Origin of the sequence: Clostridium arbusti SL206 (genome assembly GCF_000246895.1) — a bacterium.
GTDB classification, from domain to species: domain Bacteria; phylum Bacillota; class Clostridia; order Clostridiales; family Clostridiaceae; genus Clostridium_I; species Clostridium_I arbusti.
This window is the reverse complement of the sequence record NZ_BAEV01000022.1, coordinates 1-44,754: the sequence shown is the minus strand read 5'-3', so window position 1 is coordinate 44,754 and position 44,754 is coordinate 1. Positions and strand designations below refer to the sequence as shown.

The 44,754-nt window shown below is 30.4% G+C and carries 37 protein-coding genes; 31 read left to right on the top strand and 6 right to left on the bottom strand.

Annotated elements, in window-relative coordinates; genetic code table 11:
• Nucleotides 1–117 precede the first annotated feature (117 nt).
• Nucleotides 118–1,341: a peptidase T gene (gene pepT, locus RH99_RS06180; protein WP_010235394.1), complete on the top strand. Its 1,224-nt coding sequence runs from the start codon at nucleotides 118–120 to the stop codon at nucleotides 1,339–1,341.
• Nucleotides 1,342–1,445: 104 nt separating this feature from the next.
• On the opposite strand, the gene RH99_RS06175 is transcribed toward pepT, so the two are convergent.
• Nucleotides 1,446–1,808 (bottom strand): sulfite exporter TauE/SafE family protein, encoded by a 363-nt coding sequence (locus tag RH99_RS06175; RefSeq protein WP_010235393.1) that lies wholly within the window; start codon nucleotides 1,806–1,808, stop codon nucleotides 1,446–1,448.
• Nucleotides 1,809–2,263: 455 nt separating this feature from the next.
• On the opposite strand from RH99_RS06175, the gene RH99_RS06170 reads away from it, so the two are divergent.
• The 7 genes from RH99_RS06170 (at nucleotide 2,264) to folK (ending at nucleotide 10,479) form a co-directional block, all read left to right on the top strand.
• Nucleotides 2,264–4,453, top strand: a complete 2,190-nt coding sequence (locus RH99_RS06170) for a DNA topoisomerase III (RefSeq protein WP_010235392.1) — start codon at nucleotides 2,264–2,266, stop codon at nucleotides 4,451–4,453.
• Nucleotides 4,454–4,832: 379 nt separating this feature from the next.
• Nucleotides 4,833–5,510 carry a response regulator transcription factor gene (locus RH99_RS06165; protein ID WP_010235391.1) on the top strand — a complete coding sequence of 226 codons (678 nt, stop codon included), beginning with the start codon at nucleotides 4,833–4,835 and terminating at the stop codon, nucleotides 5,508–5,510.
• Entirely contained in the window at nucleotides 5,507–6,901 is a 1,395-nt protein-coding gene (locus tag RH99_RS06160; RefSeq protein ID WP_010235388.1) for a sensor histidine kinase, read from the top strand. Before RH99_RS06165 ends, RH99_RS06160 begins: the two co-directional genes overlap by 4 nt.
• Before the next feature lie 459 nt (nucleotides 6,902–7,360).
• Nucleotides 7,361–7,930 carry a GTP cyclohydrolase I FolE gene (folE, locus tag RH99_RS06155; RefSeq protein ID WP_010235385.1) on the top strand — a complete coding sequence of 190 codons (570 nt, stop codon included), beginning with the start codon at nucleotides 7,361–7,363 and terminating at the stop codon, nucleotides 7,928–7,930.
• Nucleotides 7,931–7,960: 30 nt separating this feature from the next.
• Complete coding sequence (locus RH99_RS06150; protein WP_010235382.1) at nucleotides 7,961–8,446, top strand: HD domain-containing protein; 486 nt, start codon at nucleotides 7,961–7,963, stop codon at nucleotides 8,444–8,446.
• 406 nt (nucleotides 8,447–8,852) lie between these two features.
• Nucleotides 8,853–9,659: a dihydropteroate synthase gene (folP, locus tag RH99_RS06145; protein ID WP_010235380.1), complete on the top strand. Its 807-nt coding sequence runs from the start codon at nucleotides 8,853–8,855 to the stop codon at nucleotides 9,657–9,659.
• Between the two features lie 4 nt (nucleotides 9,660–9,663).
• Nucleotides 9,664–10,479, top strand: coding sequence for a 2-amino-4-hydroxy-6-hydroxymethyldihydropteridine diphosphokinase (gene folK, locus RH99_RS06140; RefSeq protein WP_010235378.1), 816 nt, complete (start codon nucleotides 9,664–9,666; stop codon nucleotides 10,477–10,479).
• A gap of 351 nt (nucleotides 10,480–10,830) precedes the next feature.
• On the opposite strand, the gene RH99_RS06135 is transcribed toward folK, so the two are convergent.
• Nucleotides 10,831–12,054, bottom strand: coding sequence for a YibE/F family protein (locus RH99_RS06135; protein WP_010235375.1), 1,224 nt, complete (start codon nucleotides 12,052–12,054; stop codon nucleotides 10,831–10,833).
• Nucleotides 12,055–12,425: 371 nt separating this feature from the next.
• On the opposite strand from RH99_RS06135, the gene RH99_RS06130 reads away from it, so the two are divergent.
• From RH99_RS06130 to RH99_RS06070, 13 genes are all read left to right on the top strand, one after another.
• Nucleotides 12,426–14,531 (top strand): purple acid phosphatase family protein, encoded by a 2,106-nt coding sequence (locus tag RH99_RS06130; RefSeq protein ID WP_010235372.1) that lies wholly within the window; start codon nucleotides 12,426–12,428, stop codon nucleotides 14,529–14,531.
• A 401-nt stretch (nucleotides 14,532–14,932) separates the two neighbouring features.
• Complete coding sequence (locus RH99_RS06125) at nucleotides 14,933–16,201, top strand: efflux RND transporter periplasmic adaptor subunit (protein WP_010235369.1); 1,269 nt, start codon at nucleotides 14,933–14,935, stop codon at nucleotides 16,199–16,201.
• Nucleotides 16,202–16,298: 97 nt separating this feature from the next.
• Entirely contained in the window at nucleotides 16,299–17,015 is a 717-nt protein-coding gene (locus RH99_RS06120) for an ABC transporter ATP-binding protein (protein ID WP_010235367.1), read from the top strand.
• Entirely contained in the window at nucleotides 17,012–18,208 is a 1,197-nt protein-coding gene (locus RH99_RS06115) for an ABC transporter permease (protein ID WP_010235364.1), read from the top strand. Before RH99_RS06120 ends, RH99_RS06115 begins: the two co-directional genes overlap by 4 nt.
• Before the next feature lie 22 nt (nucleotides 18,209–18,230).
• The gene (locus tag RH99_RS06110) at nucleotides 18,231–19,199 is read left to right on the top strand and encodes a glycosyltransferase family 2 protein (protein ID WP_010235362.1); all 969 of its coding nucleotides are present in this window, start codon (nucleotides 18,231–18,233) and stop codon (nucleotides 19,197–19,199) included.
• 165 nt (nucleotides 19,200–19,364) lie between these two features.
• Nucleotides 19,365–20,081 carry a hypothetical protein gene (locus tag RH99_RS06105; RefSeq protein WP_010235360.1) on the top strand — a complete coding sequence of 239 codons (717 nt, stop codon included), beginning with the start codon at nucleotides 19,365–19,367 and terminating at the stop codon, nucleotides 20,079–20,081.
• A gap of 181 nt (nucleotides 20,082–20,262) precedes the next feature.
• Entirely contained in the window at nucleotides 20,263–21,174 is a 912-nt protein-coding gene (gene nadA / locus RH99_RS06100) for a quinolinate synthase NadA (protein WP_010235358.1), read from the top strand.
• 1 nt (nucleotide 21,175) lies between these two features.
• On the top strand, nucleotides 21,176–22,477 hold the full coding sequence (locus tag RH99_RS06095; protein WP_010235356.1) for an L-aspartate oxidase: 1,302 nt from the start codon (nucleotides 21,176–21,178) through the stop codon (nucleotides 22,475–22,477).
• Nucleotides 22,458–23,294: a carboxylating nicotinate-nucleotide diphosphorylase gene (nadC, locus tag RH99_RS06090; protein ID WP_010235354.1), complete on the top strand. Its 837-nt coding sequence runs from the start codon at nucleotides 22,458–22,460 to the stop codon at nucleotides 23,292–23,294. Before RH99_RS06095 ends, nadC begins: the two co-directional genes overlap by 20 nt.
• Nucleotides 23,295–23,684: 390 nt before the next feature.
• A complete protein-coding gene (larC, locus tag RH99_RS06085) occupies nucleotides 23,685–24,998 on the top strand; it encodes a nickel pincer cofactor biosynthesis protein LarC (RefSeq protein WP_010235352.1) in 1,314 nt (437 codons plus the stop codon).
• 76 nt (nucleotides 24,999–25,074) lie between these two features.
• Nucleotides 25,075–25,827, top strand: coding sequence for a nickel pincer cofactor biosynthesis protein LarB (gene larB, locus RH99_RS06080; protein WP_010235348.1), 753 nt, complete (start codon nucleotides 25,075–25,077; stop codon nucleotides 25,825–25,827).
• A 717-nt stretch (nucleotides 25,828–26,544) separates the two neighbouring features.
• Nucleotides 26,545–27,924 carry a radical SAM/SPASM domain-containing protein gene (locus RH99_RS06075; protein ID WP_010235345.1) on the top strand — a complete coding sequence of 460 codons (1,380 nt, stop codon included), beginning with the start codon at nucleotides 26,545–26,547 and terminating at the stop codon, nucleotides 27,922–27,924.
• Between the two features lie 292 nt (nucleotides 27,925–28,216).
• On the top strand, nucleotides 28,217–29,494 hold the full coding sequence (locus RH99_RS06070) for an ABC transporter substrate-binding protein (protein WP_010235342.1): 1,278 nt from the start codon (nucleotides 28,217–28,219) through the stop codon (nucleotides 29,492–29,494).
• Nucleotides 29,495–29,942: 448 nt separating this feature from the next.
• On the opposite strand, the gene RH99_RS06065 is transcribed toward RH99_RS06070, so the two are convergent.
• Nucleotides 29,943–31,085 (bottom strand): glycosyltransferase family 4 protein, encoded by a 1,143-nt coding sequence (locus tag RH99_RS06065; RefSeq protein WP_010235338.1) that lies wholly within the window; start codon nucleotides 31,083–31,085, stop codon nucleotides 29,943–29,945.
• A gap of 162 nt (nucleotides 31,086–31,247) precedes the next feature.
• Between RH99_RS06065 and RH99_RS06060 the strand changes: the two genes are divergently transcribed.
• Genes RH99_RS06060 through RH99_RS06045 form a run of 4 tightly spaced genes read left to right on the top strand, consistent with a single transcriptional unit; the run spans nucleotide 31,248 to nucleotide 34,276 of the window.
• Nucleotides 31,248–32,264 carry a CotS family spore coat protein gene (locus RH99_RS06060; RefSeq protein ID WP_010235336.1) on the top strand — a complete coding sequence of 339 codons (1,017 nt, stop codon included), beginning with the start codon at nucleotides 31,248–31,250 and terminating at the stop codon, nucleotides 32,262–32,264.
• Nucleotides 32,261–32,473, top strand: a complete 213-nt coding sequence (locus RH99_RS06055) for a hypothetical protein (RefSeq protein ID WP_010235334.1) — start codon at nucleotides 32,261–32,263, stop codon at nucleotides 32,471–32,473. Before RH99_RS06060 ends, RH99_RS06055 begins: the two co-directional genes overlap by 4 nt.
• 6 nt (nucleotides 32,474–32,479) lie before the next feature.
• Entirely contained in the window at nucleotides 32,480–33,238 is a 759-nt protein-coding gene (locus RH99_RS06050; RefSeq protein WP_010235332.1) for a hypothetical protein, read from the top strand.
• Nucleotides 33,239–33,250: 12 nt separating this feature from the next.
• Nucleotides 33,251–34,276: a CotS family spore coat protein gene (locus tag RH99_RS06045; RefSeq protein ID WP_010235330.1), complete on the top strand. Its 1,026-nt coding sequence runs from the start codon at nucleotides 33,251–33,253 to the stop codon at nucleotides 34,274–34,276.
• Between the two features lie 561 nt (nucleotides 34,277–34,837).
• Here RH99_RS06045 and RH99_RS06040 read toward each other — a convergent pair.
• Nucleotides 34,838–35,965 (bottom strand): glycosyltransferase family 4 protein, encoded by a 1,128-nt coding sequence (locus RH99_RS06040; RefSeq protein WP_010235328.1) that lies wholly within the window; start codon nucleotides 35,963–35,965, stop codon nucleotides 34,838–34,840.
• Between the two features lie 241 nt (nucleotides 35,966–36,206).
• Here RH99_RS06040 and RH99_RS06035 point away from each other — a divergent pair, with 241 nt between their 5' ends.
• The 5 genes from RH99_RS06035 (at nucleotide 36,207) to ispE (ending at nucleotide 42,060) form a co-directional block, all read left to right on the top strand.
• Nucleotides 36,207–37,211 carry a CotS family spore coat protein gene (locus RH99_RS06035; RefSeq protein ID WP_010235325.1) on the top strand — a complete coding sequence of 335 codons (1,005 nt, stop codon included), beginning with the start codon at nucleotides 36,207–36,209 and terminating at the stop codon, nucleotides 37,209–37,211.
• Between the two features lie 114 nt (nucleotides 37,212–37,325).
• Nucleotides 37,326–38,312, top strand: a complete 987-nt coding sequence (yabG, locus tag RH99_RS06030; RefSeq protein ID WP_010235324.1) for a sporulation peptidase YabG — start codon at nucleotides 37,326–37,328, stop codon at nucleotides 38,310–38,312.
• Nucleotides 38,313–38,468: 156 nt separating this feature from the next.
• On the top strand, nucleotides 38,469–38,705 hold the full coding sequence (locus RH99_RS06025) for a Veg family protein (RefSeq protein ID WP_010235322.1): 237 nt from the start codon (nucleotides 38,469–38,471) through the stop codon (nucleotides 38,703–38,705).
• A 644-nt stretch (nucleotides 38,706–39,349) separates the two neighbouring features.
• A complete protein-coding gene (locus RH99_RS06020) occupies nucleotides 39,350–40,912 on the top strand; it encodes a DUF3794 and LysM peptidoglycan-binding domain-containing protein (RefSeq protein ID WP_010235320.1) in 1,563 nt (520 codons plus the stop codon).
• Between the two features lie 305 nt (nucleotides 40,913–41,217).
• Nucleotides 41,218–42,060 carry a 4-(cytidine 5'-diphospho)-2-C-methyl-D-erythritol kinase gene (ispE, locus tag RH99_RS06015; RefSeq protein WP_010235318.1) on the top strand — a complete coding sequence of 281 codons (843 nt, stop codon included), beginning with the start codon at nucleotides 41,218–41,220 and terminating at the stop codon, nucleotides 42,058–42,060.
• A gap of 184 nt (nucleotides 42,061–42,244) precedes the next feature.
• Here the strand turns inward: ispE and RH99_RS06010 are convergent, their stop codons facing one another.
• Nucleotides 42,245–43,129: an HDOD domain-containing protein gene (locus tag RH99_RS06010; protein WP_010235315.1), complete on the bottom strand. Its 885-nt coding sequence runs from the start codon at nucleotides 43,127–43,129 to the stop codon at nucleotides 42,245–42,247.
• 101 nt (nucleotides 43,130–43,230) lie between these two features.
• Nucleotides 43,231–43,644 carry a LysM peptidoglycan-binding domain-containing protein gene (locus RH99_RS06005; RefSeq protein ID WP_010235313.1) on the bottom strand — a complete coding sequence of 138 codons (414 nt, stop codon included), beginning with the start codon at nucleotides 43,642–43,644 and terminating at the stop codon, nucleotides 43,231–43,233.
• A gap of 337 nt (nucleotides 43,645–43,981) precedes the next feature.
• Here RH99_RS06005 and spoIIR point away from each other — a divergent pair, with 337 nt between their 5' ends.
• Nucleotides 43,982–44,725, top strand: a complete 744-nt coding sequence (gene spoIIR / locus RH99_RS06000) for a stage II sporulation protein R (protein ID WP_010235311.1) — start codon at nucleotides 43,982–43,984, stop codon at nucleotides 44,723–44,725.
• The last annotated feature ends 29 nt before the right edge of the window (nucleotides 44,726–44,754 follow it).

Sequence of the window (44,754 nt, the reverse complement as noted above, 5' to 3'; positions counted from 1 at the left end):
ACACGTAGTATGCAGAGAACCAAAATCTTCTTTTCGATTTTGTGTGAATCGCTTTCACAGAGTGTGTGGGAGACTTACACCAAGTTAGTCAGGTTAAATATATGGAGGTAATATATTATGTATAGTGCAGTAGAAAGATTATTAAAATATGTGAAATATGATACTAAATCTGATGAAACTACAAGGGTAACACCTAGTACCAAAGGGCAGTTAGTTTTAGGTAAAGAATTAAAAAAAGAGTTAGATGAATTGGGACTTGAAAATGTATCTATGGATGAAAATGGTTATATAATGGCAACTCTACCTAAGAATATAGATAAAGAAGTAAAAGTTGTTGGTTTTGTATCACATATGGATACTAGTCCAGATATGACAGCCACAAATGTTAATCCACAGATAGTTAAAAATTATGATGGTAAAGATATAGTACTTAATGAAAAAGAGAATATAGTATTATCACCAAAGGATTTTCCTGAAATTACAAGTTATATAGGAAAAGACCTTATAACTACAGATGGAACAACCCTTTTAGGAGCAGATGATAAAGCGGGAGTTTCAGAGATAATGGCTGCTGTAGAATATCTTGTTAAGCATCCAGAAATACCTCATGGTACAATAAAAATTGGTTTTACTCCAGATGAGGAAATTGGAGAAGGTGCAGATCATTTTGATGTTAAGAAATTTGGTGCTGACTTTGCCTATACTGTAGATGGTGGGCCAATTGGAGAATTAGAATATGAGAATTTTAATGCAGCCTCTGCCAAAATATTTGTTAAGGGAAGAAATGTTCATCCAGGAACAGCAAAGGATAAAATGATAAATTCAATGCATATAGCTACAGAACTTATTGATATGCTTCCTTGCAGTGAAAGACCGGAATATACGGAGGGCTATGAGGGATTCAATCATCTTATTTCCATTAATGGTGAAGTTGAAGGTACCAAGCTTTACTTCATAATAAGAGATTTTCATAGAGAAAAATTTGAAGGTAGGAAAAGACTTATGCTTTCTACCGCAGAATTTTTAAATGGAAAATATGGAGAAGGCGTAGTTAATGTAGAGTTAAAAGATCAATACTATAATATGAAAGAAAAAATTGAACCTGTAAAGCATATTGTAGATGTGGCTTATAAAGCTATGGAAGAAGTAGGAATTACACCTATAGTAAGTCCTATAAGAGGAGGAACTGATGGAGCAAGACTTTCTTTCATGGGACTTCCAACACCTAATTTATTTACAGGTGGACACAATTATCATGGAAAGTATGAATTTATACCAACCTTTGCTATGGATAAGGCTGTAGACGTAATATTAAAAATAATAGAGCTTCATTCCAAATAGAATTTTAAGAATTGTTTTTAATAGTAGAATAGGTTAAAAGTACCCTGTAAGGTAGAACCAGTTTCTTTCTGTGTTCATACTACAGGGTACAGTTCGTTATTATACTACTTTCCAAAGAACATTTTTGCGGCTATCAAAACCAAAAATACAGCAAAGGCCTTCTTCATAATATCTTGAGGAAGAGTATTTGCAAATCTTCCACCATATTTTGCACCTATGAACATAGTAATGCACATTAAAATCCCGGCAACTATATTTACATTTCCCTTTTTATAATATTCTAAAAATCCCAAAAGACCAACAGGAGGCAATAATATAGCGAGAGAAGTGCCTTGTGCCATAAGTTGACTAAAACCCATGATGTACATTAATCCAGGTATGATTAGTGTGCCTCCGCCAATACCAAATAGTCCACTTAGTATGCCAGAGGCAAAGCCTAATATAATATAAAATAAATATGAAAGCATATATTCTAAGAACTCCTTTCTCAATTATTATAGATAATTCATATAAACTTAGTGGGAATATAAGATTCCATGAAGGCTATTTTAAAAATAAAGTGGCGATTAACTAATATAATTAGCATATTTGGGTTAAATTATTATTGTAAATATGAATTAAGATATTTGTTATGAAAAATTTATCAAGTATGTTAGGAGGGCTCATAATCATGTCTCATAAGGGAAATAAAAATGATAAGAATAACAAGAAGGTAGGGCAAAAAACACATAAAGAATTAGAAGAAATGGAAGAAAAACAAAAGAATAGATAATATGTAAAGGATGAAGTCTTAATTATTAAGGCTTCATTTTTTATAGTGATTTTAGCACAAGAGAAGACCAAGGCTTCATGATGTGACTTAGTTCACAATGGGTTTTACTTGTGTTACTATTATTATAGTTGATTTGAAAGGAATGTTAAAATGAGTAAAATATTAGTGTTAGCAGAAAAACCCTCAGTGGGAAGAGATATAGCAAGAGTTTTAAATTGTAGTAAAAAAGGTAATGGGTTTATAGAAGGCAGTAAATATATTGTTACCTGGGCCCTTGGACATTTAGTTACACTAGCTGATCCAGAGGCTTATGATGAAAGATATAAAGCTTGGAGAATTGAAGATCTGCCAATGATGCCAGACCATTTAAAGCTTGTAGTTATAAAGCAAAGTGGTAGACAGTTTAATGTCGTTAAAGCCCAGATGAATAGAAAAGATGTAGAGGAAATTGTTATAGCTACAGATGCCGGTCGTGAAGGAGAACTTGTTGCAAGATGGATAATAGAAAAGGCTCATGTAAGAAAGCCATTAAAGCGTCTTTGGATTTCTTCAGTTACAGATAAGGCTATAAGAGATGGTTTTAATAAATTAAAAAATGCAAGAGAATATGAGAATCTTTATGCTTCAGCTGTGGCTCGTTCAGAAGCAGACTGGTTTGTAGGTATTAATGCAACTCGTGCATTAACTTGTAAATTCAATGCACAGCTTTCCTGTGGAAGAGTACAGACACCTACTATTGCTATAATTGCTAGGAGAGAAGAAGAGATAAAGAATTTTAAGCCTAAAACTTTTTATGGAATAACTGCCGAGGCTAACAATTTAAAGCTTTCTTGGAATGATGCGAGAAATAAAAGCTTTAGAACCTTTGACAAGGAAAAGGTAGATAAGATACTTACAGCTATTAGAAATAAAGATGCTAAGGTAATTGAAGTGGATAAAACTCATAAAAAGAGTTATGCTCCTCAGTTATATGATCTAACTGAGCTTCAGAGAGATGCCAATAGAATATTTGGGTATTCTGCAAAGGAAACACTTTCTCTAATGCAAAGACTATATGAAAGTCACAAGGTGTTAACTTATCCAAGAACGGACTCAAGATATATATCCTCTGATGTAGTAGATACTCTAAAGGATAGAGTTAGAGCTTGCGGTGTAGGCCCATATTCAAGGTTAACTGTTAGGGTGTTAAAAAATCCAATAAAGGCAAGTAAACATTTCGTAGATAACGCCAAGGTTTCTGACCATCATGCTATTATTCCAACAGAGCAGTCTGTTACCTTGAGTTCTTTAAGTGATAAAGAGAGAAAAATATATGATTTAGTAGTTAAGAGATTCTTAGCTGTACTTTATCCACCTTTTGAATATGAACAGACTACAATAAAGGCAAAGATTGGTGAAGAACTATTCATTGCAACGGGTAAGATTGTTAAATCTCAAGGATTTAAAGAAGTATATGAAAACAATTTCCATGAGGAACATTCTGAAGATGATATTTCAGAGCAGATACTTCCTAATATAAATAAGGGTGATGTGTTAAAGGTTAGTAAGATTATTGATACTAAAGGACAAACTAAACCGCCAGCACTATTTAATGAAGGAACGCTACTTTCTGCTATGGAAAATCCAGCAAAATACATGAATAATGAGAGCAAGGATTTAATAAAGACTATAGGGGAAACAGGGGGACTTGGTACCGTAGCTACAAGAGCAGACATTATAGAAAAGTTATTTAATACTTTCCTCATAGAAAAGAAAGGTAAGGATATTCATATAACTTCAAAGGGAAAGCAACTTTTAGAATTAGTCCCAGAAGGATTAAAGTCACCTACACTTACAGCACAGTGGGAGCAGAAACTTAGTTCTATTTCAAAAGGTTCTTTGAATAAAAATAATTTCATTAATGAAATGAAAAGTTATGCTAAGGAAGTTGTAAATGAAATTAAAAATAGTGAAGAAAAGTTTAAACATGATAATATGACAAGAGTTAAATGCCCTGAATGTGGTAAATACATGTTAGAGGTTAATGGTAAAAAGGGAAAGATGCTTGTTTGTCAGGATAGAGAATGTGGTTACAGAAAGGGTATAGCAAGAGTAACAAATGCAAGATGTCCAAATTGTCACAAAAAGTTAGAACTTCGTGGAGAAGGAGATGGACAGATATTTGTATGCAGTTGTGGATATAGAGAAAAGCTTTCTGCTTTTAATGAGAGAAAGAAAAAGGAAAATACCAAGCTTTCTAAAAAGGATGTGTCAAGATATCTTAAACAGCAAAATAAAAAAAATGATGAGCCTATTAATTCAGCACTAGCAGAGGCACTGGCTAAACTTAAGTTAAAGTAGTAATTTATTTGAAGTGCCTAAGATTATTGAAGGAACGTGTTAAGCAATAGATGAAGGAAAATGGGTATTGTAATATAGATAGAAGGATTATATTAAACTGCAATGACTTTGTATATATTTTAAGTCTATTGCAGTTTTCTCAATTGGAGATTATAGATTTTCTACATGTGAATAATTGTTAAATAAACACACAATCTTCACATAATTCATATATAATTTTTCTGAAATTCTATGCTACAATTGTATTAAAATTAAAATAAGAATAGTTAGTTCATATCTATGAATGATTTTCACTATTTTTATTTTAAGCACATAAGTTGGAAATAATATTTATTTAAAAATACAGTGAAATTAAATATATGATATTGAGGTGATAGCTTTGCCAAAAAAAATATATCTTGTAGAAGATGAAAAAAGTTTGAATATTTTATTAGAAAAATACTTGCAAAGAGAAGGCTATGAAGTCACTACTTTTTCTGATGGAGAGTCTGCACTAGAAAGAATAAAGGATATGCCAGATCTTTGGATACTTGATATAATGCTTCCGGACATTGATGGATACGATATAATTAAAGCAGTTAAACATAATAACAAAAGTACCCCTGTAATATTTATGTCAGCTAGAAATGAGGAGCTTGATAGAGTAGTTGGTTTAGAACTGGGTAGTGATGATTATTTATCAAAACCATTTCTTCCAAGAGAGCTTGTTATTAGAACTAACAAGCTTTTAGAAAGGATTTATGGAAAAGATGATAAAATAACTGAAGAAGCTGTATTGGACATCAATGGATATAAGATAAGTAAAAGCCAAAGGACAGTTTTTTTAGATAATATGGAAATACAATTTACAAATAAGGAATTTGAGCTATTAAATTATCTCATAGACAATAGAAACAATCTTCTATCTAGAGAGCAAATTTTAATTAGCGTTTGGGGCGATGATTACTTTGGTTCAGATAGAGTAGTAGATGATACTATAAGAAGACTTCGTAAAAAGGTAAGTGAACTAACTATTGAAACCGTATATGGATATGGATATAAGATGGTGATTAAATGATTAAGATAAGAGGTCCTAAATTTAAGTCATTAACAATGAGAATATGGATTACATTTACCATTATAATTCTAATAATAATATGCAGTATTTCAATCATTTATTTGGTTGCTTTTAGGTCAATTGATGAGAAAGCTAAAATTCAGGATTTAAAAGTTGCTCATTATATGGTGCTAAATACAAGTAATCTTGATCAGCCTCAAAACGGATTCGGTAAGATGAGAAATCTTAGAGGAATCAGTAATCTTGTTGTCAGTGTAGATAGTAGTAATAGAATTAATATAAGTAAGATGGGAAAACCACCAGATGAACCTGTACAAGGTTTTCCACCTTCATCGGGAGTTAATCAAAGTTCTCTTGGAAATTGGATGGCTACTTTTATTAAAAGTAATAATGTCAATGAAGCACAGTTTAAGGAATCTTATCATGGCAGAAAGTTTTTTTTCATAATAAGTTCAATTAATAGCAGTGATAAATCAGAAAAATCATATTTGATATCTTATGTACCTAATATGGAAGATAATACATTGTTATATATGGTTATGGGTGTTGGGCTTATGTTTATAATTTTTGGATTTATTGCAGCTAAGATAGTTGCAGGATATATTGCAAAACCACTCAAACAGCTTGAAGACTATACTATAAGAATAGCCCATAAGGATTGGAAAGATCCTATTAAGGTTAAAAATGAAGATGAAATTGGAAGACTTGCAAATTCAATGAATACTATGAGAACAGAGTTAAAGCGGGCTGATGAAGAAGAAAAAATGTTTTTACAGAGTATTTCCCATGATTTAAAGACACCAGTTATGGTAATTATGAGCCATGCAGAAGCTATAATAGATGGCATGTATATAGATTCTGTAGAAAAGACAGCTGATATAATAAAGAATGAAGCTATTAGTCTTGAAAAAAAGATTAAACAATTATTGTATCTTAATACTTTAGACTATGTTCTTGAAAATAACAGTAAAGCTACTAAGTTCAGTTTACGTCAGTTACTTTTATACATTATAAATAGATTTGAGATGGTAAATAGCTCAATTCAGTGGGAACTAGATATAGAAGAAGCTTATATTTATGGAAATTCAGATAAAATACAAGTTTCAATTGAAAATGTATTGGAAAATTCTCTTAGATATGCAAAAGAAAAAATTTCAGTAAAATTAAGAAAAAAGGATTCTTCCATAGTATTAGAAATATATAATGATGGACCTAAGATAGATGAAAAGCATATAAATCACATTTTTGATAATCTTTATAAGGATAAAACTGGAAATTTCGGGCTTGGACTAGCAATTTCTAGAAAGATTATAGATTTTTATAGTGGTGAAATAAAAGCTATAAATAGAGATAAAGGTGTGAGTTTTATAATTAAAACGCCTACAGTGTAGATTACTCCAACTTATAGAAGGTAGAGCTTATTGTCTGCTGAGAGTTTGTAACCTAAAATCTCAGCAGGCTTAAGATTCTTTTACACCCAGGTTACTGTATGATAGTGCTCAGTAAATGAGCATCGAATATTTTACCAATGAAAAGGAGCTTTATAATTTATTTCTGGTATTATATCAGCTAAAGTAAATAAATAAAAATATCAGGTGTATTTTATCCTTGTGAATGGTAAAATAAAAATAGTTTATGTTATTGTAAAGATAAGCTATTTTTATCTATGTGATATATTATTTACAATACTTAAGGCATATGAAAATAAATAGACTAGCATACTGACTAGTTATTTATTTGAATGTGCCTAATATAATATGAAGTTTTTATATAATAATTATTTATATAGATAAAAAATTATTAGTAAATAAAATAGTATTTAATTTATTATACAGAATGGAGAAAATACAATGATGGATAAAGATAGAATTGAAAAGGCTGTAAGAGAGATTCTAATAGGAATAGGTGAAAATCCAGATAGGGAAGGTCTTCTTGAAACACCTAGAAGGGTAGCAGAGATGTATGAAGAAATATTTGAAGGACTTCATAAAAACCCTTTAGATGATGTTAAAAAGTTCCATGAAGATCATGATAATGGAATGATAATAGTTAAAGATATACCTTTGTATTCAATGTGTGAACATCATTTATTACCCTTTACAGGAGTGGCACATATTGTTTATATTCCAAATGGAGGAGAAGTTTTAGGATTAAGTAAATTAGCTAGAATTGTAGATACAGTATCAAAAAAACCTCAACTTCAGGAAAGATTGGGTAATGAAATTGCAGATGTTATTTTAGAGGCTGTAGATTCAAAAGGTGTTGCCGTAGTAATTGAAGCTGAACATTTATGTATGACTATGCGTGGGATTAGAAAGCCAGGATCTAGAACTATTACTACAGCTTTAAGAGGAGTTATGAAAACTGATTCACAAACTAGGATGGAAGCACTTTCTCTTATTAATGGAAGAGTTTTATAAATAAATTCATTTAGAGGAGCAGTAGTTTTCATGGGTGAAGTTGATAGAATTAATTTAATATTTAATAATAAAATCTATAGAAAATACTTAGAAAAAAATAAAAGTTATGAAGAAAATAGGTGCTTTTGTTTGCACGACTTAGAGCATTTTTTAGATGTTGCTAGAATTGCATATATAATGGCACTTGAAAAACATATTGATATTTCAAAGGATATTATTTATGCATCGGCTTTGCTCCATGATATTGGAAGATGGCAGGAGTACAAATATAATATTCCTCACGATGAAGCCAGTGCTGAATTAGCTATAGAAATTTTACAGTTATCTGATTTTAACGTTGATGAAATTAGGATGATAACAGAAGCCATAAAAAATCATAGAGGTGAAAATGAGAGCTCATCATTGAGTTCTTTACTGTATAAAAGTGATAAACTCTCTAGAAAATGTTATGGATGTGCTGCTTCTCATGAATGTAACTGGAGTTTAGATAAGAAAAATTTAGATATAATATATTAAAAATATGTTATTTTAACCTGACTAACTTGGTGTAAGTCTCCCACGCACTCTGTGAAAGTGATTCACACAAAATCGAAAAGAAGATTTTGGTTCTCTGCTTGCACTCTGCGAAAGCGATTCACACAAAATCAAAAAAAAGATTTTGGTTCTCTGCTTTTCTTAAAGTGGGAGTCCAACGCCAAGTAAGCCATGCATTCGCAGTTCTAAAATTCAGATGGGGTAAAAGAATCCCCACCTGAATTAAGAACTTGCTTCAATGACTTTAGTAATATAGATAAGTGAAAAAACGACTAATAAGGCATGTGAAAATAAATAACAAGTGAAATATACTAGTATACTGACTAGTTATTTATTTGAAGATGCCTAATATAATGACCAATTAAAAAGGTTACAAGGGGAGCAGAAGATGAAAATAGGTAATAAAAGTTTTAATATAGGTGAGAGAACCTATGTGATGGGAATTTTAAATGTGACACCTGATTCTTTTTCTGATGGAGGAAAGTTCAACAGTATAGAAATGGCTATAACACATGCAAAAGAAATGATAGGCAATGGAGCAGACATAATTGACATAGGGGGAGAGTCTACAAGACCTAATCATACTCCAGTAGAGATAGAAGAGGAAATTTCAAGAGTTGTTCCTATAATAGAAGCTTTATCAAAGGAAATAGATGTTCCTATATCTATAGATACATACAAGGGAAAGGTAGCAGAACTTGCCGTAAAGGCAGGGGCTGATCTTATAAATGATGTATGGGGTTTTAAAAAAGATCCTTATATATCAAAGGTTGCAGCAGAATATGAAGTGCCCTGCTGTATTATGCATAACAGAGATAATAGAGACTATAATGATTTTGTGCAGGATGTATTGAAGGATTTAGAAGAATCTATAGATATAGCAATAAAGGCAGGCGTAAAAAGTGAAAATATAATACTTGATCCTGGTATAGGATTTGCAAAGAGCTACGAGCAAAATCTTATATTAATGGATAATTTAGATAAATTGAAGGAATTAAAATATCCTGTACTTCTTGGAACTTCAAGAAAATCCTTTATAGGAAATACACTTGATTTACCCGTGGAAGAAAGGGTAGAAGGTACAGTTGCAACTTCTGTTATAGGTATTATGAAGGGCTGCGATTTTATTAGAGTTCACGATGTACTTGAAAATAAGAGAGCCTGTGTTATGACGGATGCCATAGTTAGGAGATAATAATATGGATAAAATATATATAAAAGATTTTGAAGTGTTTGCAAATCATGGAGTGTTTAATGAAGAAAAGAATTTAGGACAAAAATTTATATTATCTATGGAACTTCAATTAAATTTAAGGAAAGCTGGACTTACTGGAGATTTAAATGAAACTGTAAATTACGGAGAGCTTTGCCTTGAGGTAGAGAAACAATTTACAAAGGAAAGATACGATTTAATTGAAACTGCTGTAGAGAAAGTAGCAGGATTTATTCTGTTAAAGTATGATTTAGTAAAAAAGGTAAAAATAATTTTAAAGAAGCCTTGGGCACCTATAGGAAGACATGTTGAATATGCTGCTGTGGAAATAGAAAGAGGTTGGCATACAGTGTATGTTGCTCTAGGTTCAAATATGGGTGATAAAGAAAAAAATCTAAAAGATGCTATTAAATTGATAGATAATAATGATCAAAGTAAGGTTACAAAAACTTCAAAGTTCTATATTACAGAACCTGTAGGGTATTTAGATCAAGACGACTTTTTAAATTGTGCTATAGAAGTAAAAACTATTTTGTCTCCTGAGGAATTTATGACTACTCTTCTTGAGTTCGAAAACACTCTAAAAAGAGAGAGGTTAATACATTGGGGACCTAGAACTATTGACTTAGATATACTTCTTTATGATGATATAGTTACTTCTGATGAATATTATACAATACCCCATCCAAGAATGGCAGAAAGACTGTTCGTTATAGAGCCTTTATGTGATATAGCGCCATATCTAGTTCATCCTCTTTTAAATAGAAGGATTATTGATATAAAGTCTGAACTTTCTAAATAAAGTAAGGCACATTCAAATAAATAGTCAGTATGCGAGGTCTATTTATTTTCATATGCTTAATGGAAATTTATTTATATAGTATGAAAAAATAGAGTTTAACATTTAAGATTCATTTATCAATGTTAAGCTCTATTTCTATTTATATGAATTATCTAGGAACGTGTGGAAGGCATATTCAAATAAATAACTAGTCAGTATGCTAGACTATTTTGAATCCTACTGCGTCAGCAGAACCCTCAGATAGCCCAACTATCTTCGGAACCTGCTTCCTTGTTGGATTCAAAATATTCGTCGCATCTTTGACTTACTATTTATTTTCACATGCCTAAATGTATTTTTATTTAATATTAATTAATTTTCAAGGGATTTTACATTAGTTTGTGTTGCACCATTATTAAGCTTGTCCTGAATAACTGCATCTTTAGTTTCAAGCAATGAGGATGGAATTACTTTTGAGGAAATGAAAGCTATTATAGGTACTGTAAATATTATGGCAAGACTGCCTGTTAGACCTTGAATAATTTCTATACTCACCATATCCATATTCATTAATTGCGTAAAGGAAACATTATAAGAGTATATAACCATTATCATGTTTAAGGAGGAACCTACAAAGGCCAAAATAAGAGTGTTTGCCATGGTTCCCATCATATCTTTACCCACATTCATACCAGAACGAAATAATTCCTTTGTACTAAGTTTTGGATTTGATGAGTATATTTCTTGAACTGCAGAGGCAATAGACATACTTAAATCTAAAACCGCTCCTAGAGAGGCAATGAGAATGCTTGCTAAAAGTAAGCCCTGTACCTGCATACCAGATTTAGTGGAAATCATGTTTAGTGTTTCCACGTCATTGGAGTTTATTCCAGTTAAATGTGCCAAGGATCCAAAAACAACTGCGATTATGGCAGCAATCACAACTCCAGATATGGTGCCTAATATAGCAGAAATAGTTTTATTGCTCCAGCCAGCTAGTAAAAATAAAGTAATACAAGTGATGATAATTACTATTAAAATTGAAGCATATATAGGAGAGTATCCACTATATATCATTGGAATGAATAAAAATATAATGCATATGAAAGTAAATACAAGACCTAAAACAGATTTTATTCCTTTTCTTCCACCTATTATACTTAGTGCTAAGAAAAAAATAAGAATAAAGGCATATTGAATTGGAGCCCTATAATAGCTATATACTGTGGCACTATAAGTATTTTTGTTTACGGAGTTGATGCTTGCAATGAATTTCATACTTTTTTTTACAAATACATTATGAGTATCGCTTAAATAATTGGATACTTTAGTTATGTCACCCTTATGTTTTCCTGTAAGTATTTTTGCTTTTATATCCTGACTTCCAAAATAGAAGCCCTTCATATTTACACTTTTTTGTAGATTATTATTTTGTACATCTAGTACTTCTGCTTTTTCGTAATTTACATTTGTCGTGTCTCCAGTGGGCTTAAAGACTATTGGATGAGTAACATTAAAAAAATACAAAAATATAAAAAAAGCGCTTATAGATATTAAAGAAATTATAATTTTTGAAAGTTTGGAATTGTTATACATAAGTTTCCTCCAATATAGATAATTTACAATTAACAAAAAATGATAAATGAAGCTATTATTTGTAACATATATTAATAACTTACTAACATTATAAGACAGTGAAGATGCAAGACTGTAAGGTTTGTGTAAAGAATAGGTTAAAAATAAATAATATTAAAAAATTTTTATAATGATTTTACATGGAGTTTACATAAATCCAGAAATTTTACATAGGCATAAAGAAAATATTGGAATTAAATGTTAACATAGGATTTGTATAAAGTAGTTCGGAGAAGCTTGGAGATGATATATGAGTATAAATAAGTGATAAATGGACCTTTTAGGTAAAGACTTAAAAGAAAAAATTAATAAATAGAGGGGTAGATTAAAAGATGATAGGTCATAAGAAATTAGCTGCACTAGTTGTAATGCTTACAGTTACACTTTCAGGATCTCTTGTAACAAGTGGAATAGCAGCTACAAATCCAACAGGAAATAATAAGGTAACAGCTGCAGCCGACGACAGTCAAAGTAATTTTACCGATATATCACTTTCAGTAGCTTCAAAGGCTACAGACTTAAATTTTACATGGTATTCATTAAATAGCAAAGGTACACCAACAGTTCAGGTTGCATTAAAATCAGATTTTGATGGAAAAACTTTTCCTGCTGACAAAGCTCGTACATTTAAAGGGAATACTTCATTGGGCAATAATGGAATGACTTCCTATAAAGTAAACACTAATGGTTTTGCTGAATCCACTCAATATGTATATCGTTTAGGCGATGGAACAAATTGGAGTCCAGTCTATAATTATAACACTCATCAAACTAGTCAATATAGTTTCTTCTATATGGGAGATCCACAGATTGGTGCAGGTGGTGATATAGCTAAGGATTCCGCAGGGTGGGTAGATACTATGAATAAGGCTACTCAGCAATTTCCTAATACTAATTTTATGGTTTCCATTGGCGATCAGATAAACAATGGAAAAGAACTTAATGGACAAAGCAATGAAGTAGAATACAGTGGATATTTTGCACCAAGCCAACTTAAGAACTTACCAATTGCAGCCATTGCTGGAAATCATGAAACCTATGGGCCAGGGCATACAACTCATTTTGATGCTCCAAATATGTCCACACAATATGGTGAATTTGCATCACAGCCTACTTCAGGAGCAGATTATTATTTCACTTATGGCAACACACTATATATGGCTTTAAATAGTAATGATATGAATGAGGAAGAGCATAAGCAATTTATGCAGGATGCTATTTCTAAAAATCCAAATGCAACTTGGAAAATAGTACTTATGCATCATTCAATTTATAGTTCTGCAGATCATGAAACAGATAGCGATATTATACAGAGAAGAAATGATTTACCACCAATTTTTGATTCACTTGGCATAGATGTAGTTTTAGATGGACATGATCATGTTTATACAAGAACTTATCAGATGAAGGGTGGACAAGCTCAGAAAAATCAGAAGGTAGATGCTGAAGGAAGAGTTATAGATCCAACAGGTACTCTTTATATGACAGTTAACTCTGCCAGTGGAAGTAAGTATTATAAAATACAAGAGCCAAATAACAATTACTATGAAGCTAAGAAAGAGCAGCTTAATACTCCAACCTTCTCCCGTGTTTCTGTAACAAGTAACAGTTTTACAATTGCAACTTATAGAACTGATACAATGACACAAACAGATAGTTATACAATTGTTAAGTCTACTGAACCAAATCAAGCAGCTGTAGGTGTTAAAGATCAAATAAATAATTTGCCAAATTCAGATTCTATATCATTAAATGATGCAGATAAAGTTCAGGCAGCTCGTAATGCCTATAATGCATTAGATGCTGGTCAACAGAAGTTCATAACAAATTTAGATAAATTAACAGCTGATGAAAGTAAAATTGCTCAGCTTAAGGAAGCAGCAAAGAAGCAAGCAGATGAAAAAGCAGCAGCAGCCGTTAGTGGAAAGATAAATACAATTCCTAATGACATAGTTTTAAATGCTAATAAAGATGTTTCAGATGCAAGAGAGGCATATGATGCACTTAGTAATACACAGAAAGCTTTAGTTACAAATTATGATAAATTAAAGTCAGCTGAGGCTACTGTTAAAAAACTTCAAACATCAAATTCAAATACGAATAATGGTAACAAAACATCTGATTCAAATACTTCATCTACAAACGAAAAGGTCGCAACTAGCACACAGGGTTCAAATACAAGTTCATCAGCTACAACACCAGACTCAAGTTCAACATCTACCAGTGGAAACTCAACAAGTACAACACCTGTTTCTAGTGTTACGGCTACTACTCTTCCAAAGACTGGACAGTTTGTAGATCAAAATGTACTTATTGGATTGGGAGTATTATTAATTGCTATAGGGTCAGCTGTTATGGTAATTTATAAAAAGAAGATAAATTTAAAAGATGTGGTTTCAAGATTCTTTAACTCTTTCGCTAAACATTTAAGAGCATAGAATAAAATTATCAAAGTGTACAATCCCATCTTGTAAAAGAGGGATATGATACATAGCAGTATTTTAGAAATCATGGGATATATATATATAAATATAAAGCAAGGCTCCTCAACTTATAGAGAAGTCTTGTTTTGTTTACTTTATCCCATGAATACCAGACCTAATACTTCCATCGCACTCTGTGAAAGTGTTTTTTTTATTTCCAATAATCACACAAATTTCACACAATTATTTGATATTGGTGCAACAATTTATAATTATAATTTAGATATCATCAGAGGAATAAGAAATCATTATACTCGATTGATGATTTCTTTGATAATGTCTAATCTCATATAGAGAAAATGGATGAAAAAAGTAATTATAAATATTGATATTATGAAATTTGCGGAGGGATATAAATGAAGAGTAAGTTAATTAAGGCTATTATTGCATGTGTAGTAGTTGCTATGCTTGGTACTGGAGGGTATTTCGGATATAAAAACTATTTTGGAAAGAAAACAACAACTACTTCTACCAGATACTATAGTACGGCGGTTTCAAAGGCTAATTTGAGTGAAACGGTTCAAGGAACTGGTGCGGCATATTCAGGTTCAACAAAGGATGTATCACCAAATAATAATGGAACTCTATCAGGTTTAACTGTAAAAGTAGGTGATACTGTTACTGCTGGACAAACATTGTTTACAGCTAGCAGTACTGATCTTACAAAGGCAGTTACTAATGCACAAAATAATTTAACTAAAGCTAATCTTTCACTTGATACAGATGAAAGTTCAGAGAAGGTAGATGACAACAAGGTAGCTTCTGATAAGATAGCTGTAAGCGATGCCCAATCACAACTAGATACTGCAAAGGCAGCTTTAAATAATATAACAGTTACTGCTCCCATAGGTGGACTTGTTACTGCTGTGAGTAATGTCAATGGTGATAGTGTTCAATCAGGTAAAGCCGTTCTAACAATACAAAATATAGGGTTAATAAATATTAATGTATCTGTAGATGAATTAGATATAAATAAGATAAGTGTGGGTCAGAAGGCTACTATAAAGTTTGATGCCATTACAGATAAAACCTATGAAGGTACAGTTGCATCAATAGCTCAAACGGGAACTTCTTCAAATAGTGTAACTACATATAATGTAGTAGTTAGTGTTAGCAGTCCTGATTCAAAAATAAAAATTGGAATGAATGCTACTGCAACCATTGCAGTACAAAGTAAAGAAAATGCATTGGTAATTCCTTCTGAGGCATTGGTTGAGACTAATGGACAAAAGTATGTAAGAGTGGAAACTAGCAGTGATTCAAGCAGTAGTACTACTCAGAGTTCAAGTAATGCTGCAACAAGTCAAAGTACTCAAGGATCAAGTGGACAAAGCTCCTCTAGCTCTTCCAGCCAAAAGCAAGGGCAAAGTAGCGGTGTCACTTCATCTAGTGGTAAATTAGTAGCTATAAAGACAGGATTAGAAACTGAAAATTACATTGAGGTAACAGAGGGTGTTAAAGAGGGAGATAAGATTTTAGTTCAATTACCATCTACTACTACCACTACTAATAATAGAGGTAATGGAATGGGTGGCATGGGTCAAGGCATGAGTGGCGGAATGGACAGCGGCTCTCAAGGTGGTGGCAGATCACAAGGAAGTGGCAGCGGTACACCAGGAAACTAAATTACTATGTTGAAAATTGAGATTTATATGTAATTATGAAGAGATATAATAAGAGATTAAAGAATTACCTAAAAAGATTATAGAAGGAGGTAAAGAAATGTCAGAGGATTCAAACAATAAGGATATAATTAGAATGAAAGATATAGAGAAAGTATATAAAATGGGCAGCAGCACCTTTAAGGCTTTGAGTGATGTAGACTTGACTATTGCTGAAGGTGAATATGTTGCTATTGTTGGACCTTCAGGTGCTGGAAAGTCTACCCTTATGAATATCATAGGTTGTCTTGACAAGCCTACAAATGGAGAATACATTTTGGACGGCTTAAATACAAGTTGCAATGATAACAAATTAGCTGAAATAAGAAATAAAAAGATAGGTTTTATATTTCAAAGCTATAATTTACTACCCAAATTAAACATAATGGAGAATGTTGAACTTCCGTTAATTTATTTGGGATATCCAAATAATAAGTCAAAAGAAAAGGTAAAAGGAGTTCTTGAAAAAGTTGGACTTAGTAATCATCTAAAACATAAACCCTCAGAGTTATCAGGAGGCCAGATGCAAAGAGTTGCTATAGCTAGAGCATTAGTAACAGATCCTCAAATGATTCTTGCAGATGAACCCACAGGTGCACTGGACAGTAAGACAGGAAAAGAAGTACTTAAGATGCTGACAGATCTAAATGATGAAGGAAATACTATAGTAATGATCACTCATGATATGGAAATAGCATCTCATGCTAAGAGAATTATTACAGTAAAGGATGGAAAGATAACTTCTGATAACTTAAATGAGAGGGAGGTAGGAGCATGAGATTCACAAAGCTTGTTAAGATAGCTTTATCTTCTGTATGGAATAATAAAATGAGGTCCTTCCTTACTATGCTAGGAATAATTATAGGTATATCTTCAGTAATTATACTTGTGGGTATAGGTCAAGGAACTCAAAAAGACGTTAGTGATCAGATAGAAAGCCTAGGTACTAATCTTATAACTGCTAATATAATGAGCTCAAAATCTATAACAATTAGCAGCGAAGATTTAGCAAGTTTAAAGACTAAACCAGGGGTTAAAGAAATTGCACCACAAATATCAGAGTCAAATGTAAATGTAAAATCAGGAAGTAAATCCAGCACTACAACTTTGGAAGCATCAACTCCAGAATATGCTGAAATAAAAAGTCTTACTGTAAGTTCTGGAAGATTTATAAACGATAGAGATATAGAAAATAGGTTTAATTCAGTTGTAATTGGAACAGAAACAGCACAAAATGTTTTCGGCGATACAAATGTAGTGGGAAATACAATGTATGTAAATGGAATAGAGTTCACTGTGGTAGGAGTTCTTAAATCTGAGGGTACATCAAGTTCAGGTTCTAGTGATGATAGAATAATAGTTCCATTGTCAACAGGAGAGAGACTCTTAAAAACTTCCAGCGCTAAAACTTATTATATTGAGGCAGATAGTAAGGATCAGGTTGATACAGCTATGGCATATACACAACTGTTTTTAGATAAAAAATTTGGTCTTCCTGGTAATTCTACCAGTACAACTACTAATAGTTACTATAGGGTTATGAGCCAAACAAGCCTTCTTGATACTGCTACTTCAACTACTAAGAGTATGACCACAATGCTTGCAGGGGTTGCAGCTATATCTCTTGTAGTAGGTGGTATAGGTATTATGAATATAATGCTTGTATCAGTGGTAGAGAGGACAAGAGAAATAGGAGTTAGAAAGGCTATAGGCGCTAAGAGAAGAACAATACTATTACAATTTTTAATTGAAGCAGCAAGTGTAAGTGCAGTAGGCGGAATAATAGGAGTGATCATTGGATATCTTGGAGCCTTTATTGGAGAAAAATTCTTCTCAACAACTATTGTTATTTCTAATAATGTAGTACTTGGTTCATTCTTATTTTCCTTGTTAGTGGGATTAGTATTTGGAATATATCCAGCTAATAAGGCATCTAAGTTAAATCCAATAGATGCTTTAAGATTTGAGTAAAAAATAAAATGGGGTGATAAAGATGTCAGATGAAGTAATTTATTCGGTAGTAGTTCCTGTTTACAATGAGGAACTTTTAATCAGTGAAAGTTATAAAAAATTAAAATGGGTTATGGATTCTATTAGAGAAAATTATGAAATTGTATTTATAAATGATGGTAGTATGGATAAGACTAGAATTATAATAGAAAATATTTGTAAAGAAGATGAGAAAATAAAGCTTGTGAATTTTTCAAGGAACTTTGGACATCAAGCTGCTATAACAGCAGGAATGAATGTGGCTTTAGGAAAGGCCATCATTGTAATTGACGCAGATCTTCAAGATCCGCCAGAAGTCATGTTAAAGATGATTGAAAAATGGAAAGAAGGCTATGAGGTTGTATATGGGAAAAGAATTAAAAGAGAAGGGGAAACATTCTTAAAGAAGTTTACTTCAAAAATATTTTATAGACTGCTAAAAAATATGACCAGCATAGACATTCCAGTGGATACAGGTGACTTTAGACTTATAGATAGAAAGGTATGTAATTCATTATCAATGCTTCCTGAAAAGAATAGATATGTAAGAGGACTCGTTAGTTGGGTTGGATATAAGCAGACTTTTGTAGAATTCATAAGACATGAGAGATTGGCAGGAGAAAGCAAATATCCTTTAAAGAAAATGATGAAGCTAGCCTTTGATGGAATAACTGCATTTTCATATAAACCTCTTGTAATCGCTGGTTATTTAGGTGGTATATCATTCTTTATAGGATTAGTTTCACTTATTATTACATGTATAAAGGATTTAATTAAGCATTATAGCCTATTAAACATGGCGTCTATATTATCAGTAAATATTCTTATGTTTGGATTAATACTTGGAACCATTGGTGTAATGGGACAGTATATAGGAAGGATTATGGATGAAACTAAAGACAGACCTCTATATATAGTTGACAATATAGTAAGTTATAAGGAATCTGAAAAAAAATATGAAAAGATAATGTAACCTTTTTAATTATAAATTTCATGGAAAAATTAGATTAACTACCATGATAAACATTAATTAGACAACATTAACAATTATGAAAATAAAAACTTTGCTCTATATCTAATTAATAATTCATCATATTGGTTATAATAACCTCGTAATAAATTATTAGGAGGTAACAATATGATAAAATTTGTAAAAAAGGTTGCAGCTCTAGCTATTTGTCTTGCAATAGGACTAAGTGCAACAGCTTATGCTTCTCCTGAAAGCAATAGTAATGCAACTAAGAATCCCAGTAACAATGAGGCCAATAATAAAACTCATGAAAGTAATGATGGTAACGAACATCATCACCATCATAAAGGTAAGATATTAGAAAAGCTAGGAATAACAAAAGAAGAATTACAAGAAGCACAAAAATCAGGAAAAAATTTCTTTGATATTGCAAAGAAAAAAGGTCATAGTGAAGAAGAAGTAAAGAAAATGATGATAGAGGATAGAAATAATCACATAGATCAGGCTGTTAAAGATAAGAAAATAACAAAAGAAAAAGCTGATCAAATAAAGAATATAGTGAATGAGAAAATAAAAAATTGGGATGGAAGCCTAGAGGATAAAGATAATTCAAATAATAATGAAAATAAAGCTGAAGGCAACCAAGCTAAAGAAAATACAACTAAGGATAATGGAAATGTGACTGAAAATAATCAATCAAAAGATAATGAAGGTAAGGGTAGTGAAATAAAAAATAATAGCAATAAAGATAATCAGCCCAATAGCAATGGAACTCAGAATAATGAATTAAAGAATAATGGTACTGAAAACAATAAGACAAAAGCCAATAAAGAAAATAGTAAAGCACCAGAAAATAGCAAAAATAAAAGTGGAACAAAGGAATAAATTAGCTTTTATATAAGAATGTAAATATTATACTATTCTAGATTTATACTTACCAGGTAAAAGCCACCATGAATTTAATAAACTCATGGTGGCTTTTGTATATTGATAATACAAAATTATAGTGATATATTTATAGATAGGTGTATATACAGATGTAAATATAAAATGGAGGTCTGTAAAGATGACTGAATATATTAATGAAGAGATACTAAAACTTAAAAAAAGTAAAAACGCTATAATTTTAGCGCATTATTATCAAATACCAGAAATACAGGATGTTGCGGATTTTGTAGGAGATTCCTTTGAACTCAGTAAACGTGCCAAAGAAAATGATGCAGATGTAATTGTATTCTGTGGAGTAAGATTTATGGCGGAAAGTGCCAAAATATTATCTCCAAATAAAAAAGTTTTATTGCCTGTTAAAGAAGCAGGATGTCCTATGGCTGATATGGCCACAGTAGAACAAATACTTAGTATGAAAAAGGAATATCCAAAAGCTAAAGTTGTAACCTATGTAAATTCTTCTGTAGAAGTAAAAGCAGTGTCAGATGTCTGTTGTACTTCTTCTAATGCTATAAGAATTGTAAAAAATATAGATGCAGAAGATATAATATTTGCTCCTGATAAGAATTTAGGTTCCTATATACAAGAAAATGTACCTGAAAAAAACATTATTTTATGGAAAGGTCACTGTTGTGTTCATGACAGAATTAGTCAGGAAGATGTTTTGAGGGGAAAAGAACAATGTAGTACAGCTAAGATTCTAGTGCATCCTGAATGTAGAAAGGAGGTACGTGATTTAGCTGATTACATTGGAAGTACCAGTGGAATAATTAATTATGCAGCTAAAAGTGATCATGATAAGTTTTTAGTTGTTACTGAAGAAGGCGTATTGCATAAGATGAGAAATGAAAATCCGGATAAGCAATTTTTCTCATTAAGAGGAATGACTTGTAAAAATATGAAAAAGACATCTCTGGATAATGTATACTGGAGTCTTGATGAAATGTATCATGAAATAAATATAGATGAAGATGTGAGAAAGAAAGCAGCAGCTGCTTTAGAAAATATGCTTATTTTAGGAAGTGATTAAGATGGATATATATACAGACGTTTTGATAGTTGGATGTGGTGTATCTGGAATGTATGCGGCCTTAAATATCAATAATAATTGCAAAGTAGTGATACTTTCAAAATCCAAGACTGATGAGTGTAATACTTACCTTGCTCAAGGTGGAATCTCCCGTGCAAAGGATAAAGATGACATAGATCTTTTTATTCAAGATACTATGAAAGCAGGAAAAGACAAGAATAAAGAGGAAGCAGTAAGAGTTCTTGCAGAGGAGTCTATAGAAAATATCAATAGATTAATTGGGCTTGGAATGGATTTTGACTATAAAGATGGAGAGCTTGATTATACACGAGAAGGCGCACACAGTATAAATAGAATAGTTCATTCCACAGATGAAACTGGTAAGAGAGTATTTGAAACCCTTTTTAAGCAGGTTAAGAATAGAGACAATATAACTATATATGAGGATACAACTTTAGTTGATTTGTTAAAATTTAAAGGAGCTTGTTGTGGAGGTATAGTAAAGAGAAATAATGGTGTTGATTTTATACATGCTAAATATACTATTTTAGCTTCAGGGGGTATTGGTGGGCTGTTTTTGAACTCTACTAATAGAAGAACTATGACTGGAGATGGCATAGCTATAGCTCTAAAGAACAATATAGATGTTACTAATTTAGGTTATATTCAATTTCATCCTACTGCACTGTATGAAAATAGCTCAGAGGAAAGAAAATTCCTCATTTCTGAATCCTTAAGGGGTGAAGGGGCAAAATTATTTAATATTAATAAACAGCGTTTTGTAAATGAACTTTTGCCAAGAGACATAGTGGCAGAAAGTATATGGGATGAAGAGAGAAAAACGGATTCTAGCTTTGTTTACTTAGATGCAAGTTTTATGGATAGTGAGTTTATAATAAATAGATTCCCTGGTATTTACAAAGAGTGCAAGAAGAGAGGAATAGATGTTACTAATGAGCCTATACCAGTTACTCCTGTACAGCATTATTTTATGGGTGGAATAAAGGTTGATTTGAATTCTAGCACTTCCATGGATAATTTATATGCCTGCGGTGAAGTAAGTTGTACTGGTGTACATGGAGCAAATAGACTTGCAAGTAATTCTCTACTAGAAGGGCTCGTATTTTCTAGAAGGGCAGCTTTAGATATAAATAAAAATATAAATAGTAAAGATATTATACCATTAAAGCATAATATAAAATTAAAAGAAGCGGAAGAAATAATAGATAGCAATCTAAATTCTGTACTTAGTGAATTTAAAAAAGTGTTAGGGGAGAAGGAACATGAACTCATTAACAATTGATAATATAATAATTAATGCCCTTAAGGAAGATGGAGCCTATGATGATATTACTACTAACTCTATTATAGATGGCAAGGATAGATGTAAAGTAGACTTAATAGCTAAAGAAGATGGAGTATTGTGTGGCACAGGAGTATTTAAAAGAGTATTTGAAATTTTGGGAGATGCAGACGTAATATTTTCTTCTCAGGATGGTGAAGATGTAGATAAGGGACAAATAATTGGAGAGATTAGAGGATTAACTTCTAGTGTTCTTAGTGGAGAAAGAGTTGCATTAAACATTTTGCAGAGAATGAGTGGTATAGCAACTTTAACACGAAGATTTGTTGATAAAATCCAAGGGACAGGAACTAAATTATTGGATACAAGAAAGACTACTCCAAATTTTAGAATACTTGAGAGATATGCAGTTAAAATTGGTGGTGGAGAGAATCATAGGTACAATTTAAGTGATGGAGTACTTATTAAGGATAATCATATAGCTGCTGCTGGAGGAATAAAAAATGCTATTGATATGACTCGAAAAAATGTTTCTTTTGTTAAGAAAATAGAAGTTGAAACTGAAACCTTAGAACAGGTACAGGAAGCTCTTTTAGCTAATGCGGATATAATAATGCTAGACAATATGGATCTTGAAACTATAAGAAAAGCACTGAATCTGATTAATAAAAAGGCTCTTACTGAGGTGTCTGGTAATGTGGATCTTGAAACTATAAGAGCATTAGCGGAAACAGGAGTTAATTATATATCTACAGGATATATAACTCATTCTTATAAGGTACTTGATTTAAGTATGAAAAATTTAATATCAATATAGTTTTAATGTAATTATAGGGTATATCCAAAACTGTACTATGGATATACCTTTTTGTTATAATATAATATATAGGAAAATAGTAAAAATTACTTTATTCTGGTTGAGATAACAGCAACACGTCTCTGGATAATTCATCTAAACATGGCGGGAGTAAACCAAACTCCAACTAAGTAAGGCATGTGAAAATAAATAACAAGTCAAAGATGCGACGTATATTTTGAATTATACAAGGAAACAGGTCCTGATGATAGTGGTGCTATCTGAGCGTTCTGCTGACGCAGTAGAATTGAAAATAGGCTAGCATACTGACTAGTTATTTATTTGAATGTGCCTAAGACTAATTGATAATTACAAGTTCGGTATGAGCTAATATAAGAGGAGGACAAAGTGATGAAAATATTGTATTATGATTGCTTTTCTGGCATAAGTGGAGATATGAATTTAGGGGCAATGATTGACATTGGAGTACCAAAGGATTATTTAATAGATGAATTAAAAAAATTAAAGCTAGAGGGATATTCAGTAAAAATTTCAAAAGATATGAGAAAGGGTATTACAGGAACAAAAGTTGATGTTTTACTTGAAGATGAAAATGCTACTATTCGTGAAGAAGAGCATAATCATCATGAAAACAATCATATCCATGTTCATGATGATGAAAACAATGATGAGCATGGTTTAGACAGTCATTGCCATCATGACCACAAGCATGAGCATGAGGATATGCATGGGCATACTCATATTCATAGAGGATTAAAAGAAATAGAAGATATAATAAATGGCAGTTCTTTAAAATCAGAAGTTAAAAAAATAAGCATGAATATATTTATGGAAGTAGCAAAGGCTGAAGCTAAAGTTCATAATAAACCATTATATGAAGTACATTTTCATGAAGTAGGTGCTGTTGATTCTATTATAGATACAGTAGGGGCAGCCATTTGCTTAGATTATTTAAAGGTTGATAAAGTAATATGTTCAGATATAGAACTAGGAGGTGGCTTTGTAAAATGTGCTCATGGTCTTATTCCGGTACCGGCACCAGCTGTGGTTGAGATATTAAAGGATATACCTGTAAAGTCCGGTGCGGTTCAGTTTGAAACTACAACTCCTACAGGCGCGGCAATTTTAAAGGCTGTAGTTGATGACTACACAAATAATAAACAATTCAAGATAAAAAAAATAGGTTACGGTATAGGAAATAGAGATACTGAGATACCCAATGTATTAAGAGTATTTTTGGCAGAGAGAAAAGATAGTGCTAAATGTGACCTAGAGAAAGAAAGGGCATATGTTCTAGAATGTAATATAGATGATATGAATCCAGAAAACTATGATTACATAATGGAAAGACTTTTTTCAATAGGTGCATCGGATGTTTTTTTAACTCCTATTATAATGAAAAAGGGTAGACCGGCAGTAAAATTAAGTGTTCTTTGTAGTGATGACAAATTTAAGTTAATAGAGACATTTATACTATGTGAAACTACAACTTTAGGCTTTAGGAAATATGAAGTGGAAAAGACAATGCTAAAAAGGGATTTTTCTAAAATAAGTACTAAATTTGGAGATATAACTATAAAAAATGCTTATTATAATGGTGAAAAAATAAAGAGTAAACCAGAGTATAGTGAATGTAAGAAGCTTGCATGTGAAAATGGTATACCCATAAAAGAGATTTATATGGAAATAAAAGATCAGCTATAGTTTGGTTTGAAATATTATTGCTTGTAGTTATTAGAACTATAGGGATAATCAAATAAGTAATAATGAAGGTGAATATATGAATCTGGATAACATGAGAGAATTACTAAATAAGGTTAAAAGTGGAAAAATAACTGTAGAAGATGGAGTAGAAAAGTTAAAGGATTTACCTTATAAGGATTTAGGATATGCAAAGATTGATAATCATAGAGAAATAAGAGTTGGATATCCTGAAATTATATACTGTGCAGGTAAAACAGTAGAGCAAGTTAAAGGAATCATACAGTTTATGATTACAAAAAATAATAATATATTGGGAACTAGAGCTTCAAGAGAAATGTATGAAGCTGTGAGAGAAATTTGCAAAGAAGCTGTTTATAATGAATTAGCAAAAACTATAACTGTAGTTAAAAGACAAGAACAGGAAGTAACAGATTCATATATAGCTATAGTAACGGCGGGTACCTCTGATTTGACTGTAGCAGAGGAAGCAGTAGTAACAGCTGAGATTTTTGGAAATAAGGTAGTAAAGGTTATAGATGTAGGTGTAGCTGGTATACATAGATTGTTTGATAAGATAGATCTAATCAGGGGAGCAAAAGTGATTGTAGTAATTGCTGGTATGGAAGGAGCACTTGCAAGCGTAGTAGGAGGGTTAGTTGATAAACCAGTTATTGCTGTTCCTACAAGTATTGGCTATGGGGCTAATTTTGGAGGCTTATCGGCTCTTCTTTCCATGTTAAATAGCTGTGCTAGTGGTGTAAGTGTTGTAAATATAGACAATGGATTTGGTGCAGGATATATTGCAAGTATGATTAACAAATTAAAATAGAAAATTATATAAAATATTATTTTTAAAAGATAAATATTGATTTCCACTGAAATGAATTATATTCCATAAAATATGATATAATACATCTTAGGGAATTCCTATACATAAATTGTGATTAAAAGTATATATTTAATAAATAACAAGTCAAAGATATGACGTATATTTTGAATCTTAAAAGGAAACAAGTCCTAATGATAATGGCGCTATTAGAGGGTTTCGTTAACGTAGTATGATTCAAAATAGACTAGTATACTGACTAGTTATTTATTTGAGAAGATGTCTTAACAGATGAATTTAAATAAAATGTCTATTTTATAAGGAAGATAATTTATTACAACATATACAATATGAATAATCATTAATAGAAATTTTAACAAAAAATTTTTTGATAATGTGGAAAAATTAACAGTATTCAAAAAATGTTTACATCTACTTAAATAGGGGGATGAATCGATTTCACTATTTTGATATTTAGTGTAGATATTATATATAATATCTAAAAAATGGAGAAAAATGGAGCAAATTAAAGTATTCTAATGGTAATACCAGATGATATGAAATTTGTTTCACATTATGAAGTCCTATAGGATTTGTAAATGTATTTAATAGGAATATAATAGTTTTATAGAGAGATGGTAATCATCTAATATAACAACTTTTAATAGCCTGTAGGATCATGAGTTCTATTTACTATTAAGTTTGTGAGGAGGATTTTTCATGAATGTTATTAATACAGTAGAAAAGGGTTTGAAGACTACTTTAGTTAACACTATAGTAGATATTTTGGATAAAAATCCAGAAAAAAATGTTGACAGGATTTTTGCACTAATAAAAAAGACAATTAAAGATCCAGATGAAAAGGCGCAAATAGATTTTGTATGTGACTATTACAAGGAAAATAAACCTACCTATGAATTTGTTCAAAATATATTAAAGACTACAAATAAAAATTGTTTGAAAAAATTCTTTACTAATTTCTTTGCAAATGCTGCATGGTTTGGAGCACCTGTAAGAGATAGCCTTAAAGAAGAAGGTGGTAGTGCGCCGTTTATAATTCTTTTAAGCCCATCAATGAGATGTAATTTAAGATGTACAGGTTGTTATGCAGGGAATTATAGCAAAGAAGATGATATTCCAAGAGAAGAAGTAGAAAGAATTATAGGTGAAGCAAGAGACCTTGGAATTTATTATATGGTAATACTCGGTGGAGAACCTTTTATAAATAAATATATGTTAGACGTATATGAGAAGTTTAATGATGTTATGTTTACACCATTCACTAATGGTACAATGATTACTCCAGAGGTAGCAGATAGATTACAACAACTTGGAAATGTAATACCTATGTTCTCTCTTGAAGGTTTTGAAAAAGAAACTGATGCAAGAAGAGGTAAGGGTGTATTTAAAGCAGTTATGAAAGCTATGGATCTTCTAAAGGAAAGAGGAATTCTATTCGGAGTTTCATCTGCAACTGCAAGATATAACATAGATGTAGTTACTTCAGATGAATTTATAGATATGCTAACAGAAAAAGGCTCAAAGATGAGTTGGTATTTCATGTATATGCCAATCGGTGAGTCACCAGATTTAAATGCTATGCTTACACCAGAAGAAAGATTACATCTTGGGGAAAGAACAAGATATATAAGAGAAAATAAACCTTATTTCACTATAGATTTCTTTAATGATTCACCTTATGTTGGAGGATGTATTGCTGGTAAATACTATTGCCATATCAATTCAAATGAGGATGTTGAACCATGTATTTTCTCACATTTTGCAGCTTATAATGTTAAAGGTAAGCCTTTAAAAGAAGCCTTTAAGACAAAATATTTTAAAGAGATAAGAAGTAGACAACCATACAACAAAAATTTATTATTGCCATGTATGATGATAGATAATACTAATCAGATAAGAGAAATAGTTAAGAAGACAGGAGCATATCCAACACACCCAAGTGCTGCTAAAATGATTGAAGATCCTTTATTTATGAAACAACTTGATAATCTTGCATCGAAATTTAAACCGGAAGCAGAGAAAGCTTGGAAAGAAGTTTTCAATGAAGAGGGTAACTATAAGATGTCTAAAGTAGATTAATATTATATTTTAAAATGAAGAACTAAGGAATTTTAAATAAATATCAAGGCAAGGATGCCTAAATAAAATATTCCCTAATATAAAATTTTATATTAGGGAATATTTTATTTAATAATATAATGATTTCGTAAAAAAGTTCTATACCTATGGACATTTTAATTATATAAACTTAGAATTAAGTATATAAGGCATATTCAAATAAATAAGGCACATTCAAATAAATAACTAGTAAGTATATTGATTATATTTTTTTATGTGTCTAATTAAAATTTTTTTGATTGGGGAAGTATGTATGAAAAAAGTAGCCGTTTTATTAACTATATTTTTTATGAGTATAAGTTTAGTTTCTTGTGCAAGTAAACCTAAAGATAGTAATACTAAAGAACTTAAGGGAAAGGTGTCTTTATGGACAATTGACTCTAATGAAGCTCTAATAAATGATGCTGTGGCTTTATTTAAGAAAAAGAATCCTTCTGTAGAGGTAAATGTATCATCTTTGGATTTCGATAAAGTTACAGAAGCTCTTTCTAAGAATTCAAGTGAAAAAGTAAATCTTCCGGATATGATAGTAGTTAGGGATAAAGATGTGCCAATAATAATAAATGAATACCAAAATAGTTTTCTTGAATCTTCATCCATTCCACAATTTAATAAGGATGTATTTATCAAAAATCAAATAAATAATGCTACATATAAAAATAAGATTTATGCTGTACCATGGTATGTAGAACCAACTTTTATGATTTATAGAGAAGATATATTAGAAAGCTTAAACATAAAATCAGAGGATATTAAAACTTGGAAACAATATATGGATATTGGCAGTAATCAAGTAAAAGCAAGTGGAAAGTTTATGCTATCTTCAGATTACTTTAATAGCGGTACTGTTTATGATTTAGCTTTAAATCAGCTTGGTGTTGATTATTTTAATAAAGATAAAAAAATAGATTTACTAAGTCAGAAATCGGTTAAGGCAGCAGGGCTTTTAAACGATATATATAATAGTAAAATATTAGATGATGACAGTGAAAGTAGTAGTAAAATACAATCTTTTGTAAGTGGAAGTACAGTATCCTTAATAGGTAATTTAAGCACTATATATAATATACAAAAACAGTATCCTAGCTTAAAGAGTAAATTAAAGATAGAAAAGATCCCAGCATTTGAACCAGGAGGAAATAGAGATACTATAAACTTTGGTGATAACTTAATGCTTTTAAAGTCAAGTAGTAATAATCCAGCAGCATTAGAATTTACTAGATTTTTAAGTTCTGATACAGAATTATCAACTTATGAATTTGCTAGATATGGAGTTATGTCTTCTGATACAACTTCCTATGGGGATGATAGCTTTTATAAGAAGAATAGTTTTTACAATAATCAAAGTCTTGGAAGAATGGCTATAGATGAAGTTTCTGCACTTAGAACTATGACATATAATCATAATTTTAATGATATAAGGAATAAAACAGTGCAAATTATAATAGATGCTTCCAAAAATAATAAACCTTTAAATGAAAGTATGTACAATTTACAGACCAATTTAGAACAACCTGATAGTTTAAAGTAATAAAAATTTAAAAATAACCTATAAAAAACGTTTACAAATACATTGCAGTGCTTTATAATGTAGAAGTAGTGTAGAGATAAAAGTACTTTTATTTATAAGTGTTTGGGGTTTAATCATAGGGGATATTTTCACAAAAGAGCTATTTTTAAAATGAAGTTAATCATTTTAAAAATAGCTCTTTTAGGCATATGAAAATAAATAGTAAGTCAAAGATGCGACGGATATTTTGAAGTCTACAAGGAAACAGGTTCTGATGATAGTGGTGCTATCTGAGGGTTCTGTTGACGCAGTAGGATTTAAAATAGCCTAGCATACTGACTAGTTATTTATTTGAATGTGCCTTATTAGGTATCTTCATAAAATAACTAGTCAGTGTGATAGTTTATTTTATCTTGTTATTTATTTTCAGATGCCTTATCATTTCTAGTAATAAAAATTTGATTGATAATTAAATTATATTGGAAGATATCTGCGAAGTTTTATATACATTTTCATATACTTTTAATGTGTTCTTAGCTGTTTTTAGCCAAGAAAATTCTAAGGAACGTTTTAAACCTTTATTGGATAAATTTTTTCTTATAACTTCATTGGTAAGCACTTTATAAAGTTCATCTGCAAGCATATCTGTATTAATTGGATCTATTAATATAGCTGAGTCAGCAACTACTTCAGGAATAGAAGTAGTGTTTGATGTTATAACAGGAGCACCGCAATTCATGGCCTCTAATGGAGGAAGTCCAAAACCTTCATAAAGAGAAGGATAGACAAATACCTCACAGGAATTATAGAAAATTGGTAAATCCTCATTTGGAATAAAACCTGTAAAAATTATATTTTCTTCTACTTTTGAATGTAGTTTTATTTTCATTAAATTTTCTACATCATCTTTTTTTGAACCGCAGATTACAAGCTTAATATCTTCCTTAATTTCATTTGATACCTTTTCGTAAGCTTTGATTAGACCAGATACATTTTTCCTTGAACTGAATCCTCCTAAATACAATATATAAGGAGATTTTATATTGTATTTATTAGATAGATATTTTTTGCATTGATCTTTATCTAAGGGCTTATACATACTATCTGCAGCTAGTGGGGTGACAAATATTTTATCTGGATTTATAGGAAAAAATCTTAGTATATCTTTTTTTGAGTATTCAGAAACTGTTATTATAGCATTTGATTCATCGATAATCCGCGGCATATCTCTTAAAAATTTTAGAAGGTATCCATTACCTACAGTTTCTGGCATGATATAAGGAATCAAATCATGTATTGTTACTATTTTTAAACAATTCAAATTCTGTGAAAGTCCTATTCCATTTTGAGATATATGATATATATCTATATTATCTTTTTTTATATCTCTCGGAAAAAAATACTCCTGAAAAAATCTATGATATCTTTTTGATGCCATTCTTATAGTTGTATTATTAGTTTTAAATTTTTCGTAGTTTTCACCGGACCAATAAAGAACATATTTATTTAAACTATCTATAGATATGAGATTCTTCAGCACATTTTCTGTATAAGTACCTATTCCGGTGCCTTTGTACCAGTTTATTCCTCGAGCATCAAATGCAATTCTCATTGAATACACTCCTCAAAATTGATTAATGAACAATAGAGTTAGTATGTTAATTGTCTACTAATATTAATAATATTAATTTATGGTGAGAAGTGTGCCACTATTCACATAGTTGAAAATAGCCTCATATAATGAATGAGAACAATGCTTATTGGAGGCAGAGTTATGGAAACAGAAGCTGTAGTAAAGCTTGTAATGGATAATTATGAAATAGAGGTTAACAAAGCAATAAAAATAAAAAATGTTTATAAATTGGAAGGTAATAAAAAAGAGTATTGTCTTAAGATTGTTCACTATGAATATGGACACTTTTTATTTATATTAGAGGCTATGAATCATCTAATTAATAACGGGTTTAGTAATGTTCCCACCATAATAAAAAATAAATTGGGAGAAGACTATATAAAGTTTGATAAGTATTATGCATATCTTACAGATTGGACTTTAGCAAGAGAATGTAATTATGACAATCCATTAGATATAATCTTAGCTACTTCAACCCTTGCAAGTTTGCATAAAAAAAGTCAAGGCTTTCTAGTGACAGAAGAGATGCATCCAAGGTATAACTGGCTTAAGTGGCAGGAAGTATTTAGTACAAGAACAGATGAAATATTTGATTTTAAAAGTAGAATTGAAAAAAAAGAAAACAAGACAGAATTTGATTATAAATATGAAAGTATGATTAGCAGGGAAGTTAAGAGAGCTAATAAAAGCATAGTAGATGTAAATAAAACAGATTATGTTAATAAGATGAAAGTAGAAATGAAAAAAAATGGATATTGTCATCATGATTTTGCTCATCATAATGTGCTTATAGGTAAGGATGAGGGGGTAACTATAATAGATTTTGATTACTGTATGTTAGATACACACCTTCATGATTTGGCAAGTCTTTTAATAAGAAAGATGAAAAATGGAAAATGGGATATGAGTGATGCTATTTATGTATTAGATGCATACAGTTCTATATATCCTATAGAAAAAACGGATATACCTATTATGGCCGCATTCATGGAATTTCCACAGGATTTTTGGCAGGTTGGTATTCAGTACTATTGGGAAAATCAGCCTTGGGGGGAAGAATTTTTCTTAAATAAGTTGAAGAGAATAGAGCTTGACAGAGCCGAAAGACAAGAATTTATAGATCAATTTAGTAATTTAAACTATGGAGGGGAGATATGAGCAAGCACAAGCATACTAACAATAAAATAATTGAAACTGTAAATGATGACGAAAGCAACATAAATGACTATGATAAAAAAATTGAAGAATTAGGTGAGAGAGTAAAGAGACTAAAAAAAATAAAAAGAAGGACCAAAAAGATAGCTGAACTTGAGCAAAAAGAACGTGAAATAATAAGAAAATTAAAGAAACATCACAAAACGAGGTGATCATTCATGCTTGAAATAAGAGCATTCTCCTTAGAAAAATGCTTGGTTGACAATAATATTAAGCTTATGAATGCTGACAATAATAATTATATATTAACTAATATTACAGAGCATAAGATTTTAGAACAAATAGATGCAATTTATTCTTTTCATAAAGTAGCTCTTAAATGTACTGAAATAGAATCTAAAGCTATTCCAAATAAAATTGGTAAGGTTGTTGAAAGATACAAAATGCGTATAAAAAATCTAAATAGAGATATAAAAGCATTTAAAGGTAATAGTTCTGTAAATCAATTTGAAAATATGGTACTACAAAGCTCAAATTCATATCTAAAGAGAGCAGAAAGGTGTATTGATATAGTAAATCAATGTAACTATATAAGCCTCATTAAAAGAAGTATGAGAAGATTTGAAATATGTCTTGGAAATACTTATTTTGATAATATTAGAAAAAATAGACAAGTAGAAATAAATAGTTTAAAGAAATGTTCATATAATATGCTGGAAATGGACGGGGTATATTTAATCAATAAATTGAAGAGAAGTAGTAGTACTGTAGAGTTAGAAAATGTAATAAATTATTTTTGTGAGCTAGAAGGCTTTGACAGGGATAGCAATAATTTTATTAAGGCATTAGTATCCTATCCTCATGAATATATGAAATGTTGTGAGCGTTATAGATTAGCTAAAAAGAAGTGGGATATTAATGACTATGTTGTAAGCCTTAATAGGGCTATGAAGAAGGATGGCAATAGCATTTTATAGGAGGGTAAATTTATGCTGGATTTAGGATATAGGGATAAGGCCTATCTATCTAAATATGATTTAGATGTAAAACTTTTTGAAAAATTTGATTTAAAAGTATTGGATTTAATTCCTATAAGAAAGGTTTTTTTACTAAGTACCAATAAAGGTGATAAAATATTAAAAAGAATTGATTGTACTTTATATGAGTTTGACTTTATAGTTAAAGCTTTAAAATATGTAAATACCAATTTTGAACGTGTAATGAATTTTGAAGATAGTACAGAGGGTAAGAAATATGCAGAGTGGAAGGGTGAATACTACTGTATAATGAATAAAGTTAAGGGAAGAGAATGTGAATTCAGCAATCCTGTAGATTTGGCTATTTCAGCTCAGGGTATAGGAGAACTTCATAAAGCATCTGAAGGATTTAGATATAAGAATTCCAATAAATATATATGTGGCAATCTATTCAAAAATTTAAGTAGAAAAAAAGAAGAAATGTTATTCTTTAAGAGGATGGTTAATCTTTATGAAAACAAAGGGGAATTTGATGATATATTTTTAAAAAATGTAGATAATTATGTAAATAAAATTGATGATTGCATAGCATTTCTAGATAAGACAGCCTATTATAAGCTCTGTAGTGAAGAGGATAAAATATCATTATGTCATCATGATTTGGCCCACCACAATATAATAATTGATGAGGATAAAGCTTATTTTATAGATTTTGATTTTTCAGTAATTGATCTGAAAGTTCACGATTTATGCAATTTCATTAATAAAGTTACTAAAACTTTTTCCTTTGACATAGATAAATGTAAGGCTATTTTAGATAATTACCGTATTACTAATACATTAAACCAGAATGAACTCAATGTTCTATTTGGTATGATTACCTTCCCAGAGGACTTTTATGAAATATGTAAAGATTATTACTCAAAAAGGAAGGAATGGGATGAACAGACTTTTGTATCAAGATTAAAGAGAAAGGTTAATTTTGAGCCGGATAGACAAGAGTTTTTGCAGGAATTTAAACAGCAATATACTATATAGAAGTTGAAACCTTGAAGAATTTTTAGTAAGTAAGGCACATTCAAATAAATAACTAGTCAGTATGCTAGTCTATTTTGAACCCCACCGCGTCAACAGAACCATAAGATAGCTCACTATCTTAGGAACCTATTTCCTTGTTGACTTCAAAATATACGTCGCATCTTTGACTTGTTATTTATTTTCATATACCTAATTATAAAAAGTTTAAAATTGAATGTTTGTATAGTAAACTAGGTTTAGGTATTGATAATACAGAAACCTAGTTTTTAACCTGACTAACTTGGTGTAAGTCTCCAACGCACTCTGTGAAAGTGATTCACACCAAATTAAAATTTGGGTTCTCTACTTTTCTTAAAGTGGGAGTCCAACGCCAAGTAAGCCATGCATTCGCAGTTCTAAAATTCAGATGGGGTAAAAGAATCCCCACCTGAATTAAGAACTTGCTTCAATTTAGTATATATTTTAAAAGAGTATATGAAAGGGTAAAAATGATTGTCCACAATATTAAAAGTGTTATAGGTGTAATATTGATATGAATATTACACCTATTTAAGATATTTTTTATATACTACTAATTATATTATTATAGGCATTTAAAGTAGAAGCAGCTGTGTTTTCCCAAGTTAAGTTTTTATTAATAATTAAACCTTTCTGGATTAAATCAAATCTAAGATCAGTATCATTTAATCCTCTATATAATGAATTGTAAATGTCATCCTCATTCCTTGGATTTACCAGTAGAGAGCAATCCTTAAGTATTTCTGGAAGAGATGTAACATTTGAGGATACCACAGGCACACCACAAGCCATAGCTTCAATAGGTGGAAGACCAAAGCCTTCATATAGTGACAAATATACAAAAAGTTTTGCAGAGTTATATAAATATGGCATATGATTTACAGGAATAAAACCTGGAAATATAACCTTATCTCTAATATGAAGTTTTTCAGCACAACATTTATAATCTTTATAGGATTTTCCCTTAGTACCTGCAATGACTAATTTTAGGTCCTTTGAAGTTTTTGATAAAAGCTTTTCAAAGGCATTTAATAGTCCTATTATATTTTTTCTAGGACTAAAACCACCAACATATAGTATGAAATCATCAGTTATACCATAATTTTTTTTAATTATTTCTTTGCTTATTTTTTTATCTAATGGTTTGTATATATTTTCAGCAGCAAGATAGGTTACATATATTTTATTAGCTGGAAAATTAAAGGCCTTTGCTATATCATTTTTTGAAAACTGGGATACTGTTATAATACCATCACATAGAGAAACTATCTTAGGAAGTTCTTCATTAAAAATATGGAGATATCTATCACTTACAGTTTCAGGCATTTTATAGGGTATTATATCGTGTAGAGTTATAACAAAAGGGCATTTTTTATCTAGAGGTAATCCAACCCCATTTTGGGGAACATGATATAACTCTATATCTCTATTGTTTAAAATATTAGGTACATTAACTTGATCCCAAAAATTAGAACTAATCTTTTCATTTATATCATTTATTTGAAATTTTTTAGAAAAATTTATATCTATATTTGCATTTTTAGGCATAAATAATAAGTAGTCATTTATATTATCAATTTTATTTAGGCAGTTTATTAGCTGATAAGTATATGTTCCGATACCAGTGCCTCTATATAATTTAGCAGCTCGTGCGTCTATTCCTATTTTCATAATAGATACCTTTCTTAATTGCTTCAATTTATTATATTAATATGATTAGCAAAGTGTTAACAATTATCATATAAACATAAGGCACATTCAAATAAATAACTAGTCAGTATGCTAGTATCTTTGACTTGTTATTTATTTTCATATGCATAATATATAAATTAAAACATTAATACTTGTACAATAAATTTATTCTAAAAAAGTCATAATAATCATATACATATTTCTATGGGGGGTGATTAAGATGATGAGGGAATTTGAAATTGAGAGGCAATTTGATTTAAAAATCGAATCTATTAAACCTAATAGGGGAGTATATTACTTAAAAACAAATAAAGGTAATAAATGCCTTAAAAAAATAGATTACGGTATTCAAAAGCTTCTATTTGTTTATTCTGCAAAAGAGCATCTTATTTCGAAAGGATTTACGGGAATAGATAGGTATTGTTTGAATATTGAAGGCAATCCCTATGCACTTGTAAACGAAGATATATATACACTTTCAGGATGGATTGAAGGTAGAGAATGTAATTTTCATGAAGATGAAGATTTGATAAGTGCATCTCAAACTCTTGCGGTGCTGCATGAGAAGTCAAAAGGGTATGAACCACCTGAAAATAGTAAACTAAAAACTGACCTTGGAAGATGGCCTCATTTAATGGAAAAGAGAGTAAGATCTTTTGAAAAGATGAGAGATATGGCCAGAAAAAAAGGTAATAAAGCACAGTTTGATTTAAACTATATTAAAAGTTATGATTTCTTTAAACAAATTGGATTAAAGGCTATAAATATTTTAAATACTTCAGAATATATGAATCTATGTAAGAAAACTGAAGATGAAAAAGGTTTTTGTCATCACGATTATACTTATCACAACATAATCATAGATAATAAGGATGAGGTTAATGTAATTGACTTTGATTATTGTAAGAGAGAAATAAGAGTATATGACTTATCAAATTACATGATTAAAGTGTTAAAGCGATGTGATTGGGATATTCAACATGCGAAGCTTATAATTGATGCCTATAATAAGGTATCTCCTCTAGAAGAATCAGAATATAGAGTGTTGTTTGCTTTTCTACTTTTTCCACAACGTTTTTGGAGACTTTGCAATAGATTTTATTATAATGAAGTGAACTGGGGACAAAGTACATTCAGCAATAAGATCCAAGAATTAATAGACGAAAGAGAAAAGTATAATAAGTTTATTGATGATTTTAAAGAAATGTATAATCAAAAGGAATAAAATATTATATGATAATTAATTAAGTCATGTAAATATAATTTGTATTTTACATGACTTTTCACATTGTGCGATTATCTTTCATAAAATATAATAGTAATTTTATGGAGTGAGGTCATGAAAATCGGTGATATTGTAGTAAGGAAGTCTTACGACAAGGATATAACCTTTAAGATTATTGATATTAAGGATACAGATAAAGGTATTATATATGTTCTTAATGGAGTTAATTTGAGAATAGTAGCAGATGCTCCCATGGAAGATCTTGAACAGATTGATGAGGATGGTCTTGGGGCATCGGATATAGTTTTTAATAGGAAAGTTAATGAATCTATAAAGAAGATAATCAGTTCTAGAAATAGTAGTAGAAATTTTGTAAATAGAAGTAGTAGAAGCAAAAGAAGCAGTAAAAGTAAAAAAGAAGCTAAGAGTAGTAGAAGTAGTAGAAGTGGCGTAGAAAGTGCAGCTGTGGAAGAAAGTGACTATCGGGATTTAAAGAAGATTAAGCTTGCCTCAATTAATAATACTAATAGCATGGTATTTCACAGACCAGGTAAGATATTGCATATAGATGGAGATTCCACATACCTTGAGGTTTGTCTTAAAGTATATAAGCAACTTTCCATTGAGGCGGTAGGAAAGGTTATTCCTGAGTATGAACAGCCTTCTAAAATAGTTGATATAGTAAAGAAAGTTAAACCAGATATTGTGATTATAACAGGTCATGATGGCGTTACTAAGGGAATAAATGACTATTTAGATCTAAATAATTATAGAAATTCAAAGTATTTCGTTGATTCAGTTTTAAGGCTAAGAGATTATGAGCCAAATTATGATAATTTGGTTATATATGCAGGAGCTTGTCAGTCTTGTTATGAGGCTATATTGGATGCAGGTGCTAACTATGCAAGTTCTCCAGAAAGAGTGCTTATACATTGTCTAGATCCAGTCTTTGTATGTCAAAAGGTGGCTTATACAAATATAGATGAAATAGTGAATATACAAGAAGTTGTTCAGAATACTATAACAGGAGCAAAAGGGGTAGGTGGTCTTCAAACTAGAGGTAAATGTAGAGAAGGGTATCCAAAGTCTACCTTTTTTTAGTAAAAGGAACTTCAAGCTTAAAAATGGCTTGAGGTTCATTTTATTAACAGAAAATTAACCTTGACAAGTTGTATTGTTTACGTTAAAATAATATGTTTGCTTGACATAATTGGATTTGTATTGTATAATATAAAATGTGGAAAGAGGGTGTTTTGTATGGAAAAAGTAAATGTTTTAGATTCCATTAAGAGAAATATTGAGGATCATTTGGGTGAAAAGGTAGTTCTCAAGGCAAACAGCGGTAGAAAAAGAGTTGTGGTCAATAATGGAGTTATAGAAAAAACTTACCCTAGTATATTCGTAGTTAGATTAGAATCGGACACCCAAAGGAAAGTGACATATAGCTATTCGGATGTATTAACAAAGACAGTTCAATTAGATTTTTCAGTATAATAAAGGACGATACTAGTTTTTAGTATCGTTTTTTTTATAGTTGTCATTAATTTATTATATCAATAAATTTTTATTTTTACTAGTAATAATTTTAGGCACATTCCAATAAATAAATAGGCAGTATGCTAATCTATTTTAAATCGTACTGCGTCAACAGAACTCTTAGATAATTAAATAAAAAGAAAGATGGTGGGTTCCATCTTTCAACTATGGTATAAAAGGGTATTGAGAATTTATGAGAGGTTATATGGTCAATAACCAGTTTCTATAATACGTCATATTATGATCTTTGTCAATAAATTTAGTGACTTTTAAAATATAAAAATTAGTGATATATAAAGAAGAATGGTGAAACTTAAGTAAACATGTAGAAATATATAAAAGTTACTTTTACCATCTTGTTTTAACAACAAAGATAATATATATTATTAAAAAAATAATAAAGTTATCATATTTTTTATGAAATGGTTATATACATTATATAAGGTATCTTCAAAGAAATAATTAGTCAGTATGCTAGTCTATTTCGTATCATACTGCATCATCAGAAATTGCTTCCTTGTATGAATGATACAAAATATCCGTTGCATCTTTGTCTTGTTAGTTATTTTCAGATACCTTAGGTATTTCATAGGAGGGATAACATGGCTATAGAATTAGTAAAAGAAAATATACAATATGAACAGTTGCTTGGGGAAAATACAGCTGATACTGTGGTGCAAGAAGAGTATATTATACCAGATACTCAGCCAGATGTATTAAAAATACTCATGGTAGATGCAAAACCTTCCATATCGAACACAGAGGTAATGCAGGACAAGGTATATTTAGAGGGGCAAGTAGAATTTGATGTGGTGTATTTAGGAAAGACAGAAGAAGGTAGTGAGATTTGTGGAGTTTCTTATGCAGCTAAATTCAGCAATTATGTAGAAATAGAAGGTGCAGCTCATAAAATGCTTGCAGATACAGATTTTTATGTAGAACATATGAATTGTAATGCTGTAAATGAAAGAAAGATATCTGTTGAAGGAATAATTAAGTTAAAGTCAGAAGTATTCAGTGAAAATGACCTAGAAATTGTTAAAGATGTTACAGGGCTTGGAGATGTACAATTTTTAAAAAGTCAAACTTCCATAGATAAAATAGCTGGAAATAAATCAATAGATTTAGTTGCTAAGTCTCACCTGCAAGTTCCAATGGAGAATCCTCAGATTGCAAACATACTAAAATATGATGTTAATGTTCACAAGAAACAGATAAAAGTATTAGAGGGAAAGTTAGAATTAGAAGCATTCGCACAGGTAAATGTGTTATATAAGGGAAAAGATAATGGCGAAATATTTAATTTATCTGATGATGTGCTTTTAAGTCAAGAAGTGGAATTTGAAGGGGTAAATCCAACTATGAATGTATTTGGAGATTTTACCGTGGATGCTACAGAGTGCAACATTAAGGAAGATGACTTAGGTGAAAATAGGAATGTAGATGTAGAGGCACTGATAAAAGCTAATATAAAGGCACAGAGCAAAGAAAATGTGGATGTTATACAAGATGCCTACTCACCAGATTTAAGTCTTAAAATAGAGAAGAGAGACTATGAATTCAATCAAGTATATGATAAGGCAACTACTGAGAATATAGTTAAAGAAAATCTTGAAATTAAAGAAGAAAATGCTGTACCAACTGATGTGATTCTAGCTGTAGGAAAAGTATCTATAACGGATAAAAAACTAGTAGAGGATAAATTATCAATAGAAGGTATAGTGAATACATCAGTTATTTATAAGACAAATGATGAGAATAATGCTATTAGTTCATTAAACGAAGATATTCCTTTCAGTTGCAGTATTGATATGCCAGGTTCTAAAATAGAGATGACTTCTATTGCTAAAGGAAATCTAGAGAATATAGAGGCATCCATTGAAGCTAATACTATAGCTATTAAAGCCATTGTATCTGTTTCTGGAAGAGTAAATTATAATTCCAATAAAGATTTTCTTATAAATGTAGTTCCTATAGAGGGCGAGAAGCCTAAGAAAAAGGCTAGTGTTACCATATATACAACTCAAACAGGAGATAGCTTATGGAAAATTGCTAAAGTATATTTTACAACTGTTGAATCCATAGTAAACATTAATAATATAGAAAATCCAGATTATATTTTACCAGGACAAAAACTTATAATTCCTGGAAGAGCGGCTATATAAAATAGTTAAGGCATCTTCAAATAAATAACTAGTCAGTATACTAGTCTATTATGAATTATACTACGTTAACATAACCTTCTGATAGCACCACTATCATCAGAACCTGTTTCCTTGTATAATTCAAAATATACGTCGCATCTTTCACTTGTTATTTATTTTCACATGCCTAAAAGAAATAATAGGTCAAATATAGTATACGGATATTTTTGTATTAACAAAAAATCCTTTTAACACATATGTGTTAGAAGGTTTTTTTTGTTATAATAAAGTTAATAAATATGATTTTGTTATACGGAGGCTAAAAAATGTTACTTAAAGCATATGGGAAGATTAATATATCCTTAGATATAGTTGGTAAAAGAGAAGATGGGTATCATCTATTAAAAATGATAATGCAGACAATTGACTTATATGATCTAATAGATGTAAACAGAATTGAAAATGGAATTGAGCTAAGCTGTGATAAATCATATGTACCTAATGATGAAAAGAATATAGCTTATAAGGCGGCTAAGCTTTTTATAGATACCTATAACATAAAGGATGGAGTTAGCATTGCAATAAATAAAAATATACCAGTAGCAGCAGGTCTTGCTGGGGGGAGTACAGATGCAGCAGCAGTGCTAAAGGCTATGAGAGATATTTTTAATATTGACGTATCTGATGAAAGACTTATGGAGCTTGGACTTAAACTAGGGGCAGATGTACCCTATTGTATACTAGGAGGAACTGCACTTTGTGAGGGTATAGGGGAAAAGATTACACCTTTAAAACCATTCAAAGATAAAATATTGATATTAGTTAAACCAAATTTTGGTGTATCTACAAAAGAAGTCTATAAGAGCTTTGATATTGAGAAGGCTTTTAAACATCCAGAAACGGAAAAATTAATAGAGGCTATGGAAAGTGGTGATTTACAATTTATAGGTGATAACATGAAGAATTTACTTGAAAATGTTACTTATAGAAAACATACTATATTAAAAAATATTAAGGATTCTATGAATGGATATGGCGCGTTAGGATCTATGATGAGTGGAAGTGGGCCTACTATTTTTGCTTTCTTTGAGGATATGCTAAAAGCTCAGTTGTGTTTTGAATATATGAAAGAAAAATATGATGAAGTATATATAACTAGAACTGTATAATTTATACTCAATGATTACAAAAGTAAAAATTATATATATTAAAAGTAAAATTATAACAATTGTTTTGGTTATGAGAGTGTGTGATTATTATGATTGTTATTAGGGTTTTTTATTTAACGTTTACATAATTGATGAAGTGATTAGATTATTTTTAATAATCTATCACAAGATAAATATATAGTTACTAACTTACTAATTGTGAATTGAAAATTGATGGATTTATTATTTTCATCATTTCTTCAACTTTATCTGGTAATTCTTTGCTTATCTTTTCAATATCATCCATTGTAATCCCTAAAGAATCAGCTACTGTTTCATTTAATACGTATAAGGTGTTAAGAGATAGTAGTTTTTCATAATACAGAGTACTAATGGAATCTGCTATATTCATAATCTTAGCTTCTTCTTTATATTTAGTTGCAAGCAAAGGAGTATGATGATACGCTACTGCTGTATTTACATCTTCTGGTAAATTCCACTTTTTACATAACCAACTACCAATATCAGAATGAGTGCAGCCTTCCATTACTGTTCTTTCAGCGATAATTTGATGAACTCCTTTTAGCTGAATTTTTACAACTTCATTAATAATTCCAGGCAAGCATATGTCAAGTACAGCATTTCCAATGTCGTGAATTAAGCCATAGGCGAAATATTTATATTTATCTTCTATGCCAAGTTTATCTGCTATCATAGTAGCTGCAATAGAAGTTCCTAAGCAATGTTTTAAATACTTCGTTCTATCAATTATATCCGATCTTCCAAGTGTGTCGGGAAGTAAGCATTTAATTAAATATGATAACACTAATCGATTAATTGTTTTTATTCCTAAATACATTACGGAATCTTTTAGTGTATAAACTTTTCTTGGTATTTTGAAATAACCAGAATTAATAACTGTGAGAAGTGAAGTCTTCAAGGTTGGCCACTTTGATATTTCATCTATAAGTTTATCTATATCAAAATTATTGGAAGTGTCTAGTATAGAAATTATATTAGTAAATTCTCTATTTATTTTAGGTAACCTGTTAGATTGCTCAATATAATTGATAATTTCTGACTCGTTCATACATAAATACCTCCTAAATCATTTTTTATGTTATTATTATACTACAAATTAGTTAAATTTAATTGAATCTGAAAATATTATATAAGTTATTTACTAGATTATTAAATTTTCTTTGTGGGGATTAATATTTTTTGCCCTATATATAATGTTTCATTAATATTATTTTTGATTTTAATAAGGTCTGCTGTTCTCCAGGGGTTACACTCAGGTAGAAACTTTTCTGATATACTCAATAAATTGTCTCCAGTTTTTATAGTGTAAACAATATAATCTGCCCTTAAATATATAAATATTTCATATAATCTTATAGAAATTAGCATTAATATACAAGTAATGGCAATAATTATGATCAGTAATATAAATTTTATTGAATTACCATCTCTATTTCTAAATAAGGTGGTTATAATTCCAAGCTCTAGTAGCAGCGTGGAAAGTATCCCAACTTTAAATGTCCTATTCTCCTCATTTGTCTTGTTTATATTGAGACCTAAAAGTTCAATTAATATCTTTTTCATAGATTTAATATCTCCTTTATATAACATCTTAAAATAAGAAAAAGATGCATTAGTGCTATTAGGCATCTTCAAATAAATAACTAGTCTATTTTGAATCCTACTACGTTAACAGAACCCTACCCTCTGATAGCACCACTATCATCAGGACCTGTTTCCTTGTAAGATTCAAAATATACAACCTATCTTTGACTTATTATTTATTTTCATATGCCTTACTTATTTTTGTCATAAATATTAATTTATAACCTAAATAAAAAAATTTTTCACAAAGGGTGAATATAAATAGAAACTATGGAAATAATTTACAATATAATCATTGTTTTAGGGGGAGTCATTAATGAAAAAGAGTATAATTTTCATAGCAGCAATATTATTTAGCGGTATGTTAGTTTGGAATTATAATAAGAATACAACCAATTTCACTACAAAGGTTCAGGCTAAGGAATCTAATCAATTGGCAAGACAGCAGAGTATAGCTAAAAAAATAATAAGATTTCATGTTTTAGCTAACAGTGATTCTAATGAAGATCAGGCTTTAAAACTTAAAGTTAGAGATAAAGTATTAGCATATATTGCTCCTAAGATGAGCAATTCTAAAAGTATTGATGAATCTAGAGAAATATTGAAAAAATATGATAAAAATATTAATGAAATAGCTGAAAGTGTAATAAGAGAAAATGGATATAATTATTCTGTTAAAACAGAATTAGCTAATGTAGATTTTCCTGTTAAATCCTATGGGGCTATAGTTCTTCCACAGGGACGATATGAGGCTTATAGAATTTTAATAGGTAGTGCTAAAGGACATAACTGGTGGTGTGTAATGTTTCCACCTCTTTGCTTTACCGATATTACAAAGGGTAATGTAGAAGTTCAAAAAACTCAAGATGAAATGAAAAGTACTTTGAGTAAAGAGGAGTACCAAATGGTAGATAATTCACAAGATGCTAATAAAGATGGTAACAAGAAAGATGACAAAAAAGATGATAATAAGAAAGAGAACAATCAAAAAATAGTTGTTAAGTTTAAAATAGTAGACGAGGTTAAAAAGATAGGAAATTCTATACAAAAGGATATGTAAAAAGTAGGACTACCTATTATGGTAGTCCA

Bases quoted from the DNA above. Each gene is read 5' to 3' on its own strand.
- pepT (WP_010235394.1), top strand. From the start codon at position 118: ATGTATAGTGCAGTAGAAAGATTATTAAAATATGTGAAATATGATACT.
- RH99_RS06175 (WP_010235393.1), bottom strand. From the start codon at position 1,808: ATGCTTTCATATTTATTTTATATTATATTAGGCTTTGCCTCTGGCATA.
- RH99_RS06170 (WP_010235392.1), top strand. From the start codon at position 2,264: ATGAGTAAAATATTAGTGTTAGCAGAAAAACCCTCAGTGGGAAGAGAT.
- RH99_RS06160 (WP_010235388.1), top strand. From the start codon at position 5,507: ATGATTAAGATAAGAGGTCCTAAATTTAAGTCATTAACAATGAGAATA.
- folE (WP_010235385.1), top strand. From the start codon at position 7,361: ATGATGGATAAAGATAGAATTGAAAAGGCTGTAAGAGAGATTCTAATA.
- RH99_RS06150 (WP_010235382.1), top strand. From the start codon at position 7,961: ATGGGTGAAGTTGATAGAATTAATTTAATATTTAATAATAAAATCTAT.
- folP (WP_010235380.1), top strand. From the start codon at position 8,853: ATGAAAATAGGTAATAAAAGTTTTAATATAGGTGAGAGAACCTATGTG.
- folK (WP_010235378.1), top strand. From the start codon at position 9,664: ATGGATAAAATATATATAAAAGATTTTGAAGTGTTTGCAAATCATGGA.
- RH99_RS06135 (WP_010235375.1), bottom strand. From the start codon at position 12,054: ATGTATAACAATTCCAAACTTTCAAAAATTATAATTTCTTTAATATCT.
- RH99_RS06130 (WP_010235372.1), top strand. From the start codon at position 12,426: ATGATAGGTCATAAGAAATTAGCTGCACTAGTTGTAATGCTTACAGTT.
- RH99_RS06125 (WP_010235369.1), top strand. From the start codon at position 14,933: ATGAAGAGTAAGTTAATTAAGGCTATTATTGCATGTGTAGTAGTTGCT.
- RH99_RS06120 (WP_010235367.1), top strand. From the start codon at position 16,299: ATGTCAGAGGATTCAAACAATAAGGATATAATTAGAATGAAAGATATA.
- RH99_RS06115 (WP_010235364.1), top strand. From the start codon at position 17,012: ATGAGATTCACAAAGCTTGTTAAGATAGCTTTATCTTCTGTATGGAAT.
- RH99_RS06110 (WP_010235362.1), top strand. From the start codon at position 18,231: ATGTCAGATGAAGTAATTTATTCGGTAGTAGTTCCTGTTTACAATGAG.
- RH99_RS06105 (WP_010235360.1), top strand. From the start codon at position 19,365: ATGATAAAATTTGTAAAAAAGGTTGCAGCTCTAGCTATTTGTCTTGCA.
- nadA (WP_010235358.1), top strand. From the start codon at position 20,263: ATGACTGAATATATTAATGAAGAGATACTAAAACTTAAAAAAAGTAAA.
- RH99_RS06095 (WP_010235356.1), top strand. From the start codon at position 21,176: ATGGATATATATACAGACGTTTTGATAGTTGGATGTGGTGTATCTGGA.
- nadC (WP_010235354.1), top strand. From the start codon at position 22,458: ATGAACTCATTAACAATTGATAATATAATAATTAATGCCCTTAAGGAA.
- larC (WP_010235352.1), top strand. From the start codon at position 23,685: ATGAAAATATTGTATTATGATTGCTTTTCTGGCATAAGTGGAGATATG.
- larB (WP_010235348.1), top strand. From the start codon at position 25,075: ATGAATCTGGATAACATGAGAGAATTACTAAATAAGGTTAAAAGTGGA.
- RH99_RS06075 (WP_010235345.1), top strand. From the start codon at position 26,545: ATGAATGTTATTAATACAGTAGAAAAGGGTTTGAAGACTACTTTAGTT.
- RH99_RS06070 (WP_010235342.1), top strand. From the start codon at position 28,217: ATGAAAAAAGTAGCCGTTTTATTAACTATATTTTTTATGAGTATAAGT.
- RH99_RS06065 (WP_010235338.1), bottom strand. From the start codon at position 31,085: ATGAGAATTGCATTTGATGCTCGAGGAATAAACTGGTACAAAGGCACC.
- RH99_RS06060 (WP_010235336.1), top strand. From the start codon at position 31,248: ATGGAAACAGAAGCTGTAGTAAAGCTTGTAATGGATAATTATGAAATA.
- RH99_RS06055 (WP_010235334.1), top strand. From the start codon at position 32,261: ATGAGCAAGCACAAGCATACTAACAATAAAATAATTGAAACTGTAAAT.
- RH99_RS06050 (WP_010235332.1), top strand. From the start codon at position 32,480: ATGCTTGAAATAAGAGCATTCTCCTTAGAAAAATGCTTGGTTGACAAT.
- RH99_RS06045 (WP_010235330.1), top strand. From the start codon at position 33,251: ATGCTGGATTTAGGATATAGGGATAAGGCCTATCTATCTAAATATGAT.
- RH99_RS06040 (WP_010235328.1), bottom strand. From the start codon at position 35,965: ATGAAAATAGGAATAGACGCACGAGCTGCTAAATTATATAGAGGCACT.
- RH99_RS06035 (WP_010235325.1), top strand. From the start codon at position 36,207: ATGATGAGGGAATTTGAAATTGAGAGGCAATTTGATTTAAAAATCGAA.
- yabG (WP_010235324.1), top strand. From the start codon at position 37,326: ATGAAAATCGGTGATATTGTAGTAAGGAAGTCTTACGACAAGGATATA.
- RH99_RS06025 (WP_010235322.1), top strand. From the start codon at position 38,469: ATGGAAAAAGTAAATGTTTTAGATTCCATTAAGAGAAATATTGAGGAT.
- RH99_RS06020 (WP_010235320.1), top strand. From the start codon at position 39,350: ATGGCTATAGAATTAGTAAAAGAAAATATACAATATGAACAGTTGCTT.
- ispE (WP_010235318.1), top strand. From the start codon at position 41,218: ATGTTACTTAAAGCATATGGGAAGATTAATATATCCTTAGATATAGTT.
- RH99_RS06010 (WP_010235315.1), bottom strand. From the start codon at position 43,129: ATGAACGAGTCAGAAATTATCAATTATATTGAGCAATCTAACAGGTTA.
- RH99_RS06005 (WP_010235313.1), bottom strand. From the start codon at position 43,644: ATGAAAAAGATATTAATTGAACTTTTAGGTCTCAATATAAACAAGACA.
- spoIIR (WP_010235311.1), top strand. From the start codon at position 43,982: ATGAAAAAGAGTATAATTTTCATAGCAGCAATATTATTTAGCGGTATG.